This is a genomic window from Blautia argi (assembly GCF_003287895.1).
Classification (GTDB): domain Bacteria; phylum Bacillota; class Clostridia; order Lachnospirales; family Lachnospiraceae; genus Blautia; species Blautia argi.
Genome location: NZ_CP030280.1, coordinates 3,177,501 through 3,235,171, shown reverse-complemented (window position 1 = coordinate 3,235,171; position 57,671 = coordinate 3,177,501). Strand labels below are relative to the sequence as shown.

Below are 57,671 nucleotides of genomic sequence, written 5' to 3'. Positions count from 1 at the left end.
ATTTTCGGTCTGGGTTGCCCAGTGGTTTGGTGCAGGAAAAATAGACAGAATGAGGCATTTTATTGCCATGTCTGTTTACATCTGCGTGGGCTTTGTAGTGGTTATGACAGGCGGACTTTTGATTGCAAATGAGCCGATTCTGCGAATGATGAACGCGCCGGAAAACCTTATGGCTGACATCAGCGGCTATATGGCAATTATTTATGCAGGACTGGCAGTGACCTGTGCTTACAATGCGCTGGCTGCGGTATTGAGAGCTTTGGGGGACAGTAAATCACCACTGTATTTTCTGATTATTTCTGCTATTCTCAATGTGGTGCTGGATATTGTTTTTATTGTGGTTTTCCATATGGGTGTAGAGGGCTGCGGTTATGCAACCGTTATTGCACAGGGAATTTCCGCATTGCTGTGTTTGGTTTACATAATTAAGAAATTTCCGGTTTTGAGGCTGAGAAAAGAGGATTTCCGTTTTTCTTTCCTTACAATAAAGAAACTTTTGGGGCTGGGAATCCCCATGGGGCTGCAGTTTTCTATTACAGCTATTGGAACAATTATTGTACAGGGTGCAATCAATGTCTACGGTGCTGTTTATATGGCGGGATTTTCAGCAGCAGGGAAGATACAGAATATTATTTGTACCGTGTTTGTGGCTTTTGGCGCTACCATTGCCACTTATGTGGGTCAGAACCGGGGAGCCGGAAAAATGGATCGTGTGAAACAGGGTGTTCGCCTGACACAGGTTATGATTCTGGTGTGCAGCGTAGCGCTGATGTTTGTGATTCATTTCTTTGGAAAATATATGATTTTCATCTTTATTGATGCAGGGGAAACTGAGGTGCTTCATGCAGCGGAAATTTATTTTGACATTGTTGCCTGGGCATATCCTTTTCTTGGAAGTATTTTTCTTTACAGAAATGCCTTGCAGGGTATGGGATACGGTTTTGTGCCTATGATGGGCGGTGTGTTTGAATTGATTGCCCGTGCTGCCATTGTGTTTATTGCAGCAGCAAATGCAGGCTTTGCAGAGGTTTGTATGTCAGATCCGGCGGCGTGGATTGCAGCCTTGATTCCGTTAATTCCATATTATCTCTGGGTTATGAGAAAGGCAGAGAAGCAGCCGGGAATGTTGGCGTAAACTTTTGAAAAAAGGAAAATGGAGGTGCGGTGTGCAGGTGCAGTTAAAAGAGTTGAAAAAGTCCATTGCCGAAAGAGAAGACAGGGAGCGACTGGAAGAGATGCTGTGGCAGACTTTAACGGCTTTTCAGGGACAGCCTTTTTACACTGTAAAGAATCTGGAATTTGTGTATGAAATCAGGGGAAATGAGATGTTTGTCACCAGAAAGGATAAGTCCATTACCAGAGCCAGTGTCAGTCTTGCTTTCTGGAAGGCTCTGGAGGTTCAGGAGCTTGAGGGAAGGGTGAAAGGACCGAAGAAGTTGAATTGCTTTGGGGCGAGCTATTTGTATCCCATATTTCTTTCTCTTGGGATTATGGAGAAATGAAAATTACTTATTTTTGTGGCACAGATGAAAGATATCGAAACGGTAAGTGAACTGGTATTAGAGATTTAGGTAAACGTCAAGAATAGCAGTATGGAGATTCTGGTTTGCGTACTGCCATTCGGGTTTGTAAAATGCAAAATTCGGTGGGCTATAGCCAGGCTCCTTTTTTCATACGAATCTGCACCAAATCTCAGGTATAAATTCCTTCATTTTACAAATAATACATTTATAAACAACAAAGAAGATAAATGTAAATGGAGGATTTTTATATGAGAGCGACAGGAATTGTGCGCAGAATTGACGATCTTGGCAGAGTGGTAATTCCGAAAGAAATCCGAAGAACGCTTAGGATAAGAGAAGGCGACCCTCTGGAGATTTTCACAGACCGGGAAGGGGAAATTATTTTAAAAAAGTATTCGCCCATTGGAGAACTGGGAACCTTTGCAAAGGAGTATGCAGAAGCGCTTGCCCAGGCGGCAGGCTGTATGGCATGTATTGCAGACCGTGATCAGATTATTGCAGCAGCGGGCAGTGGAGCAAAGGAATTTGCAGATAAAAGAATACACAGAGAACTGGAAGAGGTTATTGCAGATAGGAAAAACGTGTGCCTGCAAAAAGAAAAATGTATCAAAATTGTGGAAGATGACAGAACAGAATACGGCGCACAGGTGATTGATACCATTACCTGTGCTGGAGATGCGGTAGGTGCAGTTTTAATTCTGGAAAAAGCAGGAGGGCGAAAATTTTCTGAAACAGAAGAAAAACTGGCGCAGGCAGCAGCAGGATTTCTGGGACGCCAAATGGAGCAGTAGAAGAACAATGTAATAGAAGGGATGCGGTACGAAAACAGACCGGGCAGATATACTGCCTGGTGTTTCGTGCTGCATCCTTTCTTTATGAGTGTTTTGTGTCAATATTGGTTAAAGTATATGATTTTGGTAGTCTTTTGGAGCCATTCCGGTAGCCTTTTTAAAGACCTTACTGAAATAGAAGGCGCTTTCAAAGCCAAGAGCTTCCGAAACTTCATAAACTTTTTGGTTTTCATTGCGAAGCAGTTGCTTTGCTTTCTCAACTTTCATTTGTGTACAGTATTCGTTAAAGCCGGTATCGTTATATTTTTTAAAGAGCTGGCTCAGATAATTTGGGCTTATAGAGAAAGCATCGGCAACATTTTGCAAAGTCAGATGTTCGCCAATATGTGCGGAAATGTATCTTTTTACATTGGTAACAATATGATTTTTATAGTCTTTTTTCTGTTCTTGAAAAATATGGCACAATCCACTGTCCAGTTTTTCCATATAAGATATAATTTGGTTTACAGAAGTCTGGCGGTAAAGTGAGCGGTATCCGTCAGGCTCTGCAGAGAAAATTTTTGTGGCTATATCAGCTCCGTCAGATAAGAGTGTCAGAGTCAGATGAAGGATATTGCTGGCAGCGTCCATGACTTGAGTATATGGCGGCGAGGAGGACTCAAAAAGGTCAAAAATAGAAAGAAATACTCCGTGTAATGCGTCCTCATCAAATTCATCAAAAGCTTTTCTTAAAGGTTCTCGGAAAAGTGTCATATCAAACACATTTCGCAGGGTCTGATGTTTCGGCAGCTCATCGAAAAACAAAAGAGGATTCTTAGGAGTTAATTGGGTAGAGAGCTGTTTAGCGTCCCTGTAGGAGGAACTGAGATTTTCAGGCTGTTTTAATAATCGTCCGACAGCAGCCAAAATCGTTACATTATAATAATTGTGAAGCATTTGAGCGGTTTCCCGGAAGGCATTTCTCAGAAAAGAAATGGTTTCTTTGTCATTTGTATTGTCTAAGGAAAAAATTACCGCCCAATAGCGTAAATCCAGAGATATTATCTGACAGGGAAAAAACTTGCCCATAATTTTATGAAACATCTGCAAGGTACTGTTATAAAGTGTAAGTTGCTGTGCAGCATTTGTATCAGAAGTATCTGTGGATAAAAGTTCTAAATGTGCGGCGGCATAGCAGGGACTGTTCAGACAAATCTGAAGTTCTTCAGACTGTCGTGAAAATTCTTCTTCGTTTTCGAAGAGATTATTCAAAAGCCGGATATAAAAACGATCTTGGAGAGTCTGTAAGTCAAAAGCAGGAGTGGGTTCTGTTTTAGAAAATAATGCAGAAGAATCCTGCTTTTTAATAGCAGTATCTACACGTATCTGAGCTGCTTTTACTGCGGATTCCAGAGATTCCGGCGTCAGTTCCAGTTTTACAAGATATTCGGCTACATGATATCTCAGAGCCTCACGGGCATATTCAAACTCTTCATAGCTGGTAAGCATGATAAAAACAGGTAGTTCGCCTGTTTGTTCCCGACATTTTCGAACCAAATCCAGACCGGACATTACAGGCATACGGATATCTGCAATTACAATGTGGGGTTTAAGCCGGGCAATTAAATCCAAGGCTTCCTGTCCGTTTCCGGCAATTCCGCAAATTTCAATATGGAGTGTATTCCAGTTCAGCATGGATTTCAATCCGACCTGAACCAATGGTTCATCGTCTACAATTAATAACTTGTACATTCTAAAGTCCCTTCCTCCAGTGTATTTTTTAAAGTAACGGTCATGGTAGTGGATTTTCCCGGAACACTGTGGATAAATAATCCGCAGGTGCTGCCAAAGGTATATTGTAAGCGTTTATGCACACTGCTTATTCCCACATCTCTGAAGAACTGAGATTTATCCGGTTCGTCTTCAGAGAGAATTTTTTGAATCAGTTCGGGAGTCATGCCAATACCATTGTCTGTGATATCAATTTTTATTTTCGTTTTATCGTCTGAATAGAGGTGTATCGTAATAATTCCTTCACAGCCTTTGGGCTCAATACCGTGAAAAATAGCGTTTTCTACAATAGGCTGAAGCGTAAAGCGAAGAATTTTATTTGCCAATAATTCCTTGTCGTCAATCTTGTACTCCAGACGAATTGCACCTCCATAGCGGTATTTCTGAATCAGAAAATAGTCGTCTAAAAAAGAGAATTCATCTTGTATTGTGACAATTGTTTTTGAACCTTTTGCAATGTTTTTTAATAACCGGGACAGCGCAGTTACCATTTCTGAAATTCCGGGTGCATTTTGTGTAATGGCCATCCATTTAATAGAATTTAAGGTGTTGTAAAGAAAATGGGGATTAATTTGGCTTTGCAGCATTTTGTACTCATAATCCTTTTTCTCTTTTTCATCTTCAATACGTTTATTCATTAAATCCTGAATATCGGCAGAAAGTTTATTTATACTTCTGCCAATATCTCCTAATTCATTTTCCCATTCAATCGCAGCATCTTTTGTAAAGTCACCTTTGGCAATACAGGTCAGGCGGTTATTTAGTGCAGTAACAGGATTATTTACCAGCCTGGCGAGCAGAAAATACAGAAAGGTTCCAAGCAGCAGCAAAAGAAACAGGATTGTTACAATCAAAAACAGATAACTTTGCAGTTGTTGATGAAACAATTCGTCAGGGATTGTTTGTGTGATATAACAATGTTCTGTTTCTAAAGGAATGGTAACCAGCCTTTGCGTTTTTCCTTTTTTATGGATTTCTAAATATTGATGTCCGTTATTAGAAAGCTTTTTACGGTTTTTTTTCAGAAGTTCATAATGGTCGGAAAGTTTTTCTAATTGGTTTTCTTTTATGAGATACGTTGCGTCTCCGATTGTGAAGTATAAGGGAAGACTGTCTGCTAATGTTGTATACTCTAATACCGTATCGGACAGCAGGCGAGGGGAAATCTCAATATAGACAAATCCGATATCATGGATACTGTAAAGGTTTTTAATTGGCTGGATAACAGGAAAACAATCCGTGGGAGTCCTTCCCAGGGGACTTTTTTGAAGTCCGCAGTTTAAGGTACAGGAAGATTCAGACATAGCTGTTTCGTAATAAGAAAATTCCGTAATAAGTTTTACCATGGGGCGCGATATAGAGTAATAGGAAGAAGTATATTGAAGAAAATCTTCCCGTTCAGAATTTGCAATAATCACTCGCTGCATATAGGTATGTGCAGGATTCCGAAGATATTCTTCGTCCATTCGCTCTTTTGCCCGAGTCGTAATCCTTCCATATGACGGGGAGGAAGGGCTTGTTTTTATATAATTGATAATATCGGTATTATTGTTCTGGCACCACTGTGCATAGCTATAGATGTCAGACAATTTCTTATTAATATCATTGGCAAGAAGAGAAAGACTGGAATCTGTGGAATGTATGACATTATTTTCCAGTCGATTATAAAAGGTAACATAAGTAAATGTAATAATTCCAATGCTTAAAACAATAATCAGTGAGCAGACAATTAAAAGAAAACGGCCTTTAATTGTTTTATAGAATGAGTGTTTCATGTCTAACTCCTTTGTCGGTTTGTGTGTTGAGTGTATTATATCATATCTTGGATACCTATGTATGTTTCAGAGGAAAGAGAGAGAAAAAGTATATAAAAACTTAAAAAAATGCATGCTTTATAAAAAGTAGAAAAAAACGTATGAAATATCACAGAAAATGATAATTAAATACATAGTCAAAGAAAAGAAGGAAGAAGTATAATTTTGAGAAAAAGGAGGGTATGGAAATGGCAGAATTTTTTAATTTGGACAATCCTATATGGAGATTTATGGGGAAAGTATTTGATATGATGGTACTGACGGTGTTATGGGTGGTAACAAGTCTTCCTGTTTTTACCATAGGCGCCTCCACTACAGCCCTTTATTATGCCGGAATGAAACTGGCAAAAGATCAGGAAGGGTATGTAGTGAAAGATTTTTTTCATTCTTTTCGAGAGAATTTCAGACAGGCAACATTTATGTGGTGTATTTTAGCCGGATTGGGGATTTTCCTGATTACGGATTTGACCTGGTATTATCAGTTTAAAAGCGGCGTTGGTGTTATGATATTTTTTATGTTTGTGATACTGACAGCTTTCTACATAATGATTTTAACGTATACGTTCCCTCTTCTGGCAAGATGTCAGGCAGGGATAAAGAAAATATTAATGCTGGCATTTATGATTGCAGTAAAGAATATAGGCTGGACCATTCTTATGATTACTACAACCACATGTTTGTTGGCAATCGGAGTCTTTGTATGTGCACCTGTCCTGATTTTGTCCGTGGGATTATGTGCATATCTTCACGGAAAGATACTTTATGTTGTGTTTAAACAGTATCATTTTGTTCTGGAATGAAAAATTACAGGAAAAGATAAAAAATTGTATAGAAAATAAAAATATAGACAACGAAAGAAAGGGAAAGAAAAAACTGAAAAAAATAACACATGAAATGATAATTAAATCCATGGAAAAAGAATAAGCGAATCCGTATACTTGAAGCATGCAAAACACAAGAAGGAGGGCAATAAAATGGCAGTAAAAATGATTCCGAAAACAATGACAGGAGCAACACTTCCGGGAAACAGTTCTGTGGAAATGAAAGAATTTGAAATTCCGAAACCGGGTCATGGACAGGTGTTGATTCAGACAAAAGCAACAACAATCTGTGGAAGTGATATCCGCTGTATTTATCGTGAGCATGTGGGAAAAGGACCGGAGGGTTATATCCCGGGGACTGTTGCAGGACATGAACCTTGCGGCGTGATTGTAGAAGAAGGAGAAGGGCTTCGCCGGTTTAAAAAGGGAGATCGTGTAATTGTATATCATATTTCCGGTTGTGGTGTATGTAATGACTGCCGCAGAGGTTATTACATCTCATGTAAAAGTAAATATCGCCAGGCGTATGGCTGGCAGAGAAATGGTGGTATGGCGCCGTATATTCTGGCAGAAGAAAAAGATTTAATTGCATTGCCGGACGAGCTTACTTATAAAGATGGAGCGCAGGTGGCATGTGGTTTCGGAACAGTTTACGAAGGAATCGAAAAAATAGGAATCTGCGGAAATGACGCAGTTCTGGTGACTGGTTTAGGTCCTGTAGGATTGGCAGCGTTGATGTTAGCAAAAGCTATGGGAGCAAATAAGCTGATTGGTATTGAGATGAACGATTACCGTATTAATCTTGCGAAAAAGCTGGGGTTGGCAGATTATGTATTTAAACCGGGAGAAGATGCGCTGGAGAAAATTATGGAAGTTACAGGCGAAAATGGTGTAGAGAGAGCGATTGATGCCAGTGCAAATGATGCAGGGCGTCAGCTTGCTATCCGTGCCACAAGGGACAGAGGAAAAATTGTCTTTATAGGAGAAGGCGGAACCTGCACCTTTAATCCAAGTCCGGATATTATACACGGACAGAAGACAATATACGGTTCCTGGGTAACCAGTCTTTGGAAAATGGAAGAGTTGGTTGAACGTCTGGTGCGTTGGAATATCCACCCCGAAGATTTGATTACAGATGAATTTCCTCTTGAAAAGGCGGGGGAAGCCTATGAACTCATGGCGGGCGGTCAATGTGGAAAAGTTGCAGTTGTATTTGGAGATCAGAACGAAAAATAGTAAGGAGAAAAGGTATGAGAAAAAAACTGGTTAGTGTATTGATGGGCGCTGTGCTGGCGGCAGGAACTTTAGCGGGCTGCGGAGGCGGCAGTGGGGATACTGCTTCAGAAAAAGAAAACAGTACAAATAAAGAGAGCGATAAAAAATCAGAGGATAAAAAAGAAGAAAAGAATGCAGATGCATCTACGACTCTGAAATGGGCTATGTGGGACAGGGATTTGGTTACCTACTGGGACGGTATTGCAGATGCTTACATGGAGAAAAATCCTGATGTGAGAATTGAAATTATGGATTTGGGTTCTGCGGATTATATGACAGTTCTTTCCACCGAACTTTCCGGAGAAGGCTCAGATTTTGATGTAGTTACAGTCAAGGATATGCAGTGTTATACCACTCTGGTATCAAAAGGTGTGTTGGAAGATTTAACAGAGAGAGTTTCTGCGGATAATATTGATTTAAGCGTATACAATGGAGTGACAGACCAGATGAAGGCAGACGGAAAGATATTGGAAATGCCGTTTAGAAATGACTTCTGGGTGCTGTACTATAACAAAGATTTATTTGATGCTGCTAATGTGGATTATCCGACAAACAATATGACTGTGGAGGAATGGGATGAACTGGCAAGAAAGGTTGCAAAGACAGGATTTGGTTCTGATGTTACATATGGATCCCATTTCCATAACTGGAGAAGTACCGTACAACTTTTCGGAATTTTAGATGGAAAACATACCGTATTAGATGGAAATTATGACTGGACAAAGCCATATTATGAAATGGTGAAAAAACAGGAAGAAGATGGCATTTGTAGGAGTTATATTGATACCAATGCTTCACAGCTTCACTATTCCGCAGCTTTTTCAGAGGGAAATGTAGCAACCATGAATATGGGAAGCTGGTATGTTTCTACCTTGATTACAGAACTTGCAAATGGAGAATATGATTCTGAATTATGCGGAAACTGGGGAATTGCAAAATATCCTCACCCGGAAGGGGCAGAAGAGGGAGCAACCATAGGTTCTCTTACAGGTTTAGCAATACCGACTTCTTCTGAAAATAAAGATGCAGCATGGGATTTTATTAAATTTGCATGTGGAGAAGAGGGAGCCAAAATTGTAGCGGCAACAGGTTCTTTCCCGGCGCTTTTAAATGATGAAACAGCAGATGTGATTGCTTCTTTAGACGGCTTTCCACAGGACGAAACCAGCATTGAGGCATTAAAACCGGGCAAGGTATATCTGGAAGCTCCGTATGATAAGAATTTCTCTGAGATTAATACGATTTTGGATACGTATCATAAAGATATTATGAACGGAGATCTTTCTATTGATGAAGGAATTGCCAAGATGAATGAAGAAGTAGGTAAAATCGGCAAATAATTAAATTTTGCAAGAAGTAGAAAGGAACTGGATATACTGGGAAGATACCAGTTCCTTTCTGGCATTTAAAAAGAAAATTTTCCTTTGCGGAAAAGAAAGGAGTTATGCCATAGGGCTGGAAAATTATGGAAAAAAGTATAGAAAAGAGCAGAGTGCGCCGTGACAGGAAAAGAGCGCTTGTAGCATATTCCTTTATTGCGCCTAATTTTATAGGGTTTGCAGTATTTACATTGATTCCCATTATTTTCGCATTTGCATTGGGATTTCTCAAATGGGACGGAAATAATGCGATTCAGTTTGCAGGACTGGATAATTTTATCCGTCTTGGTTCTGATACCATGTTCAAGAAATCTTTTATTAATACTATTATTTACTGTGTCGGAACGGTTCCTTTAACCATGATGGCATCTTTGGGTCTGGCAATTATTCTGAATCAGAAGGTAAAGGCGAGGGGAGTGTTCAGAACCATTGCATTTTTTCCTTATGTTGCTTCTCTGGTAGCGATTACGGCAGTGTGGAGTATGATTTTTCACCCCAGTAAAGGGCCGGTGAATGCGTTTCTGTATTATGTATGTCATGTGGAAAATCTTCCGAACTGGTTTGGCGCGGAAATCTGGTTCTGGTGACTTTGATTTTATTTAGTGTATGGAAATATATGGGATACTATATGGTAATCTATCTCGCAGGTTTACAGGGAATCTCGGGAGAACTTTATGAGGCGGCAAGTCTTGATGGGGCCACAACCTGGCAAAAATTCCGATATGTAACCTGGCCTCAGCTTAGACCGACTACTTTCTTTGTAACGGTTATGCTGACGATTAATTGCTTTAAGGTATACGATATTGCAATTATGCTTGCCGGAGGCGCTGACGGAAAGCTGGGTACAAACTCTACTGTTCTGGTATATTATATTTATCAGAAGGCGTTCCAGGAGTGGGATTTGGGATATTCCAGCGCTGTAGCCATGGTATTATTTGTTCTGGTTCTGGCAGTTACCCTGATTCAGTTCCGTGGACAGAAAAAATATGAAAATGATTAGGAAGGGAAAGGAGAGAGAACTATGAAAACAAGGTCTGCATCAAAGCACAGACGCATAAACAGAGTGTTGATTTATACACTTTTAATCGCGATTACCGCATTAATGATTGTTCCGTTTTTGTGGATGCTTTCCGCTTCCATAAAATCAAAAACAGAAGTATTTCAGATGACGCCGTTTCGATGGATTCCGGAGATTCCGCGTTGGGAAAATTATCGGGAAATCTGGACGAAAATCCCTCTGGGAACTTTTATTGGAAATACAGTGATTCTGACAATTGTTGTAACATTTCTGCAGCTTTTAACCAGTAGCTTTGCAGCATACGCATTTGCAAAAACTGAATTTTAAACACAAGAATACGCTGTTTCTAGGGTATATTGCTACGATTGCCATGCCGTGGCAGGTATATATGGTTCCACAGTTTATTATGATGAGAAAAATGGGATTGAATGATACACTTCTTGCAATGATATGCCTGCAGGCATTCTCTGCTTTTGGAGTATTCATGATGAAACAGTTCTATATGGGAATACCGGATTCTCTTTGTGAAGCAGCACGTATTGATGGTATGAGTGAATATCGGATTTACCGTTCTATTATGCTTCCTCTTTCCAAGCCGGCATTGTCCACACTGACTATCTTTACTTTTGTAAATACCTGGAACGACTATCTGGGGCCACTGATTTATTTAAAAACAGAATCTAAAAAAACCATTCAGCTTGGTCTTAAAATGTTTGTAGGTCAGTATTCCGCAGAGTATGGTTTGATTATGGCGGGCTCTGTGATTACATTAATTCCTGTGTTGATTGTATTTTTGTGTCTGCAGAAATATTTTGTAGAGGGTGTTGCGTCTACAGGATTAAAAGGATAGGAAGAGGAGGACGATATGAAAGTAAAAGATTGGAGTACAAAAGAGGATTTTCAGGAATTGATGCTGGAATTTCTAAATCCTTTAAAGCCTTATTACAGTACACATAGAGCAGGATTGAATTTAGGAAACACAGCTACCAATTATGATCAGAAGGCAATTTATATGGAAGCTTTCTCAAGACCACTGTGGGCATTAGTTCCTTTTTTTGCAGGCGGTGGGAAGGACGAGTGGTTTTTAAGCTGTTATCAGAAAGGACTGGTGGCAGGTACAGACCCAGAAGATGAAGAGTACTGGGGAAATCCAGGAGAATTTGACCAGAGATTTGTGGAAATGGCTGCCATGGGGTATGGGCTTTTGATGGCGCCGGAAAAATTCTGGGAGCCTTTAACAGAAAGAGAAAAAAAGAATTTTGCCGCGTATCTTTATACCATTAACCAGCATGAAATTCCAGAATGTAACTGGCAGATGTTCCGGGTATTGGTAAATCTGGGGCTTAAAAATGTAGGCGCCCCTTATAGTGAAGAGCAGATGAAGAAGTCCTTGGACATGACAGAGAGTTTTTATCTGGGAGAGGGCTGGTATCGAGATGGGGATTCCTGCCAGAGAGATTACTATGTATCCTTTGCCATTCATTTTTACGGTCTTATCTATGCAAAATTTGCACAGCAGGAAGACAGGGAGAGAAGTGAAAGGCTGAAAAGGCGTTCTATGGAATTTGCAAAGCAGTTTCTATACTGGTTTGACGAGGACGGCGCTGCATTGCCTTTTGGACGTTCATTGACATATCGTTTTGCACAGGTGAGTTTTTTCTCGGCATGCCTTCTTTGCGGAATCGAACCTCTGCCAATAGGGGTGATGAAAGGTCTTATTGTACGGCATATGAAATATTGGCTGAGTTTGCCGGTATTTGACAGAAACGGAATATTGACCATAGGCTACGGGTATCCGAATTTAATGATGTCTGAAAAGTATAATGGTCCCGGCTCTGCTTATTGGAGTATGAAATATTTTGCTTTTCTGGCGCTTCCGGATAATCATGCATTCTGGAAGGCAAAAGCAGAAAAATATCCTTCGGAAATTTCTCAGTGTGCTATGCCTTATGGAGAAATGCTGGTAAAACATTATCGGCATCACAATACAGCCTACACGCCGGGGGTATTCAGTGCTTTCGGACATGGACATTCTGTGGAGAAATACGGAAAATTTGCATATGATACAAAGCTTGCCTTTTCGGTTGCCCGTTCCTGCTATGAACTTCACGAAAATTGTCCGGATAGTATGCTGGCATTTATCATTGATGGATATGTATATGTACGAAGAATCTGTGAGGATTCTGAAATACGGGAGCAGGAGGTCTGGTCTAAATGGAGTCCTTATCCGGGAATCATGGTGGAAACAACGGTGATTCCCACAGAAACCGGACATATAAGGAGGCATAAAATAAACAGCGACAGATCCTGTATAGCATATGACTGTGGTTTTTGTATCAGTGCGGCATTGAAGGATCATTGTGTACAAACAGAGGAAAAAGGTGTCAGCCGTGTGGAAAACAGCAGCAGTTATTGTGAAGTATGTGGAAAACAGGGGGAAGGAACTATAATTACAGCAGATCCCAATACAAATCTGATAAATCCCAAAACATTGCTGCCGTCTGTAAGTTATTCTATTCCTGTGGGAGAGTCAGAGTTTGTGACTGAAATAAAAGTCGAGATAAAGGAGAGATAGGTATGTTTGAGAATAAGCCGGTTATTACATCTGAAGATATACAAAATGGTATGGAGTTTGCGGTAAAACAGGTACGCTGCAATTTGGAGGAATTTACAGATAAATTTCAAAATGCATTTTCAGAAAATGGATTTTATAAACCCATCGAAAATAATTATTGGACTACAGGGTTCTGGACAGGGGAAATCTGGCTTGCATATGAGTGGTCGCATGATGAGGCATTCAGAAAAGCAGCAGATGTTCAGGTTGAGAGCTTTTTGAAAAGAATTAATGATAAATATGAAGTGGATCATCATGATATGGGATTTTTGTATTCTCTTTCCTGTGTGGCTGCCTATAAGCTGACAGAAAGTAAAAAGGGAAGAGAAGCTGCAATTAAGGCAGCGGATCAGTTGATTACAAGATATCACCCGGTTGGAGAATTTATTCAGGCCTGGGGTCCCATGAATGAACCGGAAAATTACAGGCTGATTATTGACTGTCTTTTAAACCTTCCGCTTTTGTATTGGGCAACCGAGGAAACAGGAGAGAAAAAATACAGAGAAATTGCGGAGAAGCATATTCATACTGCGATTGCAAATGTCATAAGAGAAGATTACTCGACCTGGCATACGTTTTACTTTGATATGAAAACAGGGGCTCCTGACCATGGCGCAACCTGTCAGGGATACAGGGACGGTTCTGCATGGGCAAGAGGCCAGGCCTGGGGAATTTACGGCTGTGCGTTGGCTTACAGGTATACAGGAGAAAAGAAATATATTGAGAATTTTAAGCATGTGACTCAATATTTCCTGGAACATCTTCCGGAAGATTTGATTCCATATTGGGATTTGGAATTTACAGATGGCGACGACCAGCCAAGAGATTCTTCCAGTGCATCTATAGCGGCATGCGGAATGTTGGAAATGGCAAAATATATGGAAGAGGAAGACGCGTTGTATTATACAGATATTGCTAAAAAGCTGATGAAGTCTGTTTATGATAATTATAGAGTTACAGATTCCAAAATATCAAATGGGCTTGTTCTTCATAGTACATACTCCAATCATTCGCCATATAATACATGCAATCATGAGGGTGTAGATGAATGCAACTCCTGGGGAGATTATTTTTATATGGAAGCATTGACAAGACTGGCAAAGGACTGGAATCCGTATTGGTAAGATAAAGAGGACAAAAATGGGCAGGGAAAAGAGAAAAATTAAGAGTTTTCTCAGGAAGTATCAGGAGGATATCCAAAAAGAAGCACAGGTACTTTTGAATCAGGAGATGCCAAAGCTGACAGAGCAGGAGTTTGCCTTGTATGAGCAGACAGGAAATCGTCTGGTTTATGAGAATAAATATTTCAGTAGAAGGAAATTCCTGATGGTTTTTGGTCTGCAGGTCTGGCTGGAAAAAGGAAGAGAAAAAATATATTCCGAAAAGCTGGAAGCAGTGATTGCAGAAATTTGTAAAGAACAGTGCTGGGCGCTTCCTGCACACGTAGACAGAACAATACCGGGCTGGGAGCTTACGGTGGACTTGTTTGCTGCAGAAACAGCACAGGCTCTTTCAGAAATTATTTCCGTGGAAAAATCCTTTATAAGACGAGAGGTAAGAAACCTTGCAAAGAAAGAAATATACCGTAGAGTTTTAAATCCTTTTTTGAGTGTAAAATCTCCTTATGCTTGGTGGGAAAACTGTACATTGAATTGGTGTGCTGTCTGTAATGGCTCTGTCGGGAGTGCAGCAATGTACCTGATGCATAAAGAGCCGGAAAGACAAAGGGAATGTTTAAAACGTGTTACAGAAAATATGAAATATTTTCTGGCAGGATTTGGAGAAGACGGAGCCTGTCTGGAGGGATTATCCTATTTTACTTACGGAATGACTTACTTTACGGGATTTGCGGAGCAGCTTTTGGAGTTTACAAAGGGTAAAGAAGATTTATTTGCAAATCCAAAAGTAGAAAAGATTGCCGGATTTCAGCAGAAATGTTATTTTGGAAATGGCAGAACACTGAGTTTTTCAGACGGAAACAGTAAAGAACATTTTCGGGCGGGACTCAGCAGCTATCTTGCCATGCGGTATGAGAGTGTTCGATTGCCGTCTTTTTCGTTAGCAGCAAATTTGACAGAAGATACCTGCTATCGTTGGATGGGGGCTTTCAGAGATCTTGTATGGACACAGAAATATCTGGAGAAGACAGAAAAAGAAAGCAGTTTTTTTCCGGAAGAGGAGAAATCGGGACAGATTACCCTTCCTGGTTCTCAATGGGTCATTTGTGAGAATGATACTGGTACAGGAATGGCTGTAAAAGGCGGTCATAATGGAGAACCCCATAATCACAATGATGTGGGAAGTTTTCTGTTTTTTTCCGGAGAGGAATTTTTTTTGCCGGATTTGGGAGCAGGAGAATATACAAAAAACTATTTTAATGAACACAGATATGAGATTTTCTGCAATCACTCTTTTAGCCATAATGTTCCTGTTATCAGAGGCAGGGGGCAGCAAGAAGGAACACAGCATTGCTGTACACGATTTGAAACAGATGAGAATGGATATGTTGCATTAGAATTTGAGAAAGCATATGAGGAAAATGCAGCAGAACAAATGGTAAGGAGTTTGCGGTTTGAGTTTTCTTCTGGTAAACTGTTTGTAAAAGATGAGTTTTGGAAATGCGGTGAGATACAGGAAAATTTAATTTCTTATATAGAACCCGTAATAGAAAAAGACAGATTTTTGCTGACAGGAGAAAAAGCCAGTTGCTGTATTCAGACACAGGGGAAGCAGCTTTGGACAGAAGAAGTCAAACATGCGCTTCATAATGGGAAAATAATAAGTGTGTATCGAATGCTTTGGGAGGTGGAAGAAAGAGGCGAATATGCCTGTACGGAGTTCTCGGTAGAAGTTTCGAAAAAGTAGTTTTATAGACAGTGTGAAACTTCTGCGGGTTCCCGTCTGCTCTTTATCTTTGTAATAAATCCTTTCTTCTGTATTTTCCTATTCTATTTCACCTCTTTCGTACATAAAATATAGCCATTATGAAAGGCAGGTGTTTCCGTATGTCTTATACTCTTCTTGTAAATAAATCTCACCCGCTGACTTCTTCCTATGTTCCGCCATGCCTTGCAGAAGCCCATATTCCTTTTGATACTTCTGCACATGACGAAAAGACTCTTATGGAGAAAACAGCAGCAAAAGCTGCCGCAAGACTTTTTCATCAGGCTGCTTCTGACAATATAACCCTCATGGGTGTTTCCGGCTACCGTTCCTATAAAAGACAGGAAAGCTTATATCGAAACGCTCTGGCAAGAAGCAGCAGCGCCGTAGCGCCTCCCGGCACCAGTGAACATCAGACCGGGCTTGCCCTTGATATTTCCTGTGCTTCTTTAAATTTTGAACTGGAAGAGGCCTTCGCATACACAAAGGAAGGAAAATGGCTGAAAACCAATGCGCCCCTTTATGGTTTTATTCTGCGCTATCCCCGGCGAAAAGAACATATTACCCAGTATCCCTGGGAACCCTGGCATATACGCTTTGTGGGGAAAACTCTGTCCCTCTACCTTTCTCTTACCGGGCTGACACTGGAGGAATACCATCAGATGCTTTCTAATCCTCGCGGAAACCTGTAGAAAACTTTTTGTATTTATGGGGAAACGTGGTATAATGGTTTTATTTAATACACAAAGGAGTGCTGTCTATGAGAGCCTTAAATTTAACATTACTGACAGATTTATATGAACTTACTATGATGCAGGGGTATTTTAAAAATCCAACAGACCAGGTTGTGGTTTTTGATGCATTTTACAGAAAAAATCCCTGCGGCGGAGGATATGCCATTGCTGCAGGATTAGAACAGATTATTGAATATGTTCGCGATTTACACTTTTCTCCTGACGATATTGATTATTTGAAGAGTCTGAATATTTTTGATTCCGATTTCCTGGAATATCTGCGAGGCTTCCATTTTACGGGAGATATTTATGCCATTCCCGAAGGAACGGTTGTCTTTCCAAGAGAACCCCTTTTAAAGGTTATCGCACCTGTTATGGAAGCACAGTTAGTGGAAACTGCTATTTTGAATCTTCTGAATCACCAGAGTCTGATTGCTACTAAGGCTTCCCGTGTGGTATACGCCGCAAAAGGTGACGGTGTTATGGAATTTGGCTTACGAAGAGCCCAGGGACCTGACGCAGGGCTGTATGGCGCAAGAGCTGCCATGATTGGAGGCTGTATCGGAACATCCAATGTACTGACAGGACAGATGTTCCACGTTCCGGTAAAAGGAACTCATGCCCACAGTTGGATTATGAGTTTCCCTGATGAATATACAGCCTTTAAAACCTATGCAAGCCTGTATCCAAATGCCTGTATTCTGCTGGTAGATACTTACGATGTGTTAAATTCCGGCGTTCCAAATGCTATTCGGGTCTTTAAAGAAATGAAAGAGGCCGGACTTCCCATGAAGGGATACGGAATCCGAATTGACAGCGGCGACCTGGCTTATCTGTCCAAACAGGCACACAGAATGCTGTCTGAAGCCGGATTTGGGGACGCGATTATCTCTGCTTCCAGTGATTTGGACGAATACCTGATTGAGAGCTTGAAAGCCCAGGGTGCGAAAATCAATTCCTGGGGCGTGGGAACTAATCTGATTACCTGTAACGACAACCCTGCCTTCGGCGGTGTTTATAAGCTGGCAGCGATTAAAAATAAAGAGGATTCCGACTTTGTTCCGAAAATCAAATTGTCCGAAAATGTAGAAAAGGTCACAAATCCCGGCAACAAGACCATTATGCGTATTTATGACAAAGCTACCGGGAAAATCCGTGCAGATTTAATCTGTCTGGAAGACGAGGTGTTCAATCCGGAAGAGGATATGATTATCTTTGATCCTATGGCAACCTGGAAAAAGACAAAGCTTGCCGGCGGCTCTTACATTTTAAGGGAGCTTCTGGTTCCTGTATTCCAGAAAGGGCACTGTGTTTATACCTCTCCTTCTGTCATGGAAATCAGAGATATATGTCAGAAGGAATTAGATACACTCTGGGACGAAACAAGACGTTTCACCAATCCTCAGGAGGTTTTTGTGGATTTGTCAGACAAGCTTTATAAGATTAAGTCTGAGCTTCTGGAGAAAATGGGACAGGCAGCGATTGAGTAAAAAATTATAAAAGGAGTCCCTATCATGAAAGAATTTGACAGATTAAAAGAAATTATGGCTCGCCTTCGCTCCAAAGATGGCTGTCCGTGGGATAGAGAGCAGACGCATATGAGTTTGAAGCCGGCCTGTATGGAGGAAGCTGCAGAGGTTGTGTGCGGTATTAACATTCTGGAAGCTACCGGAAATGCAGATAACCTGAAGGAAGAACTTGGTGATTTGCTTTTGCAGGTGGTTTTGCATGCACAGATAGCGGAAGAAGAAGGACTGTTTACCTTAGAAGATGTATGCCGCGGTATCAGCGATAAGATGATTCGCAGGCACCCTCATGTGTTTGGTGAAGAAACTGTGAATCAGTCCGGAGAAGTGGTGACAAGATGGAATGATATTAAAAAGGCGGAAAAAGCAGGGAAGGAATGGACCGAATCTTATCTTCCGGCGGCTTTTGAGGAAGCAAAAACACTGATTGATGCTGCCAGAGAACGAAAAGGATTCCAGTAAGACACAGATAAAAAACAGAGAAAAAGAGGAGAAAGCACCGCATAGAAACAGAAGTCAGAGAAATTTACAGTTCTGAGTGCTGTTTTGCGGTGCTTTTTATTGCTGTTCTTTCAGCATAGAAAAGTCTGGAACAGGGTTATTTATTCTGCGGCAAAATTTCCAGCCAATAACCGTCCGGGTCAGAGATAAAGTAAATTCCCATTGTCGGATTTTCAAAGCAGATACAACCCATTTCTTCGTGAAGCCTATGTGCAGCCTCAAAATCATCAGTGCGAAATGCCAGATGAAATTCGCAGTCGCCCAGATTGTATGCTCTGTCAAAATCTCTTAACCAGGTCAGTTCCAGTTCGAAATCCGTTGTTTCATTTCCAAGATAGACAATAATAAAAGAACCGTCTTCTGCATTGATACGGCGTTTTTCTGTAAGCCCCAGCGCTTTTTCATAGAAAGCCAGGGATTTTTCCAGGTCTTTTACATTGTAGTTTTCGTGAATCATTTGAAATTTCATAAGTTTTATCCTCCAATATAAGTTACCTTCATTGTTGTTTTCCTTTTTTTGGTTTTTTTATTTTTCTGCGTTTACGTCTTCGCAGAGAACGTTTTATCTTTACAATTAAGGTTACAATGTAAAAGATAAAGGCAGCGGCTAAAAGAAACAGAGCCGGATATTTCCAACTGGGAAGTTCATGGAATATATTCAGAACTTCGCCCCAGAAGCCGTCAAGAGAGGAAGTTTTTCCAGGCTTTGCGGCACTTTGTGAAGAAGCTGTATTTTCGGAGTCTGCTTTTGGATTTGCAGCCGCAGACTGCTGGGCTTGGCGTTCCTGAAGATGAAAAGTATCCGCAGCCTGCAGAATTTCAGAGGAAGCTTCCTGTACAGAGCTTCCCAGAGCAGTTTCTCCATAATAGTAATCTATGTTTACTGTATTTTTCTCCAGATTCACCTTATAGGTGAGAGATTCCTTCGCATTTGCAGGAATATTCATAGAAGAATGGTCGATTACTGTGTTCAGGAGTCCGTTTTCCTTTAGATAAGCGCCGAAATCATCATTTTCAGCAGGAGCAAGTGATGTGTTTTCAGCGGTCAGCTTTTGGAAATTTTGAAAGCCGTAGTCCAAAAGAGCCCTTGTGTCCGCATAATGAGATACATTATCAGCCAGAACCACACATACGAGAGTTGTACCATTTCTTTCTGCGTAAGTTACAAGCGTATTTCCTGCTTTTTCCGTATACCCCGTTTTTCCCCCCAGACAGCCGTCATAATGTTCAGAACCGTCCAGCACCATTTTGTGATGATTGTTTAGCCACCGTTCTTCATTGGTAATATTGGTTTTCGGTACAATATAGTACGGTGTTTTAATGATTTCACGAAAGGTTTCGCTCTGAAAAGCAGCCTGGGCAATCAAAGCCAAATCTCTGGCCGTTGTGTAATGGTCTTCACTGTAAAGACCGTTTGCATTGACAAAATGGGTGTTTTTACAGCCAAGGTCTTTGGCGCGCTGATTCATTTCCTCTACAAATTTGGGAACTATGCCTCCGATATATTCAGCAACTCCTGAGGATACTTCATTGGCAGAAGCAAGGAGAATGGCATAAGCACAATCCTTCATAGTCAGTGTTTCGCCGGGCTTGATGCCAATGTGAGTACTGCCGGGTTCAATATTATTAACTTCATTGGTAAAGGTAATCTGGGTTTCAAAGGGAACCTTTTCCAGAGCCAGCATGGCAGTCATAATCTTTGTGGTGCTGGCAGGCGCGCGTTTTTCATCAATTCCCTTTGCGTATAGAATTTCGCCGGAATTTACGTCCATTAAAATCGCAGTTTCAGCAACAACCTTTGGCCCTTCCGGCCACCCCGGAATTTTGTTGGACTGAATTTCCCAGTTATAGCTTTCCGGCACTTCCGGCTTTTGTTCTTGCTTGGCATTGTTGTTGGTATCAGCCGGGGCTGTTGAAGCAGTATTTCCTGCACCGTTGCTATCAGGGGCAGCAGCCATGACAGGAATTCTGCCGGTATTCAGACAAAGGCTTGCAGCCATGCAGAGAACACCTGGCAGAAGAAAAAATTTCTTTTTCATATAAATCTCCGTTCTGCCGCCTGCCAGGCAGGAGAAGTCTGTGGCAGCGGCATAAAATTTCTATGGTAAACTAATGTACATTATAAGCGGTTTGAGGAATTATATCAATAAAATTTGGAAAATCCCTGTTCCCACCCCAATCCCTCTTGACAACCTCCAAACAGATTCAGTATAATACTTGATATATGAGAAAAACCAAGACGGAGAGAGTATTTCACTGACAGAATTTGCATAGTCCAGATATTTTATCTTTTCTGTGTGCAATTCCTGCAAGCCAACGTAACAGAGAGCCGGAGAGGGTGGAAATCCGGTACCAGTAGCGGTGAAAGAAAATCACTCCTGAGTTGCTATCTGAATCAAGTAGGAGATGCCGGATTTCCTCCGTTAAAAGGAACGCATATGAAGACAGAAATGTTGTGTATGTTGTAAGAGGTGGTATAACGACAGCGTATTTGCTCTCGTCCTGTTACAGGACGGGAGTTTTTTATTGCATAGGAAATTTCCTGGGAATCCTATGCAATAAAAAACACTTCGTGTGAAAATGCGCAGCTCGCGGGAAGGAAATTAGCCGCTAACGGCACCGATCGCGCGCAGGAATCTCGCAGACGAGATTCCTTTTAGTCAATCAGAGAGAGGAGAAAAACCATGTATCAGAAAGTTACTACGGATTTAAACTTTGTAGAACGCGAAAAGAACATTGAAAAATTCTGGAAAGATAATGATATCTTCAAAAAAAGTATGGAACAGAGAAAAGAAGGAGAAACCTATACCTTTTATGACGGACCGCCGACAGCAAACGGTAAACCCCATATCGGTCATGTGCTGACCCGTGTTATCAAGGATATGATTCCAAGATACCGTACTATGAAGGGCAAAATGGTTCCGAGAAAAGCAGGCTGGGATACTCACGGTCTTCCGGTAGAGCTGGAAGTGGAAAAGCTGCTGGGGCTGGATGGAAAAGAGCAGATTGAAGAATACGGTCTGATTCCGTTTATTGATAAATGTAAGGAAAGCGTTTGGAAATACAAAGGCATGTGGGAGGACTTCTCCTCTACCGTTGGTTTCTGGGCAGATATGGACAATCCATATGTTACTTACCATGATGATTATATTGAATCCGAATGGTGGGCATTAAAAGAAATCTGGAACAAAAACCTGTTATACAAAGGATTCAAAATCGTGCCGTACTGTCCGCGCTGCGGAACACCGCTTTCTGCGCAGGAAGTAGCACAGGGCTACAAAGATGTAAAAGAACGTTCTGCCATTGCACGTTTTAAAGTAAAAGACGAGGACGCTTATATTCTGGCATGGACCACAACTCCGTGGACATTGCCTTCTAATGTGGCGCTTTGTGTAAACCCGGAAGAACAGTATGTAAAAGTGAAAGCAGCAGACGGCTATACTTACTATATGGCAGAGGCTCTTTTAGATACCGTGCTTGGTTCTCTTGAAAGAGAAGAGGGAACACCGGCTTACGAAATTCTGGAAACTTATATTGGAAAAGAACTGGAATATAAAGAATACGAGCCTTTATATAATTTTAAAAAGCTGGATAAAAAAGCACATTATGTTGTTTGTGATACTTATGTAACATTGACAGACGGTACCGGTGTGGTTCATATTGCGCCTGCATTCGGTGAAGATGACAGCAAGGTGGGAAGAAAATATGACCTTCCATTCCTGCAGTTAGTTGATGAAAAAGGTGAAATGACAAAGGAAACCAAATGGGCAGGTACCTTCTGTAAGAAAGCAGACCCGGAAGTATTAAAGGATCTGGACGAAAGAAAGCTGCTTTTCTCTGCACCAAAGTTTGAACACAGCTATCCTCATTGCTGGAGATGCGATACTCCGCTGATTTACTATGCAAGAGAATCCTGGTTTATCAAGATGACTGCAGTAAAAGACGACTTAATCCGCAACAACAACACCATTAACTGGATTCCGGAAAGCATTGGTAAAGGACGTTTCGGCGACTGGCTGGAAAACGTACAGGACTGGGGCATCAGCCGTAACCGTTACTGGGGAACTCCGCTGAATGTATGGGAATGCGAATGCGGACATATGCATGCCATCGGCAGCAGACAGGAACTCTTTGAAATGAGTGGGAACGAAGCAGCGAAAACCGTAGAACTGCACAGACCATATATTGATGAAATTACCATCAAGTGTCCGAAATGTGGAAAGGAAATGCACCGTGTACCGGAAGTAATTGACTGCTGGTTTGACTCAGGAGCTATGCCTTTTGCACAGCACCACTATCCATTTGAAAACAAAGAATTGTTTGAGCAGCAGTTCCCGGCAGACTTTATTTCTGAAGCTGTAGACCAGACAAGAGGCTGGTTCTATTCCCTGCTGGCAGAATCTACACTGCTGTTTAACAAAGCGCCATACAAGAACGTTATTGTACTGGGACATGTACAGGACGAAAACGGACAGAAGATGAGTAAATCTAAGGGAAATGCCGTAGACCCATTTGATGCACTGGAAAAATACGGCGCAGATGCAATCCGCTGGTACTTCTATGTAAACAGTGCGCCATGGCTGCCAAACCGCTTCCACGGAAAAGCCGTGCAGGAGGGACAGCGTAAGTTCATGGGTACGCTTTGGAATACTTATGCATTCTTTGTACTGTATGCAAACATTGATGAATTTGACGCAACAAAATATACATTGGAATACGATAAGCTTCCGGTTATGGACAAATGGCTTTTATCCAAGCTGAATACGGTAGTAAAAGCCGTAGATGAAAATCTGGCTGCTTACAGGATTCCGGAAACCGCAAGAGCTTTACAGGAATTTGTAGATGATATGAGTAACTGGTATGTTAGAAGAAGCCGCGAGCGTTTCTGGGCAAAAGGCATGGAGCAGGATAAGATTAATGCATACATGACACTGTATACAGCCCTTGTGACTATTTCCAAGGCAGCTGCTCCTATGGTTCCGTTTATGACAGAGGATATTTACCAGAACCTGGTGAGAAGTCTGGATAAGAACGCACCGGAAAGTATTCATCTTTGTGACTTCCCGGAAGTGAAGGAAGAGTGGATTGACAAAGAGCTGGAAGAAAACATGGACGATTTGTTAAAGGTGGTTGTTATGGGACGCGCCTGCAGAAATGCGGCAAACATCAAGAACCGTCAGCCAATCGGAAAAATGTTTGTAAAAGCGCCGTTCGAACTTTCTGATTTCTACAAAGACATTATTACAGATGAATTAAATGTAAAAGAAATGGAATTTACCGATGATGTAAGGAACTTTACTTCCTACACCTTTAAGCCACAGTTGAAGACTGTAGGACCGAAATACGGCAAGTTTTTGGGCGGTATTAAGACAGCTCTGGCTGAACTGGATGGAAACAAAGCTATGGACGAGTTAAAAGCACAGGGAGAACTGAAGCTGGCTGTAAACGGCGAGGAAATCGTGCTGTTGGAAAGCGATCTGCTCATTGATATGGCACAGATGGAAGGATATGTTTCTGAAAATGACAACGATATTACTGTTGTTCTGGATACCAACCTGACACCGGAACTGATTGAAGAGGGATTTGTAAGAGAAATTATCAGCAAAATCCAGACCATGCGTAAAGAGGCGGGATTTGAGGTCATGGATAAGATTCGTGTATCTCTTGCAGAGAATCAGGTTATTGAGGGGATTTTCCGCGTACACGAAAAAGAAATCAAATCCGAAGTATTGGCAGAAGAAGTTGTTTATAATGAAGTAAAGGGTTATACAAAAGATTGGAAAATTAACTCAGAAGGTGTAAAATTAGGAGTGGAAAAACTTTCATAACTTTCGGTAGGAGGAAAAGGGAGATGTTGGATAATCATTTCAAGAAAGAGGAATTTAAGGAAAGCGTTAAAGAAAATGTAAAAATGCTTTACAGAAAGACCATTGATGAGGCAACTCAGGAACAGGTTTTTCAGGCGGTATCTCTTGCTGTAAAAGACGTAATTATTGACAACTGGCTTTTGACACAGAAACAGTATGAAAAAGATGACCCGAAAATTGTTTATTACCTGTCCATGGAATTCCTGATGGGACGCGCACTGGGAAATAACCTGATTAACCTGTGTGCATATAATGAAGTAAAAGAAGCTCTGGACGAGCTGGGATTTGACTTAAATGTAATTGAAGACCAGGAGCCGGATCCGGCTCTTGGAAACGGAGGTCTTGGAAGACTGGCAGCCTGCTTTTTGGATTCTCTGGCAACATTGGGATATTGTGCGTATGGCTGCGGTATTCGTTACCACTATGGTCTGTTCAAACAGAAAATCGAAAACGGTTATCAGGTAGAAGTGCCGGATAACTGGTTAAAGAACGGCTATCCATTTGAACTGCGTCGTCCGGAATATGCAAAAGAAGTAAAATTCGGCGGTTATGTCAGAGTGGAATACGATGCAGCTACAGGCAGAAACCACTTTATCCAGGAGGGCTATCAGTCTGTAAGAGCCATTCCTTACGATATGCCGATTGTGGGCTACAACAATCAGATTGTAAATACCCTTCGTATCTGGGACGCGGAAGCAATCAATGACTTCCAGTTGGATTTGTTTGATAAGGGTGAATACCACAAGGCAGTAGAACAGGAAAACCTGGCGAAAAACATTGTAGAGGTTCTGTATCCAAACGATAACCATTATGCAGGAAAGGAACTCCGTTTAAAACAGCAGTATTTCTTTATTTCTGCAAGTATTCAGGCAGCTATTGAGAAATTTAAAAAATCTCACAGTGACCTGCATGATTTACCGAAAAAGGTAACTTTCCAGTTAAATGATACACATCCGACTATGACAGTTGCAGAGCTGATGCGTATTCTGGTGGACGAAGAAAATATGACATGGGAAGAGGCGTGGGATATTACCACTCACACCTGTGCATACACTAACCATACTATTATGGCAGAAGCTCTGGAAAAATGGCCCATTGAGCTGTTTTCCAAACTGCTTCCCCGTGTATACCAGATTATTGAGGAAATTAACCGCAGATTCCTTCTGGAAATCCAGTCCAAATATCCGGGCGACCAGGAAAAAATTCGTAAAATGGCAATCATTTATGACGGTCAGGTGAAAATGGCGCACCTTGCCATTGCAGGCGGTTATTCTGTAAACGGTGTAGCGCAGCTTCACACAGAAATTCTGAAAAAACAGGAATTAAAGGATTTCTATGAAATGTATCCGGAGAAATTCAACAATAAGACAAACGGTATTACACAAAGACGTTTCCTGCTTCACGGAAATCCGCTTCTGGCAAACTGGATTACAGACCATATTGGCGACGGCTGGATTACAAATCTGCCGGAGCTGTCTAAATTAAAGGTTTATGCAGATGATAAGAAGGCACAGCAGGAATTTATGAATATCAAGCATCAGAATAAAGTTCGTCTGGCAAAATATATTCTGGAGCATAATGGAATTGAGGTAAATCCAAATTCTATTTTTGATGTTCAGGTAAAACGACTTCACGAATACAAACGCCAGCTTATGAATATTTTGCATGTGATGTATCTGTATAATAAGATTAAGGAACACCCGGAAATGCCGTTCTATCCGAGAACCTTTATCTTTGGTGCAAAAGCAGCAGCAGGCTACAGACGTGCAAAACAGACCATTAAGCTGATAAATGCAGTGGCAGATGTGATTAACAATGATAAGTCCATTGACGGAAAGCTGAAAGTGGTGTTTATTGAAAACTACCGTGTATCCAATGCGGAAATGATTTTTGCAGCAGCAGACGTATCCGAGCAGATTTCTACAGCAAGTAAAGAGGCATCAGGAACCGGAAACATGAAGTTCATGTTAAACGGCGCGCCTACACTGGGAACCATGGACGGTGCGAATGTGGAAATCGTAGAAGAAGTAGGTGCAGAAAACGCATTTATCTTTGGGCTTTCTTCTGACGAAGTCATTAACTATGAAAACAACGGCGGCTATGACCCCATGCAGTATTTCAATAATGACCCGGACATCAGAAACGTGCTGATGCAGTTGATCAACGGCACTTATTCAGGCGGAGATTTCAATATGTTCCGTGAAATTTACGATTCTCTGTTGAATACAAACAGCAGTGACAGAGCAGATACTTACTTTATTCTGGCTGATTTCAAATCCTATGCAGCAGCACAGGAAAAAGTGGAAGAGGCATATAGAGATGAAGCAAGATGGGCGAAAATGGCGCTTCTGAACACTGCTTGCTCCGGTAAGTTTACTTCTGACAGAACGATTCAGCAGTATGTAGATGAAATCTGGAAGCTGGATAAGGTTGTTATTGGAAAATAAAGAATAGAAAACCCTGGAGGTTGAAACCTCTGGGGTTTTTGTATGTCCAGGTGAATATTCGCTTTATTTGCCTGCTGATGTTGTGGCATGTGCGATTTATGAATTTCATATGCAGATGTCTTAATTTAGAAAAAGGAGTCGGCAAAATGCACAAAAATTATAATGGAAAATTAGATGAAGCGACAGAAAATGTGAAGAGAATAAAATTGTATTGACATAAAAACATATAAACACTATAATACAGATAAAAGAGTACACGTGTACGCAATAAAAATGAACTAAAAACCCAAAGGACAAAGGAACTTGGTTTAAGGGATAAGAAAGAAGAGAGGGAAAGAGAGGTGAAAAAATATCCCGCCAGATTATCGTTGCCGCAAAACAAGGAATAATCTGTCAGGACATTCTTACAAACATTATTTTATAGGAAAATAATGGAAAAGTAAAGATTTCTTTCTTGGTTTATATTAAATTTTATTTTTTGTAAATCGAAACCCTCCGGGGGAGCGCGCTATTGCGAATTGTCCTGAATTCAATGTTTATGATTTGAGGAGAGCAAAATGAAGAAAAAAAGTCTTGTAGCATTGTCAATTATAAGTTGCCTCACAGCAGCATCTGTATTAAGCGCATGTAACACCTCATCTCCTGTTGCAGATAAAGGAGAGGAAAGCAGTACCGCAAAAGATGGAGAGGGAGTTACGATTCAATTCTGGAATTCCTTTACCGGAACAGATGGTGATGTGCTTAGGGAAATTGTAGAAAAATACAATAAAGAAAACGATAAAGGTGTTACCATAGAAATGGATATTATGCCCGCGGATAGTATGGAAGAAAAACTTCCGGCAGCAATTGCTTCAAAAACAGCACCGGCGTTAGTAGTAAAAGGTAATTTTTTCACTTCGACTTATGCAGAAAATGATATTGTCAGTCCAATAGACGACTTCTTTGAAGTTACAGGTACGGATAAAGAAAACTTTTCTGAATCTTCACTTTCTGCTTTGCAGTATGATGGGAAACAGATGATGATTCCTATGCAGGTACATTCTACCTTCCTGTACTGGAATAAAGATTTGTTTGAAAAAGCTGGCCTTGATCCGGAAACACCGCCGACTACATGGGAAGAGGTAGCGGAATTTGCAGGGAAAATTACAGATTCGTCAAAAAAGATTTATGGAGTTGGTTTCCCTGTCAGCGGGGCGCCATGCTATTTTAATGCAATGTTTAAATCTAATGGGGGAGATGTATTTTCAGAAGATGGAAAATCTTCTGTTGTAAATTCACCGGAAAATTTGAAAACGCTGCAATACATACAGGATTTAGCAAAAAATGGGGATACACCTATTGGTTCGACAGGGGCAGACACAGATAATCTGATGCTTGCAGGTCAGATGGGAATTTACTGCGGCGGTCCATGGCTTGTCAGCGGTTTGAAGGAAGCGGAAATTAATTTTGGCGTAACAGGAATGCCAAAAGGTGATACACAGGCAGCAGGAGTAATTGAAGTTCAGGGATTTGGCGTTACCTCTACCTGCAGTGAGGAAGAAAAAGAAGCTGCGTATGATTTTATTGCATATTGGAATACAGATGAAATCAGTAAGGAATGGTCATTGAGAAATGGATATCCTCCGTACTTAAACTCATTGTCTGAGGATAAAGACATTCAGAGTGATGAGATTGTAAGTGCATTATCTTCCATTTCAGATTTTGGATTTTCCTTTGCACCAGGGATTAAGGAAGCCAGTCAGGTGAATAATGATGTGCTGTTTCCTGTGATTGAAAATGTAATTGCCGGAAACGACCCGCAAAGCGAACTGGAAAAAGCAGATGAAAAAATCAATGAAATATTGAATGAAGAATAGATGGGATAGAGAGGGCGGTGCTGAATAAGTTTGGCAGCCCTCTTCCGTTTTGGGACAGCATGAAACAGAAAGGTGAATTTTATGGAAAGGATTAAGAGAATTAAAAGATATTGGAACAGACCGGACAAAGCAGCTTATATTTTTCTGCTGCCATCGTTGTGTGTATTATTTGTTTTTGCCCTTATTCCACTGGCAGCATCATTAATTATCAGTCTGTTTGATATGAATATATTTTTTACAGATACGCATTTTGCCGGCCTTCAGAATTTTATAGAGGCATTTGCAGATGAAAGATTTTGGAATGCATTAATGAATACAGTGGTGTTCGTGGCATTTGAAGTACCTCTGCAAATTATCATCGGACTTCTGGTGGCAAATGCACTGACAAAGACAACATGGTTTAACAAAGCAGCCCGTTCTATTTTCTTTCTGCCAGTGGTATGTTCCATGGCGGCTGTCGGAATTATCTGGTCTATTTTATTAGATGGAAACATTGGGTTTATTCCGTATTTATTAGAGAAGGTGGGAATTCACGGCGCTATGTTTTTCAGAGATCCGCATATGGCTATGCCCACAGTTATTGCTATGACCGTGTGGAAAAACTTTGGATATACCATGTCTATTCTGGTAGTAGGAATACAGGGGATTTCTTCCAGTTATTATGAAGCTGCTGCTATGGACGGTGCAGGAAAAGTAAGGCAATTTTTCAGTATTACAATTCCCCTGTTAAAGCAGACGTTGGGGTTTTGCCTGATTACGAATACCATAGGTTCTTTGCAGGTGTTTGACCAGGTATATGTTACGACACAGGGAGGTCCTCAGTACAAGACAGAAACTCTGGTACAGTATATTTATAAAAATGGATTTAATGAGCCTTATGAGCTGGGATATGCGTGTGCATTATCGGTATTGCTGTTGATATTGATTTTAATTATATCCATGCCCATGTATAAAAATATGTTTATGAAGCAGGATTAGGAGGAAAAGATTGAAAATGAGAAATAAGATAAAGACAAGAGAAGTTCCGTTAAAAATTTTAAAAACTGTTCTTATGCTTCTGATTATCCTGATTGTTCTTTTCCCTCTTATCTGGCTTGTAGTAGGAGCATTTAAAGTAGAGAAAGAGATTATAGGATTCCCGCCGTCTGTTTTTGGTACAGAATATACATTGAAATCTTTCCAGAGAATTTTTGATACCATTCCTATGGCAGACTATATAAAAAATACTGTGATTTTTGCAGGTGGTGCCACCATTCTGGCTGTTTTGTTTGATTCTATGACAGGATATGCTTTTGCACGTTTGAATTTTAAAGGGAAAAATATTTTGTTTGTGCTGGTTCTGATTACCATGATGGTGCCTTTTCAGGTTATGATGATTCCATTGTTTTTGGAATCTAATTTCCTGGGACTTTTAGATACCTATGCTGGTCTGATTCTTCCAAAAGCAACGTCAGCATTTGGAATTTTTATGATGCGTTCTTATTTTGCGGCTTTGCCAAAGGATTTGGAAGAAGCGGCCCGTGTAGATGGTATGAGTGAATTTGGAATCTTCTGGAAGATTATGTTCCCTCTTGTGCTTCCGGGTACTTTGACACTGGCTATTTTTCATCTTATGCAGAACTGGAATGATTTGCTGTATCCGCTTATGATGACCAGCAGTACCAGGATGAGAACTCTATCGGCAGGTCTTGCTTTATTCGTAGGAGAGCATGCGACCACCTATTACGGACCCCAGCTTGCAGGAGCGTTATTATCCGTATTGCCATTGTTGATTATTTATATTTTCTTCCAGAAATATTTTATTGCAAGTGTGGCGACAAGCGGAATGAAAGACTAGGAGGATATTATGAAACAGGGAAAGATTATTGTAAATAAGGTTTACAGAAAAGGAAAAATTGATAAAAGAATATATGGAAGCTTTGTGGAACATATGGGAAGAGTTGTTTATTCAGGTGTTTACGAACCTGAAAATCCCTGTGCAGATGAAGACGGGTTTCGGACCGATGTGCTACAGGCTGTGAAAGATGCGGGAATTACCAGTATTCGTTATCCTGGAGGAAACTTTGTATCCTGCTACCACTGGGAAGATGGAATTGGAGATAAAAAGCTTCGTCCCAGACGCCCAGAGCTTGCATGGAAAGCAATAGAAACCAATGAGTTTGGTACAGATGAATTTATGAAATGGTGCAAAAAGGCAGGCACAGAGCCTGTACTGGCTGTGAATCTGGGAACCAGAGGAATTGAAGATGCTGTTCACTATCTGGAATACTGTAATTTTCAGGAAGGGACAACCTATAGTGATATGCGAAAAGACAACGGGCATGCAGAGCCATATCATGTGAAAACATGGTGTCTGGGAAATGAGATGGATGGAATGTGGCAGTTAGGACATAAAGATGCAAAGGATTATGGAAAACTGGCAAGAGAAACCGCAAAAGCTATGAAGGTGCTTGACCCGTCTGTTGAACTGGTGTCCTGCGGAAGCTCCTTAAATACTATGGATACTTATCCGGAATGGGAAGCTGCCACATTGGAGGAAACATATGAATTTGTAGATTACATTTCGCTGCATCAGTATTTTGACGGACATGAAAAGAATATGATAGAATTTCTGGCTCAGGCAGATGAAATGAACCAGTATATAAAAACAGTTGTATCTGTGTGTGACTACATCAAAGCAAAAAAAAGAAGTGAAAAGGAACTTTATATCAGTTTTGATGAATGGGGCGTATGGACGCATCATTCAGAGGAGACAGTGAAGGAATGTGAAGGAAATCCATGGAAAAATGCGGCGCCTATCAGTGAAATGATATATAGCTTTCAGGATTCGCTGCTTTTCGCAGAAATGTTAATGACGCTTTTAAAAAATGCAGACAGAGTAAAAATTGCATGTCAGTCCCTTCTTGCTAATATCAGCGCTATGATTATGACAGAAAAAGGCGGGGGACTCTGGCTTCAGCCTAATTATTATCCATTTGCTCATATGGCAAATTATGGAAAAGGGGAGGTTATGGATGTTCGTATAAATGCTCCTGTATATCAAAAAGGAACAAAGCAGATTTCATTTTTGGATTCCGTAGTTGTGGAAAATGCAGAGGAAAAAGAATTAGTTGTTTTTGCGGTAAACAGAAGTGAAAATCAGGATATGGAAGTTTGCGTAGAAATTCAGGGGTATAAGCCTGTAGATATAATCGAACATAAAGTAATGATTTCTGAAGAGCCGGAGGCGACAAACAGGGAAAGTCATGGTAAAATAAAACCACAAGACAGGAAGGATATGGAAATAAAAGGATCATCTGTAAAAGGAATATTTCCAAAACTGTCCTGGAATATGGTTCGGATTAGAACAGAATAATTCTGTAAAAAGAAAAGCGGAGGCAAAAAATGAGCATCACAACAAATGATATTGCAAAAATCTGTCAGGTTTCAAGAACAACTGTGCTTAGGGCCTTAAATAATCAGGGAAGAATCAGTGAAGAAACAAAAGAAAGAATTTTAAAAACAGCAAAAGAACTTGGATACAGACCTGATTTGCTGGCAAGAGGACTTGTAAAAGGCAGAACCATGTATATTGGGGTTGTTGTATTTGATGTGAAGAATCAGTATTTTGCCCAAATGCTCAGTGCGATAGAAACAGAAGCACAGAAACAGGGGTATTCTGTTAATATTACATTGCACGATAAAAATAAGACAAAGGAAATAGAATTAATCAGAAAATTGGCAGATTATCACATGGACGGGTTGATTTTATCTCCGGTAAATGAAGGAGAAGAATTTGCTCATTTTCTGAAAAATTTGGGGATTCCTCTGGTTATAATAGGGAATAAGGTTTCGGATACACTGCCTTTTGTTGGTATTCAGGAAAAAGAAGCTGCAAAGGAAGCGGTGGAAAAAATAATAAAAACCGGATATGAGGAAGTTATTTTTGTGTGTCCTCCATTAGGGGGGATAGACGAAGGAAATATTTTCACCCATAGAGAAAGACTTGCAGGTTTTTGCGATGTAATTGCAGCAAATACAAAAATAAGCAGTCAAATCTTGTCAAATTATGACTATATCGAAGAAGCAAAAAAAATAGTGAAAGACAGTGGCAAGAAGACAGCATTTTTCTGTTCAGGGGATATTTTTGCACTGGAAATTATGAAAGAGTTAAAGAAAATAGGAATGAAAACTCCAAGAGATTACGGGATTATGGGATTTGACGATATTGAGTTTTTGAATTATATTACTCCTCGTTTATCTACTATTTATAATTCGGTAGAAGAAGTATCCAGAACAGCAGTGAAGCTTCTTATCCGACAGATGCAGGGAGAGTCTGTTTCCATGAATTATTTTGAAAATTATCACATTATAGATGGAGAAACCTTATAGAACAATGGAATCTGAAGACCGGTAGGAGTTTTTTATGTGAAAATGCTATGAGGGATAGAAGATGGACAGAGATTTAAAACCTAATATTCTTATGATTGTAGAAGATCATGTGGCTTTTTACGGGCATAAGCAAATAAAAAGACCGTATTTAGAACAATTAAAGCAGGAAGGAGTGTCTTTTGAGAATACATATTGCAGTACACCTTTATGTATGCCTTCCAGAAAAACAATGATGACAGGGCTTTATCCCCATGCTCATGGACAGAGGGATAATTCTTTTGAAACAGGATATGAGCAGACCGAAACATATCTGGGTATTTTAAAAGAGCAGGGATATGAAACGTATTATTTTGGAAAATGGCATGCGGGAAAGGGTACACCGGCAGATTTGGGGTGTAAAGGGATATCCTATCCGGATTATTCAAACCCGTATCACCAGAAGGAATATCAGGATTATATAAAGGAGAAAGAATTGCCGCCGGCAGCTATGAAAGTGGAAGTAAATATGTGTGAAAAGGGCTGGATTGATGACGTTGAGGAAGGGGATATTTACCGTTTCACCCGTCCTCTTTTAAATGAAGCTTTATCAGGAGTGTTAGAAGCACCCAAAGAATCCCACGAGGCTTTTTATGTATCCGAGATGGCGTGCAGGCAATTAGAAGAAATTCAGAAAACGCATAAAGAAGATATGCCGTTTATGATGCGTGTGGATTTCTGGGGACCGCATCAGCCATATCACCCGGCTAAGGAATATACAGAGATGTATCCGTTGGAGAATATGGGAGAATATCCCAGCTTTCATGACACGCTAGAAGGAAAGCCGGAGTCTTATTTTTTTGATACAGGAAGAGATACCAGTGAGAATAAAAGATTGAAAATACCAAATGCTTTGCCGGAAGAAAAGTGGCGGTTACTTTTTTCGAGATGTTACGCACAGAATACTATGGTAGATGAGGCGGCAGGAAGAATTATAGAAAAGCTGAAAGACTTACATTTAGATGAAAATACAGTGATTATATGGTTGGCAGATCACGGAGATGCTTTGGGCTGTCATGGGGGACATTTTGATAAGGCTTTTTATATGCCGGAAGAAGTACTGAGAATTCCTTTTGTAATGTCCTATCCAGGAGTTTTGCCAAAGGGTGAAGTCAGCAGCGCATTGATAAGCAATGCGGATCTGGCACCTACTTTGGCGGCAATAGCACATGGGAAAATGGAACAGATAGAGGGAAGAAGTATCTTAGAATTGTATCATGGACAAAAAATACCATGGAGAGATAGTGTTATATCGGAAACTTTCGGACATCTGGCGCCTTGGGAAGCAAAAGCTGTCAGAAGCGGTAAATATAAGTATGTGTGGAATAAAGATGATGTAGAGGAACTTTACGATTTAGAGGAAGATCCGTATGAGATGCAGAATCTGGCAGAAGAAAAGATATATAAAGAGATTCTGTCTAAAATGAGAGGAAAAATGGAAAAGAGGTAGAAAACAAAATTCAGCAGACAACTCTTCTCCTTCTATGTTACAATAAAATTATATTAATATAGAAGGAGGAAAATATGCAAAACGAGGATAAAGTAAATTTGTTTGAACAGACGCCCATACCAAGAGCAGTTGCAAAGCTGGCAGTTCCCACAATTCTAAGTTCTTTGGTTATGGTTATTTATAATCTGGCAGATACTTATTTTGTAGGTATGTGTAATAATGCCATAGAAAATGCAGCAGTAACCTTAGCTGCGCCGGTGCTGCTGGCATTTAATGCAGTAAACAATCTTTTCGGTGTAGGAAGTTCCAGTATGATGAGCCGTGCACTGGGGAAAAAGGATTATGATACAGTATATAAGAGCTCTGCCTTTGGTTTCTATTGTGCACTCTTGAGTGGTGCGGTTTTTGCTTTGCTGTGTGGGATTTTTCAGAATCCCCTTTTGAAGCTTTTGGGTGCAGATGCAAACACCATGGGCGCTACAGTGGGCTACATGAAATGGACAGTGGTGTTTGGGGCAGTTCCGGCAATTCTGAATGTGGTTCTGGCGTACATGGTGCGGGCTGAAGGCTCTGCGCTTCATGCCAGCCTGGGAACTATGAGTGGGTGCTTTCTTAATATTTTGCTGGATCCCATCTTTATCTTGCCCTGGGGACTTGATATGGGGGCAGAAGGCGCAGGGTTTGCAACCTTTTTATCCAACTGTGTTGCCTGCCTGTATTTTTTTCTGCTTTTATTCAAAAAGAGAGGAAATACCTTTGTGTGTGTGAATCCCCGGAAATTTACTTTTGAGAAACGGATTGTCTGGGGTATCTGCAGTGTAGGAGTTCCGGCATCTATTCAGAATCTCTTAAATGTTACAGGTATGACGCTGTTGAATAATTTTACCTCTTCTTTTGGGGCAGATGCAGTGGCAGCCATGGGAATTACACAGAAAATCAATATGGTTCCTATGAATATTGCTATGGGACTTTCCCAGGGCATTATGCCGCTTATCAGTTACAATTATTCCAGTAGAAATCACAAGCGTATGAAAGGAGCTTTGACATTTTCGGCAAAAGCCAGCTTGGGATTTATTACAGTCGTAGCAGCAGGATATTTTGTGGGAGCGGCGCAGTTGACACAGCTTTTTATGGATAATGGAACTATTGTGGCATATGGAACGAGATTCCTTCGTGGATTCTGTCTGGGATTGCCGTTTTTGTGCATGGATTTTCTGGCAGTCGGCGTGTTCCAGGCTGTGGGAATGGGAAGAGAGGCTCTGCTTTTTGCGATTATGAGAAAAATTGTGCTGGAGATTCCGGCGCTTTATATTTTGAATTTCCTGTTTCCGCTTTACGGGCTTGCTTATGCACAGCTTACAGCAGAAGTGGTATTGGCCGTAGCGGCAGTGCTGGTGTTAAAGCGACTCTTTCAGAGGATTAGCAGGGAAAACGTGTAAAAGATAGAGAAATCAGGTGTCTTGCTGTTTTTTTGATTTCAAATAAATATATAATATTTTAATAAAATCTAAAATAAATATTGCGAAAAAGAACAATCTGTTGTAGACTGAAACTATAAAAAAGAAATCTGATGCAGGAGGTCAGAGTTATGAATCAACACAATTTTCGAGTCACTGACTACAACAAACCGTTTATTTTGCAGCGCGCAGACCCGTATATGTATAAGCACACAGACGGAACCTATTACTTTACGGCATCTGTGCCAGAGTATGACCGGATTGTTCTGCGGGGTGCTAAGACCATAAAAGGTCTGAAGCAGGCAGAAGAGCATGTTCTTTGGAGAAAGCATGAAGAAGGAGAGCAGAGTATTCATATCTGGGCGCCGGAACTTCACTATCTTTACGGGGAATGGTATATCTATTATGCTGCCGGAGACGCTGCGGACATATGGAAAATTCGTCCTTATGTTTTACATTGCAAAGGACAGAATCCTTTGGAAGATGAATGGGAAGAACTGGGGATGATGCAGGCTGCAGATGATGACGAGTTTTCTTTTCATGCATTTTCTCTGGACGCAACAGTGTTTGAAAATAAAGGTGAATATTACTGGATATGGGCAGAGAAGACAGGAGTAGGAAAGCAGATTTCCAATCTGTATATTGCCAGATTAGAAGCCCCAAATAAGCTGGCAACGGTTCAGGTACTGCTGACAACACCGGATTATGCGTGGGAACGGGAAGGTTTTTGGGTGAATGAAGGACCGGCAATATTGAAGCATGAAGGCAGAATCTATCTGACTTTTTCTGCCAGCGCAACGGGAAGCTGTTATTGTATGGGAATGCTGTATGCAGATGAAGAAGAAGATTTGTTGGATCCCCATGTGTGGACAAAGGTTAAGGTTCCTGTTTTGGCAACCGATGAGGAAAAGGGTATTTATGGTCCGGGACACAATTCTTTTGTAAAGGCAGAAGACGATATGACAGACCTGTGTGTTTATCATGCGCGACAGTATGATGAAATAGAAGGGGATTCTCTGTATGACCCTAATCGTCATGCTATGATTATGCAAGTGCAATATAATGAAGACGGATTTCCTGTTTTTGAGTATGGTGATACATCGAAAACAGACTGTATTTTATAAAAGCGAAAAACAACTTGAAAGTTCATTAAAATGTAAGTACAGAGATTAAGAAAGGGAGCGTTTTCAGAAGATATGCAAGGAATAAGGCTGCTAAATCCAGTATTGCAGGACATTTGAAATTCCTGTATAGTATTGTTTAGATAAATCTAAAATGATTAAGAACATCTGGAAAGTGGGAAGAAGTAATGCTGCATATCAAAAATTTAGATGAAGGCCTTGAGGTTTTTAAGGCTCTTGGTTCAGAAATCAGAATTCAGATTCTTAAACTTCTGTTGGAAAACCGTGAAATGAATATGAATGAGCTGGCATCCGGTCTGGGAATTACCAATGGCGCATTGACCAGCCATATGAAAAAGCTGGAGGAAACCGGAATTGTTAAGGTGCTTACAGAGCATGAAGGACATGGGAATCAGAAGCTGTGCAGAGTGAATGTGGATAAGATTTTGGTGGAAATCGAGAGCAGAGAAACAGAAGGCAGAAAGAATATTTATAATACAGAGGTAAACGTAGGACATTATTCTGACTATGAAGTATATCCAACCTGCGGTCTGGCAACAGATACAGCTTTAGTGGGAGAGGTTGACGATCCGAGATATTTCGCCCACCCAGACAGAATTAAAGCAAGGATTCTCTGGTTTACAAAAGGATATGTGGAATACAGGATTCCCAATCTTTTGCCAGGTGCGACAAAAATTGAACAGATTGCCCTTTCGCTGGAAATTGGATCAGAAGCTCCGGGGACAAATAATGACTGGCCTTCCGATATTTCCTTTTATTTAAACGATGAGAAAATCGGTACATGGACAAGTCCAGGGGACTATGGTGATGTACGTGGGATTTTTACGCCAGACTGGTGGCTTCCCAATTGGAATCAGTACGGTCTTCTGAAAATGCTTGTGATTAACCGAGAAGGTACGTTTGTGGATGGATTAAAGATATCCGATGTGGATATAGAGCGGTTTCATCTGGACTATAAAAGTTCCATTCGGTTTAAGCTTCAAGTAGAAGAGTCGGCAAGGAATATAGGTGGTATTACTATTTTCGGAAGAGGCTTCGGCAACTATAATCAGGATATTAAGGTACGGATTGCATACAGTCAAATCGAATAAAGGAGAATCAATTATGGCAAAGCTTGTAATTAATGCAAATAAAAAGGTAAGTAAAATCAATAAGGAGATTTACGGACATTTTTCTGAGCATTTAGGAAGATGTATATATGAGGGGATTTATGTGGGGGAAAATTCTCCTATTGAGAATGTAAATGGTATGAGATGCGATGTGGTTGAGGCACTTAAGGAAATCAAAGTGCCGGTGCTGCGCTGGCCGGGAGGTTGCTTTGCAGACGAATACCACTGGAGGGACGGAATCGGTCCAAAGGAAACAAGAAAGAAAATGATTAATACCCACTGGGGAGGTGTGGTAGAAGATAATAGCTTTGGTACGCATGAATTTTTTGAACTTTGTGAGCAGCTTGGCTGTGAAGCTTATATTAACGGAAATTTAGGAAGCGGCACTGTGCAGGAAATGTCAGAATGGGTGGAGTATATGACCTTTGACGGGGTTTCTCCAATGGCAGAGCTTCGGGCAAAGAACGGACATGAAAAACCATGGAAGGTAGATTTCTTTGGTGTGGGAAATGAGAACTGGGGCTGCGGGGGCAATATGAATCCGGATTTTTATGCAAATGAATATCGCAGATACCAGACTTATGTAAGAGATTACAAGGCAGGAGAACATATTGAAAAGATTTGTTGTGGCGCAAATGTAGATGATTATGAATGGACAGAAGAGGTTCTGGCAACGGCTTTCCGCCATGCACAGCCATCACAGCATGGATTTATGGACGGATTGTCCTTACACTATTATGTACACCCAGAGGGCTGGGAGATAAAAGGAAGCGCTACAGATTTTGACGAAGAGGTATGGTATAAAACTCTGAAAAAAGCCTTATATATGGAAGAGTTGATTCAGCGCCATGGAGCGATTATGGATACCTATGATCCGGAAAAAAAGATTGGTATGATTGTAGATGAATGGGGAACCTGGTATACCTGTGAGCCTGGTACAAATCCCGGCTTTCTCTATCAGCAGAATACTATGCGCGATGCTTTGGTGGCGGGAATCACACTGAATATCTTTAACAAGCACAGCGATAGAGTTAAAATGGCAAACCTGGCTCAGATGGTAAATGTTCTGCAGTCTGTTCTTCTTACAGAAGGAGCAAAGATGGTGAAAACCCCTACTTACCATGTATTTAATATGTATAAACATCATCAGGAGGCAGAGCTTCTGGACAGTTATATAGAAACAAAGGCTATTGGAGAAGGCGAGTGGAAAGTACCGAATCTGACAGAATCTGTTTCTCTGGCAGAGGATGGGGCTTTGCATATAACCCTTACTAATCTGTCTGTAGAAGAGGATTATGAGATTGATGCAGTGCTGGTTGGCGCCCAGGTGTCTAAAGTGAAGGGCGAAATTGTGACAGGGGAAATGCATGCAAAGAATACCTTTGATGAACCGGAAGAGGTGAAAGTAGAAGTTTTTGATAAAGCAGAACTTACAGACAGTGGCTTGAAATTGACAATTCCAAAATGCAGTGTTGTTCATTTAGAGGTGAAATAAAATGCCGGAGAATCCGCAGAGAATATGCAGAAAATGCCTTTTAAGGGAGACGTCAGAAAGGGAATATTTTGAAAATATGTATTCTTACATTGAAAATCTTCCTCAGGAGGACAAGGTGGCAAAAGAGGAGTATCAGGAGAGGCTCTTCAGGTGTAAGAAATGTGAAAATCTGGCTTTCGGTATGTGTCGGATATGCGGCTGTTATGTGGAAATGCGGGCAGCCATGAAGGTGCGCCATTGTCCGGATATAAAGCCTCAGTGGTAGTCAAACAGTGCAAATCGTGTTACAGTATAGATATAGAAAATTCACAGAGCATGTATGGCATAGAAAGGAAGAGGCGGTTATGAGCTTTTTGCAGAATTTAGAAAAATATGATTTGCACTGTCATTTAGATGGCTCTTTATCTGTGGAGTGTATCCGCAGTATGGCCGGTCAGGTGGGGATTAAGCTGGACGGGGACAATCTTGAGAAGCGACTTTTTGCGGATTTCCAATGTAAAAGTCTGGCGGAATACCTGACAAAGTTTGATTTACCCCTGGAATGTCTTGTGACCAAAGAGAATTTTACAGCAGCAGTGAAAGATGTTATGAAAACAGCGTCAAAAGAACGGGTGGTATATATGGAAATCCGTTTCGCACCGTTGCTTTCTGTGAGAGAAGACCTGTCCGCAGAGCGGATTATAGAGGCGGCTTTGGAAGGATTGAAGCAGGGAACAGCAGAATACGGTGTTCGTGGTAATCTGATTTTGTGCGGTATGCGTCATATGCCATCGGAGAAAAATGCGGAGCTGGTAAAGACAGCGAAGGAATATTATGGATATGGTGTCTGCGGAGTAGATCTGGCAGGTGATGAAGCTGCATATCCGGTACAGCAGCAGGCGGAAATGTTTGAAATGGCAAAGAAGTTGGGGATTCCCTTTACTATTCATGCAGGAGAGTGCGGAAGCGTAGAGAGTATATGGAATGCGTTGGAACTTGGGGCGTCCAGGATTGGGCATGGAATTGCGGCCAGGAAGGATCCGAAGCTTATGGATTACTGTGCGAGAAATAAGATTCCCTTTGAGATGTGTCCGGTCAGTAATTTGCAGACAAAAGCAGTGAAAAGTATGGAAGAATATCCTTTAGAGCTGTTTTTGGACAAAGGAATACCAATTACCATTAATACAGACAATCGGACTGTCAGCAATACAAGTATGACAAGAGAGCTTCAGATGATTCAAGGGTATTATGGATTTTCAGATGAGGTTTTGGAAAAACTGATGAAGAATGCAAAGGAGGCTGCCTTCTCCCTTTAGGAGAAGGGCAGCAGCTTTTTCTCCAGATAGCGTCCAACTACATGGGCAAAACCGGAAATATCGTGAATATAGGCAAAGTCTTTGCCAAAAATTTTCTTCTCTGCAGGAAGATCTTCTTCTTCTCCTGCAAAAACTCCCAAAACAGCAATGTTTCGATTTCTCAGCTTTCGGATTTCGGAAGCAGTATCTTTTACAGCAAAATCCAGGCAATAGGGTTCCTTTTTGGGAGCAGTTTCCTGTTTTTTCAGACTTGCTGCAATAATATCATTGGGTCTGCCGTCGCTTAACACAATAAGAATTTTATTTTCCTGAGGCTGTTTGTCCAGGCTGTCGGCAGCAGCTTTTACTGCAAGTCCGTCCCGATTGTTGGCAGAACCGTAAAATTCGAAAATGTGTTCATTTGCTTCCCGGCTGTCTTTATAATCCCGGTATTCTGTCAGTACAGTATAGGCTCCAAAGGTACAAAATCCCAGAACCCGGTGAGGGATTCTCACAATGCTTAAAGCTTCGCTGATAATATAGCCCTGCAAAGCTACCAGGCTTTGCCGCCGCTGTTGGGAGCCGCTGGCATCTATCAGAACTTCTACTGCGAAATCAGAGTTATCCTGTATCAGCTCACGCCAGAATAGGTGCGTGTTGTCTGTGCGTCCCAGATTCCACAGCTTGTTTACGCAGATATTCCCATATTCACTGCTGTATCGTTCCGGTTCTGTTCTGGTAAGCAGCGCTCTTTTTAAGGTATTTGCCAGAAGTTGGATATTTTGCCGGGTAATTGTCAGATTTTGTCGGTATACCCGCAGGTTTTCTTCTTTTACTTTTTTTACATATTCGGATTTTGCGTTTGCTTTTACTCCGCCATGAAGTACGCCTTTTGTCACATGAAGCAGACAGTCCTTGTGGGTTCCTCTGCACATTTGGGACTGCAGGGCTTTTTGTTCTCCGGAAGTAAGACAGCTTATACCGTAATTTATTTCAATATATTCTTTTAAATGGGCAGAAGATTTGTTGTCCAGTTGTACAACGGAGGCATGAGGACGTTTGCGTTGACCATTATCCTGTGCCTCTACATGTCCGCTGAAAATACTGATTGTATGCTCTTCGCTGTCAGAGCTTTGGATTTCATCGGCTGCCTCTTTGTCCGTGTATTCTTTCTGATTTTTGTCAGAGCTTTTTACCTGTCGGTTCAGGCCTTTGAAATATTTTGCAAACCCTTTTTCATAAGCAATTTTATAGATTTCTTCTGTACATCTGCAGATTTCCTCTGTAGAAGAGGTGGAGGAAAGGGCGCACATTTTATCAAGCAAAGGTTCTATTCGGCTGTCGGCAGTATCGTGAAAAAGGATACGCCGCAGATAGCAGGCCTCCAGATAGCCCCAGTCTGTATGGCTTAGCCGCATGGCATCTTTTTCCAGCGTGTCAGCAAAGGCTTTTTGGCGAATAGAAGCTACGCCTTTCCGTTCTGCGCAGGCTTTTTCGTGAACTGCGCTGTCTATACACAGTTTGGAAATAGACAGAAGAACGGAAGGGCTTGCGCCCTGGTATACTTTGCGGGCGATAAAGTGGTCAAAGGCGTCGGCATCAAAATGTTTTTTAAACATTCCCTGACAAATGATATCGTAAAATGCAATGTATCTGGATTTCTGAAAATTTTGCACATCAAGTTCTGCTTCTGCAGCATAATCCCCGCATACAGTCCAGAGCAGGTTCTGCATTCGGGTTTCCATATCTATAAAATCTTTCATGAGAATACATCACCGCTTTTCCAGGTATCCGGGATACGAGTTATCACAATATCGCTGATAAGTTCGCGTTCAAAAGTATCAAAGCATTTATTGGTAATACCCATTTCAATTGCTTCTGCTGGGGTCAGTCCACCCTGTATGAGTCGTATAGCTCCCAGAAGTCCACGCATATCCACAGCTTTTGTGGAAATTTCCCCGTTTTTGGCTTTTAGTTGTAAATCCAGGAACAGTCCGCAGAATTGCTCCAATGCGTCCGGATTTATAGAAGGAAAGACGTTTTTTATAATTTGTTCCAGGCGATGTTCAGTTAAAGAAGGCATATTGATAACCATAAAACGGGATACCAGAGCCTCGTTTAATTCCTTTGTTCCGGCGTAACCGTAATTCATGGTTCCGATAAAGCGTGTGGCAGGGTGGAGATTGATTTTTTCATATCCTGGTACGTCCATAATTCTGCGGTAGTCCAAAACTGCATGGAGAACAGCTACTGCATCGTTTTTTGCCATATTAATTTCATCTAAAATGCCAAAGCCGCCGTAAAGTGCACATTGATAGATAGGACCTTTTCTCAGTGTAACTTCATTATTTATAAAGGTATCGGTTCCAATCAGGTTACTGCTGTCTGTGTTGACGTGAAAGGAAACGTTGTAGACAGGGCGTCCGAAAATCCATGCCAGATTTTCCGCCAGAATATTTTTTCCGGTTGCTTTGTCCCCGCAGAGCAGCAGATTTTCTCCCTGCAAAAGGGCTGTGACTGCCTGTGTCAGGATTTTCGTTCCATAAAAAGGCATGGAAGGCTCCTGCAGTCTGTCTTTTACAAGGTCAGGGAGTGGGTAGCTTGCTTTGAAAGCGTTGATTTGTGTTTGAAGATTGCTGTTAAGGTTCATGAAACTGCCCCTTTCTGTATGAGAATAAGATGAGTTTTCAGTATCTGGATACAGTATAACCCAGGGCTCGTCAAAAGACTGTCATAAATAAAAAGAAACAGAGAAAATTTTGCAGAACTTATAAGAATGCGAGGCTGTTATATAAGAAAGAAGTAGAAACTTTGTTTTGTGTGGCAGCCTCGCGGATAAAAGGGATTAGGAAAGTTCAAGCAGTTGTTGCAGGACTTCAGGATTGTTTTTCGTAGATTCGATGAGTTTGAAAAGATAAGACCCCATTTCTGTAGAAATTTTATCTACAGCTTCCTGATAAATTTGTTTCTTATAAATGCAATTCTGTGCATTACACGGGTGTTCAGGCGCTATTTGCGGTTGTTGCTGGTTTCTTCGTTGTTTCAGCCTGAAATACAGGGTTCGCAGGAGATTTGAATTTTGTGTGTTTACCAGATCCAGATATTGCTCTACAACCTCCCGGTTCCCCTTTGTAGTGACGGTTTCAAAAGCATGACGTATGGCTCGTTCCACGCTTGAGGGAGTTGTACCTCTTTTTAAGGCAATATCGGCATACAGGGAACAGATCTTTCCGCTGCTGTAATAAGTATCTGTGTCAAAAAGCTCCAATGCATCATGGATATAGGTAAAGCCTTTTACACCTGCCGGTATTCCCAGTTCTAATAAAATGTCAACGATGTCATTTCTCATTTTTACAGAATACTCCTTTCTGTGAAATATTATCTATGGAACATGAAGATGATACATGTATATAGAAAAAGGTAATGTCTTAACGAAACAATTATATGTCTTTTTGTGACATATGTCAACATAAATTTGTTGACAACGAAACAGTTTTCCATTAATATAGTTAAGTCACTATAACCATAGGGTCATGATTATATAAAACATTAAAGGGGCATTGACGAATTTGAAGGATAGAATAAAGGCGATTCGGCAGAAGGCCGGAATGACGCAGCAGCAGTTTGCTGACAAAATCGGTGTTTCGAGAAATACCATTGCAACATATGAAACCAGTGTGCGTATTCCTATTGAAGCAGTTCTTGTATCTATATGCAGAGAGTTTGGGGTAAATGGAGAATGGCTGCGGACAGGCAAAGGGGAAATGTATATTGATGTAACACCTGATTTAAAGCTTTCCAGGTGGTTTGGTCAGGTTCTGAGAGAAGAGGAAAACTCTTTTAAGAAAAAATTTCTTCTTGCGCTTTCTAATTTTACAGAAGAGGAGTGGAGTTCCCTGGAAAAGGTTGCTGTATTGCTATTTGCAGATGCTGCACAGAAATGATTAGAGGGATTTTGTTAAGAATTTAATGAATTCGTATATACATTTTATCTGACGCTCATTGGCTTCCTGAAGCAGCTCAATGATTTGTTGTTTGATATCCATACATTCCCCCGTAAATTGCGTAACATTTTATCTGTTTTTCAGATTGTAATATTAGTTTACGTTATTTGCGAAGAAAAGTCAATTAAATTTTACAGGAAGTTTGACAAACGTGTTGTCTTTGCAAGAATCTTGTAGTATGATTTCTTATATAATATGTAGGGCAATACGGAACAAAAAACAGATACAGGCAGAAAGCAGAGTTTGGGAGGGTACTATGGGCATTGGGGAAAGGATTCGCAGACGCAGAGTAGAATTGGGATTTACAAGGAATGAGTTGGCAGAAAAAGTACATGTGACGCCTTCTGCTGTTGCAAATTATGAGAATAACATCAGTATTCCTAAGCTGGAGTTGTTGATTTCATTAATGAATACACTGGAGGTAGATGCCAATTATCTGTATGCGGATTATATTTCTAATCCGACGGTGAAAAAGGTTTTTCGGTTTGAAATGAATGAAGAAGAGCAGGAAGCCCTGGAAAAGTACAGGGGATTGACAGAAAATGGAAAGCGTCTTGTACGGATTGTGATTAATGAAGAATATGAGCGCGTCAAATCTCAGAGATGGGTTGCGCTGCAGTGTTACTTTCCGGGAGTACGAAAAACCAATGCCGGTTTTCTTTTGCAGGAATATGCAAAAAGGGTTCAGGTAAAGGGGCAGCATGTACCAAAAGGGACGAATTACTGTTTTCAGATTCAGATTGATAAGTACGAGCCGGTTTTCAGAAAGTATGATATTATTGCAATATCAGAAGAGGAAGCTTCTCATAATGAAATTGGTATGTTTTGCTTTAAAGGAATCTGTTATATAAGGACTCTGTACCGTAAGGACGGGGTTTGCAGACTCAGGGCGTTAAATGTTATGGAGCCGGACATTGAGGTGGAAAAGGAAGAAGAGCTTCGCTGTCTGGGAAAGGTTCTGGGGAAGATTTACGGGGAATGCAAAATCCTGGATTTAGATAAAGAATAACTTGACAAAGACCTTCGTCTATGATACGCTTACAAAGCGACAGTGGAAGCAGGTCTTTTTTTTGTGCCTAATTTTTCGGGATACGCCCGGAGAAATTACTTATAAAAAGAAGCATCTGGTCGCGGTAACAAGACGTTGCATAATGACAGCGCTGTGAAGCTGTCAGCGATAAAAGACACATGGAGGTGGAGAAGTCGTGCGCGTAAAAATCACATTGGCATGTACAGAATGTAAACAGCGTAATTACAACATGACAAAGGAAAAAAAGAATCACCCGGAGCGTTTAGAAACAAAGAAATACTGCAAATTCTGTAAAGCTCATACATTACACAAAGAAACCAAATAATTCGGTTTAAGAGGGTGGATTTATGGAAGCAGAAAAAAAAGCAGAAAGCTCCAAAAAAGAACTGGATCAAAGGACTTCAGGCAGAGTTTAAGAAAATAATCTGGCCTGATAAGCAGACTCTTGTAAAACAGACGGTTGCAGTGGTATCTATTACTGCTGTGGTTGGCGTGTTTATTGCTGTTATTGACAGCGGGATTCTGCAGCTGCTGAACTTAATTATTAAGTAAGGACAAGGTGAATTAGAATGTCAGAAGCAAATTGGTATGTTGTTCATACTTATTCAGGGTATGAAAACAAGGTAAAAGCCAACATTGATAAGACAATAGAGAACAGACACCTGGAGGACCAGATTTTAGAAGTCCGTGTACCTATGGAGGACGTTGTGGAACTGAAGAACGGTGAGAAAAAGCAGGTTCAGAAAAAGATGTTCCCAGGTTACGTCCTGATTCATATGGTAATGAATGATGACACATGGTATGTTGTAAGAAACACCCGCGGTGTTACAGGATTTGTTGGTCCAGGTTCAAAGCCGGTTCCGCTGACAGAAAAGGAAATTGAGGCTCTTGGCATTTCAGCCGTCAGAGAGCTTGAGGTTGACTTTGAAGAAGGCGACAGTGTTGTTGTCACAGGCGGTGTTTGGAAGGATACTGTGGGCGTTGTTCAGAGTATCAATGAAGCAAAACAGATTGTGACAATCAGTGTTGAGCTGTTTGGCCGCGAAACGCCGGTAGAAATAAGTTTCGCAGAAGTAAAAAGTCTTTCATAAGACAAAACAGTAAACAGTATGTAAGGGTCATAATGTCACATGGCTCGTGGGAGGGACATTCCCGCAATTACCACATTATAGGAGGTGCCGAAAATGGCAAAGAAAGTAACAGGTTATATTAAATTACAGATTCCTGCTGGAAAGGCAACACCAGCACCACCGGTTGGTCCTGCTTTAGGTCAGCACGGTGTAAACATTGTACAGTTTACAAAAGAATTTAACGCAAGAACAGCAGACAAGGGAGATTTAATTATCCCTGTTGTTATTACAGTATATGCGGACAGAAGTTTCAGCTTCATCACAAAAACTCCGCCGGCTGCAGTTTTATTAAAGAAAGCTTGTAACATCAAATCTGGTTCAGGCGTTCCAAACAAAACAAAAGTAGCTACAATTTCCAAAGCTAAAATCCAGGAAATTGCAGAAATGAAAATGCCAGACTTAAATGCAGCTTCCTTAGAAGCAGCTATGAGCATGATTGCCGGAACTGCAAGAAGTATGGGTATTACAGTAGAAGAATAATTAGTTTTGTGACTATCAACAAACGTGGGAGGGACATTCCCGCAATTACCACTAGGAGGTTATTTATATGAAACGCGGAAAAAAATACGCAGAGGCTGCAAAAGCAGTTGACCGTACAAATTTATACGATCCAGCAGAGGCAATTTCTTTAGTAAAGAAAACAGCCGTAGCTAAATTTGACGAAACAATCGAAGCTCATATCAGAACAGGCTGTGACGGACGTCATGCTGAACAGCAGATTCGTGGCGCAGTTGTACTGCCTCACGGAACAGGTAAAACTGTTCGTGTATTAGTATTTGCTAAGAACGCAAAAGCTGATGAAGCACAGGCAGCAGGTGCAGACTTCGTAGGAGCTGAGGATTTAATTCCGAAGATCCAGAATGAAGGCTGGTTAGACTTTGACGTTGTTGTTGCTACACCGGACATGATGGGCGTTGTTGGACGTCTGGGACGTGTTCTCGGACCTAAAGGCTTAATGCCAAACCCAAAAGCTGGTACAGTAACTATGGACGTTGCAAAAGCTATCCAGGATATCAAAGCTGGTAAGATTGAATATCGTCTTGATAAAACAAACATCATTCACGTGCCAATCGGAAAAGCTTCTTTCACAGAGGAGCAGTTAGCGGACAACTTCCAGACGCTTATGGGAGCTATCAACAAGGCTAGACCAAGCGCATTAAAGGGTGTGTTCTTAAAGAGCGTATCTTTGGCTTCTACAATGGGACCAAGCGTAAAGGTTAATCCTGTTAAATTAGCTCAGTAATAGATGAAATAGAGAGGCGGGAACTTCTTTTAGAGGTTTCCGCTTTTTGTCAGTGTAAAGTTGTATTTAGAGGGGATATGAAAAAATAGACTTATAATAGTAATAACTATAGTTTTAGCTCTGAGCGGATGTGCTGGAAAAGGTGCAGAAAAAAGTCTTTTACAGCAGAAGCAGGGGCTTTTTTCATGAGCAGATTCTGTTGTGACAGATTAGCAGAAGAGAGAAAAGCTGTTTGACTTTATGAAGATAACAATCTAATTTATTCTTTAAGACGTCTTTCTATGGAAAAAGCTTACTTTGTATATGTTATTTCAATCTATCATCCGGACAGAGGGTGTGAACATGATAGATTACATAGAAGTTCTTATGGAGGTATTGCATAGTAGAGATTGGTATGTGAAACACAATGCAGCTTCTTCGCTGGTGAAGTTGGGAATACCGAAAGAGGAGGAAGAAAAACTGAAAAACAGTGGAGATAAATACGCGGCAGAAATGCTTGATTGCATGAAAGGAGAAATGGCATGACAGTAATGAATTCTGGATTTTTAGACGTTATGGTGGTGTTTTTTCTGCTATATTTACTTTTGTATGTGTCATATCCGTTCCTTTCTGTAACGGTAGGAGCCTGGAGGTTATATCACGTAGAGCGTATGCGTAGTATCGGAAATGAACTGAAACATGAGTTTTATTTTCCGGTATCGATTCTTGTGCCAGCCTGTAATTGTAGTAGCGGCAGGGGATATGATAGCGACACATTGGGCGAAGATATGGAACTGGTTATGAAGCTCCATGTTTTTGCAGAAATAACAGAATCAAATATTCGATTCGTTACGAACCGGATGCAGTATGCTGAAACCAGGCTCCCGGGTTTCTTGGGGATTTGCGTAAACAGCGCCTCAGATACAGATTTTTGGATTTGGAGTTACTGTGCTTGCAGGAGTGATGGGTTTACTTAATTGGCTGTTTATGATAAAATTTTATTTGTTATATGCAATTTATGGCTCTATATTGACAATTACGGCGTTTTTTCAGCGTATTTACACACAAAATTTGCAAGTAAACACAAATGATGTGGTTTGAGCATACGTGATGTGTCTGGTGGAAAATGTGTTTTTTCGATTTTTCCTTGATTTTACCTGTATAACAGCATTTGCGGGATATAAAAAGAAAAAAATAGTGGGGAGAAATTCAAAGAATGTGCCATAATGGGATAAAGAGTACAAAGAAGACAGAAAGGTAATATAGATGCGTATAGGCAGAAAGAGCCCCAAAAAGGAAAAGAGGGCAATGACGGTTTCCCTCTATGGAAATCTCCTCTTTGTAGTTTTAGAGCTTATTATGGCTATAGTAACAAGTTCCCAGGCGGTACTTTTGGATGCGGTGTATGACGGAATTGAATTCTGTATGCTGCTTCCTTCGGTTTTTTTGATCCCTTTGCTTTATCAGCCAAGTAATGAGAAATATCCGTTTGGGCATATGCAGTTGGAAACAGTTTTTGTCGTGATAAAGGGCATTACCATGTCTGCGGTAACCATAGGCATGATTTCCAACAGTATCAACATATTGTTTCACGGAGGGCACCGGGTGGCATTTGGCGTGTTAGCCTGGTTTGAACTGGCTGGTATGCTCATCAGCATTATTGTAGCCCTTTATCTGAAACGTAAGAACCGGACTTTGAATTCTCCCATCATAGAAACAGAAATGCAGGGCTGGAAGATAGACAGTGTGATTTCCATGGGAATGACCCTGGCCTTTTTCCTTCCTATACTGGTTCCATTTGAGTGGTTCCAGAAATTAACGCCTTATCTGGACTCTATACTGGCCATTGTGCTGTCCCTTATCATGCTTCCTGAACCAATAGGTACGGTGGTATCGGGTATTCGGGATTTGCTTTTGATTTCACCAGATGAAGAAACGATACAGGAGATAAGAGAGACTGTTGAGCCGGAGCTGAAAGATTGCAACTATTCAGAATTATATTTTGAGGTAGTGAAGACAGGACGGAAGCTATGGATCAGTGCTTACATAAAGCTGGAAAAAGATGAGCTGTCAGTCCGAAGATTTAAGATGTATCAGAACCGTTGTATTGCGGCTTTGGCTCAGAAATATACGGACTTTTATTTTGAATTGCTGCCGGAGATTGAGTTTGATGAGGAAGAAATCAGGCAGCTTACAGAAGAGAATGTGGAAGATGATGGAATTTAAGATGGGATAAAAGGGCTGCCGGAAAATCAAGCACTAATTAGGGTGTTGATTTTCCGGCAGTTTTTTTATTTTTGGTTGCGGAATTCGCTGGGTTGGATTCCGGTGTAAGATTTGAAGGCTCTGCTGAAATAAAATCCATCTTTATATCCTACCAGTTCTCCGATTTTCTGTATTTCCATTTCCTGGTTGTCCAGAAGAAGCCGTTTGGCTTCGTTCATACGCAGGCGTGTCAGGTATTTGGATGGCGTTTCGCCGGAATGTTTTTTAAATATTTTTCCCAGATATTCCTGAGTAAAGCCAAATTTTTGGGCGAGTTCTCCGAAGAAAACCTCTTCTTTGTAATGGTCTTTTAAATATTTTTCCAGAAGTTCACAAATATTTTTCTGGTCTAAACGTCCGGAATCTGTACGCAAAGCATCTAATTCTCCCGCTTCAGATTGAATAGAGGTGAGGATTTTAGTGAGAGATTCTGACAGGGCTTCTAATGTTACGGGTTTTAATAAATAATCCTTAACCTGAAATTTGATTGCAGACTGGGCGTAGGAAAAGTCATTGTATCCGCTTAAAATAACCACTTTAATATGAGGGTGATTTTTGTACAGATAATGAGCTAGTTCAAGGCCGTCAAACTGTGGCATACGAATATCCGTAATAACAAGATTTGGACATGTTTTTTCTATTATATCCCGTGCATCCAGCCCATTAGAAGCCTCTCCGGCAAGTGTAAAGGGGAGCTGAAGTGAGGATATTTTTTTAATGATATTCTTTCTGATTAAGTGCTCGTCTTCTACAACAACGTATTTATAGTTTTGGGTGCTCATGATAATATTCCTCCCTTGAATGGTAAATAGGACCGCCTACTATAAAAATAGTTCTTCCTGGATAGTCATTTGTTATTTTGAAAATTGCGTTTTCTCCATAAAGCAGCTTTAACCGGAGATAGACATTTTTCAATCCCATTCCTCCTATTTCCATAGATTTCAGTTCTTCGTTCATGTTTAGGTTTTCGTATAGATGTATTAATTCCTTCTTTTTTTCATTGCTCATGGTTCCGCCGTTATCCTCTATTTCCAGAAACCAAGTTTCATTTTTGGCATATGAGCGAATCATTAAACGCCAAGGAGGACTGACACAAAAAGCGTATTTGAAAGCATTTTCTACAATTGGCTGAATTAAAAGTTTTGGAATCAGGAAAGATTCTGTTTCTTGTGCAATAGAAGTTTTATATTCGAACTCGTCGCCAAAACGAAACTTCATACATTTTAGATAGCGTTCTGTATAAAAAATTTCCTCTTCCAGAGGTACAATCATTTCCTGTCCGGATGTAATATAGCGGAAGTAATCACATAGAGCGCCGCAGATTTTCACAATATCTTCGTTCATTTCTTCTTCAGCCATGATGCTGATATTCGTAAGACTGTTATAAAGAAAATGAGGGTTAATCAAGGATTGCGTAGCCTGGAGTTTTGCCCTTGTTTCCTCTGAACGGGACAGTAGAACTTCCTGTGAAGTGGAGCGAAGCTTTTCGTACATGTTGCGTATAGAGTCGCATAGAATAGAAAGTTCCCTGATGTTGCTGTCAGCAGAAGTAAGGTTTACTTTTTCCTCAGATAAAACTCTGTTGATGGTTATTTTTCCTGTTGCTTTTGTGAGTTTTTCCAGAGGTTTTGTAAGCCTCTGTGAGATGAAAAAGCAAATTAACATTGTAAGTATGATAGAAACGCCTCCGATGAGAAAAACCATATTGCGATAATTGTGAAGGGGCAGATAAACAGCCTCTTGTTCCTTTGTTACAATTACAGTCCAGCCATATTCGCTTAGAGATTCGTATGTGAGTAATACGGAGTTGTTATTGCCTGTAGTAATTAGCTCTCCGTTATTTGGTTTTAAACCAGAGTGCTGAATTTCGGAATAATAATCTTCTTCTCTTGGTGTTGTGTATGGATAGACCATTTCTTTCCTTGAATTGTAAATCGTCACAGTGGTTCCAGGGTTGGATTGTTCAATCTGTGAAGCAAGAGAAAAAATAGTGTTGCAATCCTGAACAACTTCTACGATACCTTCTGGCTTTCCGGCACTGTCCAAAAACATTCTGACAAGAGAAATGAATTTGGGGTTGCTGCTGCCTTCTGTGCTGGGGAGATCCTGGTGATAGGATGGTTCAGTAAAATATTTATGCCCGTTTAGATTCATTACTTCCTCGTACCACTCTATGGATTCAAGATTGACATTGGAAGTTCTCATCCAATATCCTGCTTCCACGCAGGAGCCATCCATGGTATAGAGTTTGATTTCTGAAGCAGACTGGTAGGCGCCTATAATGGCTGTGACGATTTCGTTGATGGCCGTAACCTTTTCCCGGGAAGCTATCAGGGCTTCTGGGTTTGTTCCTGTCTGCCGGTACATGTAAGAAAATTCCTTGAAGTTATTTTTAATGGCATTGGAATAAACAATATTCATGGAGATGGTGGACATGTTATCTAACTGTGTGGTAACGGCATTTGAGAGTGAAACACACAGGTTTTCGGAGTCTTTTTTTGCCTCTGCTATGGTATTATTTTTGTAGTGCGTATAAGTAAACGTGAAAAAAATACAAAGAAGAGTCAGAATAAAAAGTCCATAAATGCTAAATAAATACATTTTTTGAGAATATCGTTTTGGTGATTTTGCCATTTTCTTTCCTCCTTTTTCAAAAATAAATTATATAGGATGGTTCAAAAAAATGCAAATCAGAGTTCTGTTTTGTCTATTTTGTGATAGCTGGTGTTGTGCTATTATGTATCTACACCAAAGGAAACGTGTTTTATCGATAAAATATAGACGTAATTTCTAAAAAATAAATGAATAGGAGCGAAATCATGAAAAAGAATATAGCGAAAATGTTAGGTTTATCTCTTGCAGCGGTTATGGCGGCAGGTTCTTTGGCAGCATGTGGATCGGATGGGAAAAGTGAGGAAGGGTCAGACGGAAAAAAGACGGTTACCTTAACATTCGGAAGTCATCAGAGCGGTCTTCCAACAACTGGTACTGTGCAGGATTTGGCGAAAGAATTTGAAAAAGAGACAGGAATCAAGATTGATTTCCAGATTTCACCAGATGCCCAGTGGAGAGATTTGATTAAGGTGAAATTAGACTCAGGGGAAGCACCGGATATTATCTGTGCAGATACACCAATTAATCTGGCATCCAGTTTGCATGTGGATCAGTATTGTGTGGATCTGTCAGATCAGGAGTGGGTAGACAGAATGGAAGAAAGTGCCCGTTCCGCAGTCAGTGTAGATGATAAGACTTATGGTATTACCTTCCCGGGTGCGAAAATGTATTTTTACCTGTATAACAAAGATATTTTTGAAGAATTAAATCTTGAAGTTCCTACGAACTATGATGAATTTAAAGATGTATGCCAGACGATTTTAGATGCAGGTATTACACCAATCTATGAAGCGACAACAAATGGATGGCATCAGGTGCTTCCTCTGTTTGAAACAGGCGGATTGTGGCTGGCAGATGATCCTGAAATCTATGATAAATTAAATGCCAACGAAGTGGATCTGGATGAAATCCCTCATCTTCTTACTATTATTAAACAGCTTAAAGAATGTGCAGAAGCAGGATATTTCGGAGATGATTATCTGAGCAATGCAATGGAAAATGCGAAAGAAGCAATGGCAACAGAAAAATGTGCAATGGTTATCAACGAACTTGGATTCAGAGGACAGATTGAAGCAGATTTTCCTGAATTTAAGGCGACAGAAAAAATGGGTGCATTTGTTATGCCGTGGGGAGATAATACAGCGATTGGTGTAAACCCTGCAAGCAATGCGTATTTCATTAACAAAGAAAGTGAACATGTAGAAGAAGCAAAACAGTTCTTTGAATTTCTTGCAAGACCTGAAAACCTTCAGAAACGTCTGGATGGACAGACGGATTTAAGTGCACTTTGCTGGCCGGAGATTGAAAGTAAGTATTCAGAGGAAGACCAGGCTTTAATTGATTCTCTGGAAAAAGCAAATGTTGTACAGACTTCTGTAAACTATATTGACAGCCAGTGGATGGATGTAGGAAAAGACTTGGAGGCAATGTACACAGGAGCTTCTACACCGGAAGATGTATTAAAGACCATTATGGACCGCCGTACAGAGCAGGCTGAATTGCAGAAAGACCCAGGGTGGGTAAAATAAAGATGGAAGGTAAACAGTGAAAGGAGAGGTGTCTGAGGCGGGAGTGCTTTTAGGCACCTTCTTTTCTTCAAAGGCTCAGAGGCTTTATAGAGATTCAGGAGGTTGTATATGAACAGAAAAAAATTGTATCCGTGGTATTTTGCAGCGGGAGCCGCTCTTGTCTATTTTCTTCTGTGTTTTTTGCCCGGGGTTTTAGGTATTGGATATTCTTTTACGGATTGGAATAACTTCACGGATGAAATAAATTTTGTGGGTCTTACCAATTATAAACAGATTTTTGAGGGCAATTCAGAATACGGAAAATATATTTTTAATACCGTGGTGTTCACAATTGTAACTACAGCGGCAAAAACAGTGGTTGGTCTTGCACTGGCATTGCTTTTGACACAGAAATTTATTAAATGTAAGAATTTCCAGAGAATGATTATTTTTTCACCTCAGGTTATGTCTTATCTGGTGGTTGGTTTGGTATTTAAGAGTATGCTGCATCCAACTACAGGGTTTTTAAACAACTTTTTAAGGAGTATCGGATTAGATGCACTGGCAAAAAACTGGCTTACGGATTTGAACTTAGTATTTCCGACAGTCATGACGGTAGATACCTGGAAAGGTATGGGTTATATCATGGTTGTTGTGATAGCGGGATTGCTTTCTATAGCACCGGAATATTATGAAGCTGCAAGCATTGATGGGGCAAGCTTTTTTCAGAAATTCAGATGTATTACACTGCCATTGCTAAAACCAGTTCTGGTAAATGTAACGGTTTTAAATGTTACATATGGACTTCGTGTATTTGATATGATTTATTCTTTGACAAATGGCGGGCCGGGAAATGCAACAGGTGTTATCAACACTGCGGTTTACAAAGAGTTTTCAAAAGGAAATCTGGCTATGGGTACAACGCTGTCCAGTGTGCTGTTTTTCCTGATGCTGGCACTTTTATATTTTATTATTAAATCTATGGAAAATAAGGAGGTTGAAGCATAATGGGCAGAACGGGTAAAATTATCGGCCGTGTTATAGGAAATGTTGTGGCTGCGTTTATAAGCCTGATTGTAATTATACCGCTTGTGGTTTTGTTTTTGAATTCCTTTAAAACCTCTGCGGAAGCAAATAGGATGACGCTTTCTCTTCCTACGGAATGGGTATTTGAAAATTATGCTACGGTTATCGAGCAAGGCAAGCTGATTTCTTCTTTTTTCAATGGACTTTTGTATGCGACATGCAGCGTTGTTATTATCGTAATCCTGGTTTCGGCAGCATCCTTTGTTATTTCAAGAAACCAGAAAGGTATCAATAAGTTTTTGTATTATTTCATTATTTCCGGTATTGCCATGCCGGTTAATAATGTGGCATTGATGAAGGTTATGCAGGCGTTTCATCTTGTGAATACAAGAATCGGAATCATTTTATTGTATGCGGCAATCAATATTCCGCTTAGTTTATTTTTGGCATACGGGTTTGTGAGTACAATCCCAAGAGAAATTGACGAAGCGGCAGTCCTTGACGGCTGTACACCAGTACAATTATTTATCAAGGTGATTGCACCATTATTAAAGCCGATTATTTCTACTTTGTTTGTGCTTGATTTCATGGCAGTTTGGAATGACTTTACAATGCCATTATATTATCTGAATAACTCAAAACAGTGGCCTATGACACTGGCGGTATATAATTTCTTTGGTGCATTTGAGAATTCCTGGAATCTGGTGGCAGCAGATATTATGCTGACTTTGCTTCCGGTGCTGGTTGTATTTGTGCTTGGACAGAAGTATATTGTAGGTGGTGTGGCCGCAGGTTCCGTGAAAGGCTGACAGAAAGGAGAAAAGATTTATGAAATTTACAGATGGTTACTGGTGCATAAAAAAAGAAATGACACCTCTTTATGCAGTGGAATATTCTTCTTATAGAAGAGAGGGGAACGACCTGGTGGTCTATGCGCCGGGAAAACATATTTCTAATAGAGGAGATTGCCTGAATCTGGGACTGCTGACTATTCGTCTCTCTAGCCCTATGGAAGATGTGATCAAGGTGTCTGTGAAACACTTTGAGGGAACGGCTTATAAAGGTCCTTTTGCTGAGGTGAAAGAAACATTGCCGGAAGTGACGATAGAGGAAACAGAAGAATTCCTTGTTTACCAGACAGGAAAAACGAAAGCTGTAATTGATAAGAAACCAAATTCCTGGGGAATCCGTTTCATGGATGGAGAACGGGAACTTACAAATACAGGATTTCGAAATATGGCTTATATTGTAAATAATAAGACAGAAAAATCCTATACAGCAGAGGCATTGGCGATTGATGTAGATGAATATATTTATGGGCTGGGAGAGCGTTTTACTCCGTTTGTAAAAAATGGACAAACCGTTGAAATGTGGAATGAAGATGGGGGAACAGCCAGTGAAATTTCATATAAGAATATTCCTTTCTATATTACAAATAAAGGATATGGTGTGCTTTTGGATAATGAGGGGGATGCCTCTTACGAAATTGCCAGCGAGAAAGTGGAAAGGATTCAGTTTTCTGTAGAAGGAGAACGTCTGGACTACTATGTGATTAATGGCGGTACGCCAAAAGGAACTATCGAAAAATACACAGATTTAACCGGTAAACCGGCACTTCCTCCGGCCTGGTCTTTTGGATTGTGGCTGACCACTTCGTTTACAACAGATTATGATGAGGGAACCACCAGCAGTTTCATTCAGGGTATGGCAGACAGAGATA

The 57,671-nt window shown here is 40.7% G+C and carries 49 protein-coding genes and 2 pseudogenes (2 of these 51 cut by a window edge); 42 read left to right on the top strand and 9 right to left on the bottom strand.

Annotation, left to right across the window (positions count from 1 at the left end; genetic code table 11):
- The 3 genes from DQQ01_RS15545 to spoVT form a co-directional block, all read left to right on the top strand.
- Window positions 1-1,135 carry the 3' portion of an MATE family efflux transporter gene (locus tag DQQ01_RS15545; protein ID WP_111920739.1) on the top strand. Its footprint begins 212 nt before the window's first position, so the window shows 1,135 of its 1,347 coding nt (coding positions 213-1,347); its start codon lies beyond the left edge, outside the window; its stop codon occupies window positions 1,133-1,135.
- 31 nt (window positions 1,136-1,166) lie between these two features.
- On the top strand, window positions 1,167-1,502 hold the full coding sequence (locus DQQ01_RS15540) for a hypothetical protein (RefSeq protein ID WP_242980442.1): 336 nt from the start codon (window positions 1,167-1,169) through the stop codon (window positions 1,500-1,502).
- Between the two features lie 269 nt (window positions 1,503-1,771).
- Complete coding sequence (gene spoVT, locus DQQ01_RS15535) at window positions 1,772-2,314, top strand: stage V sporulation protein T (protein WP_111920994.1); 543 nt, start codon at window positions 1,772-1,774, stop codon at window positions 2,312-2,314.
- Window positions 2,315-2,422: 108 nt separating this feature from the next.
- Here the strand turns inward: spoVT and DQQ01_RS15530 are convergent, their stop codons facing one another.
- Together DQQ01_RS15530 and DQQ01_RS15525 are read right to left on the bottom strand one after the other, a co-directional pair.
- The gene (locus DQQ01_RS15530; RefSeq protein WP_111920738.1) at window positions 2,423-4,045 is read right to left on the bottom strand and encodes a response regulator; all 1,623 of its coding nucleotides are present in this window, start codon (window positions 4,043-4,045) and stop codon (window positions 2,423-2,425) included.
- Window positions 4,030-5,859, bottom strand: a complete 1,830-nt coding sequence (locus tag DQQ01_RS15525) for a sensor histidine kinase (RefSeq protein WP_111920737.1) — start codon at window positions 5,857-5,859, stop codon at window positions 4,030-4,032. The genes DQQ01_RS15530 and DQQ01_RS15525 overlap by 16 nt, the downstream gene beginning before the upstream one ends.
- Before the next feature lie 227 nt (window positions 5,860-6,086).
- Between DQQ01_RS15525 and DQQ01_RS15520 the strand changes: the two genes are divergently transcribed.
- From DQQ01_RS15520 to DQQ01_RS15470, 11 genes and pseudogenes are all read left to right on the top strand, one after another.
- Window positions 6,087-6,698: a YesL family protein gene (locus DQQ01_RS15520; RefSeq protein WP_162624339.1), complete on the top strand. Its 612-nt coding sequence runs from the start codon at window positions 6,087-6,089 to the stop codon at window positions 6,696-6,698.
- Between the two features lie 174 nt (window positions 6,699-6,872).
- A complete protein-coding gene (locus tag DQQ01_RS15515) occupies window positions 6,873-7,955 on the top strand; it encodes a zinc-dependent alcohol dehydrogenase family protein (protein WP_199797970.1) in 1,083 nt (360 codons plus the stop codon).
- 14 nt (window positions 7,956-7,969) lie between these two features.
- Window positions 7,970-9,334: an ABC transporter substrate-binding protein gene (locus DQQ01_RS15510; protein WP_111920735.1), complete on the top strand. Its 1,365-nt coding sequence runs from the start codon at window positions 7,970-7,972 to the stop codon at window positions 9,332-9,334.
- Between the two features lie 125 nt (window positions 9,335-9,459).
- Window positions 9,460-10,373: pseudogene (locus tag DQQ01_RS18475) on the top strand (carbohydrate ABC transporter permease).
- Between the two features lie 21 nt (window positions 10,374-10,394).
- A pseudogene (locus DQQ01_RS18310) lies at window positions 10,395-11,241 on the top strand (carbohydrate ABC transporter permease).
- 15 nt (window positions 11,242-11,256) lie between these two features.
- Complete coding sequence (locus tag DQQ01_RS15495; RefSeq protein WP_111920734.1) at window positions 11,257-12,966, top strand: DUF2264 domain-containing protein; 1,710 nt, start codon at window positions 11,257-11,259, stop codon at window positions 12,964-12,966.
- 2 nt (window positions 12,967-12,968) lie between these two features.
- Window positions 12,969-14,129 (top strand): glycoside hydrolase family 88 protein, encoded by a 1,161-nt coding sequence (locus tag DQQ01_RS15490; protein WP_111920733.1) that lies wholly within the window; start codon window positions 12,969-12,971, stop codon window positions 14,127-14,129.
- Window positions 14,130-14,145: 16 nt separating this feature from the next.
- Window positions 14,146-15,870, top strand: a complete 1,725-nt coding sequence (locus tag DQQ01_RS15485) for a heparinase II/III domain-containing protein (RefSeq protein WP_111920732.1) — start codon at window positions 14,146-14,148, stop codon at window positions 15,868-15,870.
- A 140-nt stretch (window positions 15,871-16,010) separates the two neighbouring features.
- Window positions 16,011-16,580, top strand: coding sequence for a M15 family metallopeptidase (locus DQQ01_RS15480; RefSeq protein ID WP_111920731.1), 570 nt, complete (start codon window positions 16,011-16,013; stop codon window positions 16,578-16,580).
- A 68-nt stretch (window positions 16,581-16,648) separates the two neighbouring features.
- A complete protein-coding gene (locus DQQ01_RS15475) occupies window positions 16,649-18,112 on the top strand; it encodes a nicotinate phosphoribosyltransferase (protein ID WP_111920730.1) in 1,464 nt (487 codons plus the stop codon).
- A gap of 24 nt (window positions 18,113-18,136) precedes the next feature.
- On the top strand, window positions 18,137-18,610 hold the full coding sequence (locus tag DQQ01_RS15470) for a MazG family protein (RefSeq protein ID WP_111920729.1): 474 nt from the start codon (window positions 18,137-18,139) through the stop codon (window positions 18,608-18,610).
- A gap of 136 nt (window positions 18,611-18,746) precedes the next feature.
- Here DQQ01_RS15470 and DQQ01_RS15465 read toward each other — a convergent pair whose 3' ends face one another.
- On the bottom strand, window positions 18,747-19,118 hold the full coding sequence (locus DQQ01_RS15465) for a VOC family protein (RefSeq protein WP_111920728.1): 372 nt from the start codon (window positions 19,116-19,118) through the stop codon (window positions 18,747-18,749).
- A gap of 28 nt (window positions 19,119-19,146) precedes the next feature.
- The gene (locus DQQ01_RS15460) at window positions 19,147-20,688 is read right to left on the bottom strand and encodes a D-alanyl-D-alanine carboxypeptidase family protein (RefSeq protein WP_242980440.1); all 1,542 of its coding nucleotides are present in this window, start codon (window positions 20,686-20,688) and stop codon (window positions 19,147-19,149) included.
- A 645-nt stretch (window positions 20,689-21,333) separates the two neighbouring features.
- Here DQQ01_RS15460 and ileS point away from each other — a divergent pair.
- From ileS to add, 14 genes are all read left to right on the top strand, one after another.
- Entirely contained in the window at window positions 21,334-24,477 is a 3,144-nt protein-coding gene (gene ileS / locus DQQ01_RS15455) for an isoleucine--tRNA ligase (protein WP_111920727.1), read from the top strand.
- Between the two features lie 23 nt (window positions 24,478-24,500).
- Window positions 24,501-26,963 carry a glycogen/starch/alpha-glucan phosphorylase gene (locus DQQ01_RS15450; protein WP_111920726.1) on the top strand — a complete coding sequence of 821 codons (2,463 nt, stop codon included), beginning with the start codon at window positions 24,501-24,503 and terminating at the stop codon, window positions 26,961-26,963.
- Between the two features lie 557 nt (window positions 26,964-27,520).
- Window positions 27,521-28,819: an ABC transporter substrate-binding protein gene (locus DQQ01_RS15440; RefSeq protein WP_111920724.1), complete on the top strand. Its 1,299-nt coding sequence runs from the start codon at window positions 27,521-27,523 to the stop codon at window positions 28,817-28,819.
- An 81-nt stretch (window positions 28,820-28,900) separates the two neighbouring features.
- On the top strand, window positions 28,901-29,797 hold the full coding sequence (locus DQQ01_RS15435; protein ID WP_111920723.1) for a carbohydrate ABC transporter permease: 897 nt from the start codon (window positions 28,901-28,903) through the stop codon (window positions 29,795-29,797).
- Window positions 29,798-29,813: 16 nt separating this feature from the next.
- Complete coding sequence (locus tag DQQ01_RS15430) at window positions 29,814-30,656, top strand: carbohydrate ABC transporter permease (RefSeq protein ID WP_111920722.1); 843 nt, start codon at window positions 29,814-29,816, stop codon at window positions 30,654-30,656.
- 9 nt (window positions 30,657-30,665) lie between these two features.
- Complete coding sequence (arfA, locus tag DQQ01_RS15425) at window positions 30,666-32,174, top strand: arabinosylfuranosidase ArfA (protein ID WP_111920721.1); 1,509 nt, start codon at window positions 30,666-30,668, stop codon at window positions 32,172-32,174.
- Between the two features lie 29 nt (window positions 32,175-32,203).
- Complete coding sequence (locus tag DQQ01_RS15420; RefSeq protein ID WP_111920720.1) at window positions 32,204-33,190, top strand: LacI family DNA-binding transcriptional regulator; 987 nt, start codon at window positions 32,204-32,206, stop codon at window positions 33,188-33,190.
- 61 nt (window positions 33,191-33,251) lie between these two features.
- The gene (locus DQQ01_RS15415; protein WP_111920719.1) at window positions 33,252-34,676 is read left to right on the top strand and encodes a sulfatase-like hydrolase/transferase; all 1,425 of its coding nucleotides are present in this window, start codon (window positions 33,252-33,254) and stop codon (window positions 34,674-34,676) included.
- A gap of 74 nt (window positions 34,677-34,750) precedes the next feature.
- Window positions 34,751-36,115, top strand: a complete 1,365-nt coding sequence (locus tag DQQ01_RS15410) for an MATE family efflux transporter (RefSeq protein ID WP_111920718.1) — start codon at window positions 34,751-34,753, stop codon at window positions 36,113-36,115.
- 149 nt (window positions 36,116-36,264) lie between these two features.
- Entirely contained in the window at window positions 36,265-37,257 is a 993-nt protein-coding gene (locus tag DQQ01_RS15405) for a glycoside hydrolase family 43 protein (protein WP_111920717.1), read from the top strand.
- Window positions 37,258-37,442: 185 nt separating this feature from the next.
- Entirely contained in the window at window positions 37,443-38,366 is a 924-nt protein-coding gene (locus DQQ01_RS15400; protein WP_111920716.1) for an ArsR/SmtB family transcription factor, read from the top strand.
- A gap of 13 nt (window positions 38,367-38,379) precedes the next feature.
- A complete protein-coding gene (locus DQQ01_RS15395) occupies window positions 38,380-39,879 on the top strand; it encodes an alpha-N-arabinofuranosidase (protein WP_111920715.1) in 1,500 nt (499 codons plus the stop codon).
- A 1-nt stretch (window position 39,880) separates the two neighbouring features.
- Window positions 39,881-40,144: a DUF6171 family protein gene (locus DQQ01_RS15390; protein ID WP_111920714.1), complete on the top strand. Its 264-nt coding sequence runs from the start codon at window positions 39,881-39,883 to the stop codon at window positions 40,142-40,144.
- A gap of 79 nt (window positions 40,145-40,223) precedes the next feature.
- Window positions 40,224-41,174: an adenosine deaminase gene (gene add, locus DQQ01_RS15385; protein ID WP_111920713.1), complete on the top strand. Its 951-nt coding sequence runs from the start codon at window positions 40,224-40,226 to the stop codon at window positions 41,172-41,174.
- Here the strand turns inward: add and DQQ01_RS15380 are convergent.
- From DQQ01_RS15380 to DQQ01_RS15370, 3 genes are all read right to left on the bottom strand, one after another.
- Window positions 41,171-42,916, bottom strand: a complete 1,746-nt coding sequence (locus DQQ01_RS15380) for a VWA domain-containing protein (protein ID WP_111920712.1) — start codon at window positions 42,914-42,916, stop codon at window positions 41,171-41,173. The genes add and DQQ01_RS15380 overlap by 4 nt on opposite strands.
- Window positions 42,913-43,803: an AAA family ATPase gene (locus DQQ01_RS15375; protein ID WP_111920711.1), complete on the bottom strand. Its 891-nt coding sequence runs from the start codon at window positions 43,801-43,803 to the stop codon at window positions 42,913-42,915. Before DQQ01_RS15375 ends, DQQ01_RS15380 begins: the two co-directional genes overlap by 4 nt.
- A gap of 195 nt (window positions 43,804-43,998) precedes the next feature.
- A complete protein-coding gene (locus tag DQQ01_RS15370) occupies window positions 43,999-44,502 on the bottom strand; it encodes a sporulation initiation factor Spo0A C-terminal domain-containing protein (protein WP_111920710.1) in 504 nt (167 codons plus the stop codon).
- Window positions 44,503-44,722: 220 nt separating this feature from the next.
- Between DQQ01_RS15370 and DQQ01_RS15365 the strand changes: the two genes are divergently transcribed.
- The 10 genes from DQQ01_RS15365 (at window position 44,723) to DQQ01_RS15320 (ending at window position 50,765) form a co-directional block, all read left to right on the top strand.
- A complete protein-coding gene (locus DQQ01_RS15365; RefSeq protein ID WP_162624338.1) occupies window positions 44,723-45,097 on the top strand; it encodes a helix-turn-helix transcriptional regulator in 375 nt (124 codons plus the stop codon).
- Between the two features lie 316 nt (window positions 45,098-45,413).
- Window positions 45,414-46,166, top strand: coding sequence for a helix-turn-helix domain-containing protein (locus DQQ01_RS15360; RefSeq protein ID WP_111920708.1), 753 nt, complete (start codon window positions 45,414-45,416; stop codon window positions 46,164-46,166).
- 196 nt (window positions 46,167-46,362) lie between these two features.
- Window positions 46,363-46,512 (top strand): 50S ribosomal protein L33, encoded by a 150-nt coding sequence (rpmG, locus tag DQQ01_RS15355; protein WP_111920707.1) that lies wholly within the window; start codon window positions 46,363-46,365, stop codon window positions 46,510-46,512.
- Window positions 46,513-46,526: 14 nt separating this feature from the next.
- On the top strand, window positions 46,527-46,739 hold the full coding sequence (secE, locus tag DQQ01_RS15350) for a preprotein translocase subunit SecE (RefSeq protein ID WP_111920706.1): 213 nt from the start codon (window positions 46,527-46,529) through the stop codon (window positions 46,737-46,739).
- A 17-nt stretch (window positions 46,740-46,756) separates the two neighbouring features.
- A complete protein-coding gene (nusG, locus tag DQQ01_RS15345; RefSeq protein WP_111920705.1) occupies window positions 46,757-47,278 on the top strand; it encodes a transcription termination/antitermination protein NusG in 522 nt (173 codons plus the stop codon).
- A 93-nt stretch (window positions 47,279-47,371) separates the two neighbouring features.
- Window positions 47,372-47,797 carry a 50S ribosomal protein L11 gene (gene rplK / locus DQQ01_RS15340; RefSeq protein WP_111920704.1) on the top strand — a complete coding sequence of 142 codons (426 nt, stop codon included), beginning with the start codon at window positions 47,372-47,374 and terminating at the stop codon, window positions 47,795-47,797.
- A 67-nt stretch (window positions 47,798-47,864) separates the two neighbouring features.
- Window positions 47,865-48,560 carry a 50S ribosomal protein L1 gene (gene rplA, locus DQQ01_RS15335; protein WP_111920703.1) on the top strand — a complete coding sequence of 232 codons (696 nt, stop codon included), beginning with the start codon at window positions 47,865-47,867 and terminating at the stop codon, window positions 48,558-48,560.
- Window positions 48,561-48,902: 342 nt separating this feature from the next.
- Window positions 48,903-49,085 (top strand): hypothetical protein, encoded by a 183-nt coding sequence (locus DQQ01_RS15330; protein WP_111920702.1) that lies wholly within the window; start codon window positions 48,903-48,905, stop codon window positions 49,083-49,085.
- Window positions 49,082-49,516, top strand: a complete 435-nt coding sequence (locus tag DQQ01_RS15325; RefSeq protein ID WP_111920701.1) for a hypothetical protein — start codon at window positions 49,082-49,084, stop codon at window positions 49,514-49,516. Before DQQ01_RS15330 ends, DQQ01_RS15325 begins: the two co-directional genes overlap by 4 nt.
- Window positions 49,517-49,805: 289 nt before the next feature.
- Complete coding sequence (locus DQQ01_RS15320; RefSeq protein WP_111920700.1) at window positions 49,806-50,765, top strand: cation diffusion facilitator family transporter; 960 nt, start codon at window positions 49,806-49,808, stop codon at window positions 50,763-50,765.
- A gap of 65 nt (window positions 50,766-50,830) precedes the next feature.
- Here DQQ01_RS15320 and DQQ01_RS15315 read toward each other — a convergent pair whose 3' ends face one another.
- Both DQQ01_RS15315 and DQQ01_RS15310 read right to left on the bottom strand, forming a co-directional pair.
- Window positions 50,831-51,586, bottom strand: a complete 756-nt coding sequence (locus tag DQQ01_RS15315) for a helix-turn-helix domain-containing protein (protein ID WP_330407560.1) — start codon at window positions 51,584-51,586, stop codon at window positions 50,831-50,833.
- On the bottom strand, window positions 51,567-53,438 hold the full coding sequence (locus DQQ01_RS15310) for a cache domain-containing sensor histidine kinase (RefSeq protein ID WP_242980438.1): 1,872 nt from the start codon (window positions 53,436-53,438) through the stop codon (window positions 51,567-51,569). The genes DQQ01_RS15315 and DQQ01_RS15310 overlap by 20 nt, the downstream gene beginning before the upstream one ends.
- A 185-nt stretch (window positions 53,439-53,623) precedes the next feature.
- Between DQQ01_RS15310 and DQQ01_RS15305 the strand changes: the two genes are divergently transcribed.
- From DQQ01_RS15305 to yicI, 4 genes are all read left to right on the top strand, one after another.
- Window positions 53,624-54,946: an ABC transporter substrate-binding protein gene (locus DQQ01_RS15305; RefSeq protein WP_111920698.1), complete on the top strand. Its 1,323-nt coding sequence runs from the start codon at window positions 53,624-53,626 to the stop codon at window positions 54,944-54,946.
- A gap of 108 nt (window positions 54,947-55,054) precedes the next feature.
- Entirely contained in the window at window positions 55,055-55,933 is an 879-nt protein-coding gene (locus DQQ01_RS15300) for a carbohydrate ABC transporter permease (RefSeq protein WP_111920697.1), read from the top strand.
- Complete coding sequence (locus DQQ01_RS15295; RefSeq protein WP_111920696.1) at window positions 55,933-56,760, top strand: carbohydrate ABC transporter permease; 828 nt, start codon at window positions 55,933-55,935, stop codon at window positions 56,758-56,760. The genes DQQ01_RS15300 and DQQ01_RS15295 overlap by 1 nt, the downstream gene beginning before the upstream one ends.
- Before the next feature lie 19 nt (window positions 56,761-56,779).
- Window positions 56,780-57,671 carry the 5' portion of an alpha-xylosidase gene (yicI, locus tag DQQ01_RS15290; protein ID WP_111920695.1) on the top strand. Its footprint extends 1,361 nt past the window's final position, so 892 of the gene's 2,253 nt are visible here — the first part of the coding sequence; it begins with the start codon at window positions 56,780-56,782; its stop codon lies beyond the right edge, outside the window.

Excerpts from the sequence above, each read along its gene's own strand:
- spoVT (WP_111920994.1), top strand. The coding sequence starts at position 1,772 with ATGAGAGCGACAGGAATTGTGCGCAGAATTGACGATCTTGGCAGAGTG.
- DQQ01_RS15530 (WP_111920738.1), bottom strand. The coding sequence starts at position 4,045 with ATGTACAAGTTATTAATTGTAGACGATGAACCATTGGTTCAGGTCGGA.
- DQQ01_RS15525 (WP_111920737.1), bottom strand. The coding sequence starts at position 5,859 with ATGAAACACTCATTCTATAAAACAATTAAAGGCCGTTTTCTTTTAATT.
- DQQ01_RS15520 (WP_162624339.1), top strand. The coding sequence starts at position 6,087 with ATGGCAGAATTTTTTAATTTGGACAATCCTATATGGAGATTTATGGGG.
- DQQ01_RS15515 (WP_199797970.1), top strand. The coding sequence starts at position 6,873 with ATGGCAGTAAAAATGATTCCGAAAACAATGACAGGAGCAACACTTCCG.
- DQQ01_RS15510 (WP_111920735.1), top strand. The coding sequence starts at position 7,970 with ATGAGAAAAAAACTGGTTAGTGTATTGATGGGCGCTGTGCTGGCGGCA.
- DQQ01_RS15495 (WP_111920734.1), top strand. The coding sequence starts at position 11,257 with ATGAAAGTAAAAGATTGGAGTACAAAAGAGGATTTTCAGGAATTGATG.
- DQQ01_RS15490 (WP_111920733.1), top strand. The coding sequence starts at position 12,969 with ATGTTTGAGAATAAGCCGGTTATTACATCTGAAGATATACAAAATGGT.
- DQQ01_RS15485 (WP_111920732.1), top strand. The coding sequence starts at position 14,146 with ATGGGCAGGGAAAAGAGAAAAATTAAGAGTTTTCTCAGGAAGTATCAG.
- DQQ01_RS15480 (WP_111920731.1), top strand. The coding sequence starts at position 16,011 with ATGTCTTATACTCTTCTTGTAAATAAATCTCACCCGCTGACTTCTTCC.
- DQQ01_RS15475 (WP_111920730.1), top strand. The coding sequence starts at position 16,649 with ATGAGAGCCTTAAATTTAACATTACTGACAGATTTATATGAACTTACT.
- DQQ01_RS15470 (WP_111920729.1), top strand. The coding sequence starts at position 18,137 with ATGAAAGAATTTGACAGATTAAAAGAAATTATGGCTCGCCTTCGCTCC.
- DQQ01_RS15465 (WP_111920728.1), bottom strand. The coding sequence starts at position 19,118 with ATGAAATTTCAAATGATTCACGAAAACTACAATGTAAAAGACCTGGAA.
- DQQ01_RS15460 (WP_242980440.1), bottom strand. The coding sequence starts at position 20,688 with ATGAAAAAGAAATTTTTTCTTCTGCCAGGTGTTCTCTGCATGGCTGCA.
- ileS (WP_111920727.1), top strand. The coding sequence starts at position 21,334 with ATGTATCAGAAAGTTACTACGGATTTAAACTTTGTAGAACGCGAAAAG.
- DQQ01_RS15450 (WP_111920726.1), top strand. The coding sequence starts at position 24,501 with ATGTTGGATAATCATTTCAAGAAAGAGGAATTTAAGGAAAGCGTTAAA.
- DQQ01_RS15440 (WP_111920724.1), top strand. The coding sequence starts at position 27,521 with ATGAAGAAAAAAAGTCTTGTAGCATTGTCAATTATAAGTTGCCTCACA.
- DQQ01_RS15435 (WP_111920723.1), top strand. The coding sequence starts at position 28,901 with ATGGAAAGGATTAAGAGAATTAAAAGATATTGGAACAGACCGGACAAA.
- DQQ01_RS15430 (WP_111920722.1), top strand. The coding sequence starts at position 29,814 with ATGAGAAATAAGATAAAGACAAGAGAAGTTCCGTTAAAAATTTTAAAA.
- arfA (WP_111920721.1), top strand. The coding sequence starts at position 30,666 with ATGAAACAGGGAAAGATTATTGTAAATAAGGTTTACAGAAAAGGAAAA.
- DQQ01_RS15420 (WP_111920720.1), top strand. The coding sequence starts at position 32,204 with ATGAGCATCACAACAAATGATATTGCAAAAATCTGTCAGGTTTCAAGA.
- DQQ01_RS15415 (WP_111920719.1), top strand. The coding sequence starts at position 33,252 with ATGGACAGAGATTTAAAACCTAATATTCTTATGATTGTAGAAGATCAT.
- DQQ01_RS15410 (WP_111920718.1), top strand. The coding sequence starts at position 34,751 with ATGCAAAACGAGGATAAAGTAAATTTGTTTGAACAGACGCCCATACCA.
- DQQ01_RS15405 (WP_111920717.1), top strand. The coding sequence starts at position 36,265 with ATGAATCAACACAATTTTCGAGTCACTGACTACAACAAACCGTTTATT.
- DQQ01_RS15400 (WP_111920716.1), top strand. The coding sequence starts at position 37,443 with ATGCTGCATATCAAAAATTTAGATGAAGGCCTTGAGGTTTTTAAGGCT.
- DQQ01_RS15395 (WP_111920715.1), top strand. The coding sequence starts at position 38,380 with ATGGCAAAGCTTGTAATTAATGCAAATAAAAAGGTAAGTAAAATCAAT.
- DQQ01_RS15390 (WP_111920714.1), top strand. The coding sequence starts at position 39,881 with ATGCCGGAGAATCCGCAGAGAATATGCAGAAAATGCCTTTTAAGGGAG.
- add (WP_111920713.1), top strand. The coding sequence starts at position 40,224 with ATGAGCTTTTTGCAGAATTTAGAAAAATATGATTTGCACTGTCATTTA.
- DQQ01_RS15380 (WP_111920712.1), bottom strand. The coding sequence starts at position 42,916 with ATGAAAGATTTTATAGATATGGAAACCCGAATGCAGAACCTGCTCTGG.
- DQQ01_RS15375 (WP_111920711.1), bottom strand. The coding sequence starts at position 43,803 with ATGAACCTTAACAGCAATCTTCAAACACAAATCAACGCTTTCAAAGCA.
- DQQ01_RS15370 (WP_111920710.1), bottom strand. The coding sequence starts at position 44,502 with ATGAGAAATGACATCGTTGACATTTTATTAGAACTGGGAATACCGGCA.
- DQQ01_RS15360 (WP_111920708.1), top strand. The coding sequence starts at position 45,414 with ATGGGCATTGGGGAAAGGATTCGCAGACGCAGAGTAGAATTGGGATTT.
- nusG (WP_111920705.1), top strand. The coding sequence starts at position 46,757 with ATGTCAGAAGCAAATTGGTATGTTGTTCATACTTATTCAGGGTATGAA.
- rplK (WP_111920704.1), top strand. The coding sequence starts at position 47,372 with ATGGCAAAGAAAGTAACAGGTTATATTAAATTACAGATTCCTGCTGGA.
- rplA (WP_111920703.1), top strand. The coding sequence starts at position 47,865 with ATGAAACGCGGAAAAAAATACGCAGAGGCTGCAAAAGCAGTTGACCGT.
- DQQ01_RS15330 (WP_111920702.1), top strand. The coding sequence starts at position 48,903 with ATGATAGATTACATAGAAGTTCTTATGGAGGTATTGCATAGTAGAGAT.
- DQQ01_RS15325 (WP_111920701.1), top strand. The coding sequence starts at position 49,082 with ATGACAGTAATGAATTCTGGATTTTTAGACGTTATGGTGGTGTTTTTT.
- DQQ01_RS15320 (WP_111920700.1), top strand. The coding sequence starts at position 49,806 with ATGCGTATAGGCAGAAAGAGCCCCAAAAAGGAAAAGAGGGCAATGACG.
- DQQ01_RS15315 (WP_330407560.1), bottom strand. The coding sequence starts at position 51,586 with ATGAGCACCCAAAACTATAAATACGTTGTTGTAGAAGACGAGCACTTA.
- DQQ01_RS15310 (WP_242980438.1), bottom strand. The coding sequence starts at position 53,438 with ATGGCAAAATCACCAAAACGATATTCTCAAAAAATGTATTTATTTAGC.
- DQQ01_RS15305 (WP_111920698.1), top strand. The coding sequence starts at position 53,624 with ATGAAAAAGAATATAGCGAAAATGTTAGGTTTATCTCTTGCAGCGGTT.
- DQQ01_RS15300 (WP_111920697.1), top strand. The coding sequence starts at position 55,055 with ATGAACAGAAAAAAATTGTATCCGTGGTATTTTGCAGCGGGAGCCGCT.
- DQQ01_RS15295 (WP_111920696.1), top strand. The coding sequence starts at position 55,933 with ATGGGCAGAACGGGTAAAATTATCGGCCGTGTTATAGGAAATGTTGTG.